Source organism: Streptomyces gossypii (assembly GCF_025165795.1).
Classification (GTDB): Bacteria; Actinomycetota; Actinomycetes; order Streptomycetales; family Streptomycetaceae; genus Streptomyces; species Streptomyces gossypii.
Map to the genome: position 1 here is coordinate 1 of NZ_JAJAGO010000008.1, position 57,178 is coordinate 57,178.

47 protein-coding genes and 1 pseudogene (1 of these 48 cut by a window edge) are annotated in these 57,178 nt (G+C 70.4%); 17 read left to right on the forward strand and 31 right to left on the reverse strand.

The annotated features are described in order from the left end of the window. The coding region (locus LHJ74_RS17775; protein WP_260219053.1) for an RICIN domain-containing protein at positions 1–237 on the forward strand (237 nt) is incomplete at its 5' end. Between the two features lie 67 nt (positions 238–304). Further along, positions 305–2,044, forward strand: coding sequence for a ThuA domain-containing protein (locus LHJ74_RS17780; RefSeq protein ID WP_375546779.1), 1,740 nt, complete (start codon positions 305–307; stop codon positions 2,042–2,044). A gap of 72 nt (positions 2,045–2,116) precedes the next feature. Here the strand turns inward: LHJ74_RS17780 and LHJ74_RS17785 are convergent, their stop codons facing one another. The 4 genes from LHJ74_RS17785 to LHJ74_RS17800 all read right to left on the reverse strand — a co-directional run bounded on the left by LHJ74_RS17785 (position 2,117) and on the right by LHJ74_RS17800 (position 7,627). Next, positions 2,117–4,501 (reverse strand): beta-glucosidase family protein, encoded by a 2,385-nt coding sequence (locus LHJ74_RS17785; RefSeq protein ID WP_260219055.1) that lies wholly within the window; start codon positions 4,499–4,501, stop codon positions 2,117–2,119. A gap of 47 nt (positions 4,502–4,548) precedes the next feature. Then, complete coding sequence (locus LHJ74_RS17790) at positions 4,549–5,397, reverse strand: carbohydrate ABC transporter permease (RefSeq protein ID WP_260219056.1); 849 nt, start codon at positions 5,395–5,397, stop codon at positions 4,549–4,551. Further along, complete coding sequence (locus LHJ74_RS17795) at positions 5,394–6,239, reverse strand: carbohydrate ABC transporter permease (RefSeq protein WP_260219057.1); 846 nt, start codon at positions 6,237–6,239, stop codon at positions 5,394–5,396. The genes LHJ74_RS17790 and LHJ74_RS17795 overlap by 4 nt, the downstream gene beginning before the upstream one ends. Before the next feature lie 98 nt (positions 6,240–6,337). Further along, on the reverse strand, positions 6,338–7,627 hold the full coding sequence (locus LHJ74_RS17800; RefSeq protein WP_260219058.1) for an extracellular solute-binding protein: 1,290 nt from the start codon (positions 7,625–7,627) through the stop codon (positions 6,338–6,340). Between the two features lie 159 nt (positions 7,628–7,786). Between LHJ74_RS17800 and LHJ74_RS17805 the strand changes: the two genes are divergently transcribed. Further along, positions 7,787–8,836, forward strand: a complete 1,050-nt coding sequence (locus LHJ74_RS17805) for a LacI family DNA-binding transcriptional regulator (protein ID WP_260219059.1) — start codon at positions 7,787–7,789, stop codon at positions 8,834–8,836. Positions 8,837–9,136: 300 nt separating this feature from the next. Here LHJ74_RS17805 and LHJ74_RS17810 read toward each other — a convergent pair whose 3' ends face one another. Next, positions 9,137–9,487: a Rossmann-fold NAD(P)-binding domain-containing protein gene (locus LHJ74_RS17810; RefSeq protein ID WP_311203317.1), complete on the reverse strand. Its 351-nt coding sequence runs from the start codon at positions 9,485–9,487 to the stop codon at positions 9,137–9,139. Positions 9,488–9,532: 45 nt separating this feature from the next. Here LHJ74_RS17810 and LHJ74_RS17815 point away from each other — a divergent pair, with 45 nt between their 5' ends. After that, positions 9,533–9,730, forward strand: a complete 198-nt coding sequence (locus tag LHJ74_RS17815; RefSeq protein ID WP_311203318.1) for a helix-turn-helix domain-containing protein — start codon at positions 9,533–9,535, stop codon at positions 9,728–9,730. Positions 9,731–9,786: 56 nt separating this feature from the next. Beyond that, positions 9,787–9,930: a hypothetical protein gene (locus LHJ74_RS17820; protein ID WP_260219060.1), complete on the forward strand. Its 144-nt coding sequence runs from the start codon at positions 9,787–9,789 to the stop codon at positions 9,928–9,930. Between the two features lie 19 nt (positions 9,931–9,949). Here the strand turns inward: LHJ74_RS17820 and LHJ74_RS17825 are convergent, their stop codons facing one another. From LHJ74_RS17825 to LHJ74_RS17855, 7 genes are all read right to left on the reverse strand, one after another. Next, positions 9,950–11,446, reverse strand: coding sequence for a glycoside hydrolase family 76 protein (locus LHJ74_RS17825; RefSeq protein ID WP_260219061.1), 1,497 nt, complete (start codon positions 11,444–11,446; stop codon positions 9,950–9,952). A gap of 151 nt (positions 11,447–11,597) precedes the next feature. After that, positions 11,598–14,702 (reverse strand): ThuA domain-containing protein, encoded by a 3,105-nt coding sequence (locus LHJ74_RS17830; RefSeq protein WP_260219062.1) that lies wholly within the window; start codon positions 14,700–14,702, stop codon positions 11,598–11,600. Positions 14,703–14,803: 101 nt separating this feature from the next. Then, on the reverse strand, positions 14,804–15,676 hold the full coding sequence (locus LHJ74_RS17835; RefSeq protein ID WP_260219063.1) for a sugar phosphate isomerase/epimerase family protein: 873 nt from the start codon (positions 15,674–15,676) through the stop codon (positions 14,804–14,806). After that, positions 15,673–16,875, reverse strand: a complete 1,203-nt coding sequence (locus tag LHJ74_RS17840) for an ABC transporter substrate-binding protein (RefSeq protein WP_260219064.1) — start codon at positions 16,873–16,875, stop codon at positions 15,673–15,675. The genes LHJ74_RS17835 and LHJ74_RS17840 overlap by 4 nt, the downstream gene beginning before the upstream one ends. Further along, positions 16,872–17,918, reverse strand: a complete 1,047-nt coding sequence (locus LHJ74_RS17845) for an ABC transporter permease (RefSeq protein WP_260219065.1) — start codon at positions 17,916–17,918, stop codon at positions 16,872–16,874. The genes LHJ74_RS17840 and LHJ74_RS17845 overlap by 4 nt, the downstream gene beginning before the upstream one ends. Continuing rightward, positions 17,915–18,913 (reverse strand): ABC transporter permease, encoded by a 999-nt coding sequence (locus LHJ74_RS17850; protein ID WP_260219066.1) that lies wholly within the window; start codon positions 18,911–18,913, stop codon positions 17,915–17,917. Before LHJ74_RS17850 ends, LHJ74_RS17845 begins: the two co-directional genes overlap by 4 nt. After that, entirely contained in the window at positions 18,910–20,403 is a 1,494-nt protein-coding gene (locus LHJ74_RS17855; RefSeq protein ID WP_260219362.1) for a sugar ABC transporter ATP-binding protein, read from the reverse strand. Before LHJ74_RS17855 ends, LHJ74_RS17850 begins: the two co-directional genes overlap by 4 nt. 205 nt (positions 20,404–20,608) lie before the next feature. Here LHJ74_RS17855 and LHJ74_RS17860 point away from each other — a divergent pair, with 205 nt between their 5' ends. Then, positions 20,609–21,814, forward strand: a complete 1,206-nt coding sequence (locus LHJ74_RS17860; protein WP_260219067.1) for an ROK family transcriptional regulator — start codon at positions 20,609–20,611, stop codon at positions 21,812–21,814. A 13-nt stretch (positions 21,815–21,827) separates the two neighbouring features. On the opposite strand, the gene LHJ74_RS17865 is transcribed toward LHJ74_RS17860, so the two are convergent. From LHJ74_RS17865 to LHJ74_RS17895, 7 genes are all read right to left on the reverse strand, one after another. Further along, positions 21,828–22,880 (reverse strand): glycoside hydrolase family protein, encoded by a 1,053-nt coding sequence (locus LHJ74_RS17865; protein WP_260219068.1) that lies wholly within the window; start codon positions 22,878–22,880, stop codon positions 21,828–21,830. A 50-nt stretch (positions 22,881–22,930) separates the two neighbouring features. Continuing rightward, on the reverse strand, positions 22,931–24,238 hold the full coding sequence (locus LHJ74_RS17870) for a TRAP transporter large permease subunit (protein ID WP_260219069.1): 1,308 nt from the start codon (positions 24,236–24,238) through the stop codon (positions 22,931–22,933). Next, complete coding sequence (locus LHJ74_RS17875) at positions 24,238–24,945, reverse strand: hypothetical protein (protein ID WP_260219070.1); 708 nt, start codon at positions 24,943–24,945, stop codon at positions 24,238–24,240. The genes LHJ74_RS17870 and LHJ74_RS17875 overlap by 1 nt, the downstream gene beginning before the upstream one ends. After that, entirely contained in the window at positions 24,942–27,071 is a 2,130-nt protein-coding gene (locus LHJ74_RS17880) for a hydantoinase/oxoprolinase family protein (RefSeq protein ID WP_260219071.1), read from the reverse strand. Before LHJ74_RS17880 ends, LHJ74_RS17875 begins: the two co-directional genes overlap by 4 nt. A gap of 158 nt (positions 27,072–27,229) precedes the next feature. After that, the gene (locus LHJ74_RS17885) at positions 27,230–28,858 is read right to left on the reverse strand and encodes an FAD-dependent oxidoreductase (protein ID WP_260219072.1); all 1,629 of its coding nucleotides are present in this window, start codon (positions 28,856–28,858) and stop codon (positions 27,230–27,232) included. Positions 28,859–28,999: 141 nt separating this feature from the next. Continuing rightward, on the reverse strand, positions 29,000–30,028 hold the full coding sequence (locus LHJ74_RS17890) for a LacI family DNA-binding transcriptional regulator (RefSeq protein ID WP_375546780.1): 1,029 nt from the start codon (positions 30,026–30,028) through the stop codon (positions 29,000–29,002). Positions 30,029–30,417: 389 nt separating this feature from the next. Then, entirely contained in the window at positions 30,418–31,920 is a 1,503-nt protein-coding gene (locus LHJ74_RS17895; RefSeq protein ID WP_260219074.1) for an SLC13 family permease, read from the reverse strand. 405 nt (positions 31,921–32,325) lie between these two features. Here LHJ74_RS17895 and LHJ74_RS17900 point away from each other — a divergent pair, with 405 nt between their 5' ends. Further along, on the forward strand, positions 32,326–34,545 hold the full coding sequence (locus LHJ74_RS17900) for an NADP-dependent isocitrate dehydrogenase (protein WP_260219075.1): 2,220 nt from the start codon (positions 32,326–32,328) through the stop codon (positions 34,543–34,545). A 69-nt stretch (positions 34,546–34,614) separates the two neighbouring features. Here LHJ74_RS17900 and LHJ74_RS17905 read toward each other — a convergent pair whose 3' ends face one another. Genes LHJ74_RS17905 through LHJ74_RS17915 form a run of 3 tightly spaced genes read right to left on the reverse strand, consistent with a single transcriptional unit; the run spans position 34,615 to position 37,905 of the window. Further along, complete coding sequence (locus LHJ74_RS17905) at positions 34,615–35,286, reverse strand: response regulator (RefSeq protein WP_260219076.1); 672 nt, start codon at positions 35,284–35,286, stop codon at positions 34,615–34,617. After that, positions 35,283–36,632, reverse strand: a complete 1,350-nt coding sequence (locus LHJ74_RS17910) for a sensor histidine kinase (protein WP_260219077.1) — start codon at positions 36,630–36,632, stop codon at positions 35,283–35,285. The genes LHJ74_RS17905 and LHJ74_RS17910 overlap by 4 nt, the downstream gene beginning before the upstream one ends. A gap of 10 nt (positions 36,633–36,642) precedes the next feature. After that, positions 36,643–37,905 (reverse strand): acyltransferase family protein, encoded by a 1,263-nt coding sequence (locus tag LHJ74_RS17915; protein WP_260219078.1) that lies wholly within the window; start codon positions 37,903–37,905, stop codon positions 36,643–36,645. 320 nt (positions 37,906–38,225) lie between these two features. On the opposite strand from LHJ74_RS17915, the gene LHJ74_RS17920 reads away from it, so the two are divergent. Next, the gene (locus tag LHJ74_RS17920; protein WP_260219079.1) at positions 38,226–38,801 is read left to right on the forward strand and encodes a TIGR03086 family metal-binding protein; all 576 of its coding nucleotides are present in this window, start codon (positions 38,226–38,228) and stop codon (positions 38,799–38,801) included. Between the two features lie 433 nt (positions 38,802–39,234). Here LHJ74_RS17920 and LHJ74_RS17930 read toward each other — a convergent pair whose 3' ends face one another. Further along, positions 39,235–39,585 carry a hypothetical protein gene (locus LHJ74_RS17930; protein ID WP_260219080.1) on the reverse strand — a complete coding sequence of 117 codons (351 nt, stop codon included), beginning with the start codon at positions 39,583–39,585 and terminating at the stop codon, positions 39,235–39,237. A 151-nt stretch (positions 39,586–39,736) separates the two neighbouring features. Then, positions 39,737–40,207 carry a MerR family transcriptional regulator gene (locus LHJ74_RS17935; RefSeq protein WP_260219081.1) on the reverse strand — a complete coding sequence of 157 codons (471 nt, stop codon included), beginning with the start codon at positions 40,205–40,207 and terminating at the stop codon, positions 39,737–39,739. Between the two features lie 115 nt (positions 40,208–40,322). Here LHJ74_RS17935 and LHJ74_RS17940 point away from each other — a divergent pair, with 115 nt between their 5' ends. After that, positions 40,323–41,372, forward strand: coding sequence for an aldo/keto reductase (locus LHJ74_RS17940; protein ID WP_260219082.1), 1,050 nt, complete (start codon positions 40,323–40,325; stop codon positions 41,370–41,372). A 310-nt stretch (positions 41,373–41,682) separates the two neighbouring features. Here the strand turns inward: LHJ74_RS17940 and LHJ74_RS17945 are convergent, their stop codons facing one another. Then, positions 41,683–42,630, reverse strand: coding sequence for an aldo/keto reductase (locus LHJ74_RS17945; RefSeq protein WP_260219083.1), 948 nt, complete (start codon positions 42,628–42,630; stop codon positions 41,683–41,685). A gap of 34 nt (positions 42,631–42,664) precedes the next feature. After that, positions 42,665–43,228: a GNAT family N-acetyltransferase gene (locus tag LHJ74_RS17950; RefSeq protein WP_260219084.1), complete on the reverse strand. Its 564-nt coding sequence runs from the start codon at positions 43,226–43,228 to the stop codon at positions 42,665–42,667. A 174-nt stretch (positions 43,229–43,402) separates the two neighbouring features. Between LHJ74_RS17950 and LHJ74_RS17955 the strand changes: the two genes are divergently transcribed. Further along, a complete protein-coding gene (locus LHJ74_RS17955) occupies positions 43,403–44,905 on the forward strand; it encodes an argininosuccinate lyase (protein ID WP_260219085.1) in 1,503 nt (500 codons plus the stop codon). Between the two features lie 22 nt (positions 44,906–44,927). Here the strand turns inward: LHJ74_RS17955 and LHJ74_RS17960 are convergent, their stop codons facing one another. After that, entirely contained in the window at positions 44,928–45,677 is a 750-nt protein-coding gene (locus LHJ74_RS17960; protein WP_260219086.1) for a hypothetical protein, read from the reverse strand. 100 nt (positions 45,678–45,777) lie between these two features. Here LHJ74_RS17960 and LHJ74_RS17965 point away from each other — a divergent pair, with 100 nt between their 5' ends. The 5 genes from LHJ74_RS17965 to LHJ74_RS17985 all read left to right on the forward strand — a co-directional run bounded on the left by LHJ74_RS17965 (position 45,778) and on the right by LHJ74_RS17985 (position 52,067). Continuing rightward, positions 45,778–46,809: a hypothetical protein gene (locus LHJ74_RS17965; protein WP_260219087.1), complete on the forward strand. Its 1,032-nt coding sequence runs from the start codon at positions 45,778–45,780 to the stop codon at positions 46,807–46,809. Between the two features lie 32 nt (positions 46,810–46,841). After that, on the forward strand, positions 46,842–47,690 hold the full coding sequence (locus LHJ74_RS17970) for a hypothetical protein (protein ID WP_260219088.1): 849 nt from the start codon (positions 46,842–46,844) through the stop codon (positions 47,688–47,690). A 21-nt stretch (positions 47,691–47,711) separates the two neighbouring features. Next, the gene (locus LHJ74_RS17975; RefSeq protein WP_260219089.1) at positions 47,712–48,233 is read left to right on the forward strand and encodes a hypothetical protein; all 522 of its coding nucleotides are present in this window, start codon (positions 47,712–47,714) and stop codon (positions 48,231–48,233) included. Positions 48,234–48,281: 48 nt separating this feature from the next. Then, positions 48,282–50,018, forward strand: coding sequence for an asparagine synthetase B family protein (locus LHJ74_RS17980; protein WP_260219090.1), 1,737 nt, complete (start codon positions 48,282–48,284; stop codon positions 50,016–50,018). A 93-nt stretch (positions 50,019–50,111) separates the two neighbouring features. Then, positions 50,112–52,067, forward strand: coding sequence for a serine/threonine-protein kinase (locus tag LHJ74_RS17985; protein ID WP_260219091.1), 1,956 nt, complete (start codon positions 50,112–50,114; stop codon positions 52,065–52,067). Here LHJ74_RS17985 and ehuB read toward each other — a convergent pair. The 3 genes and pseudogenes from ehuB to LHJ74_RS18000 form a co-directional block, all read right to left on the reverse strand. Continuing rightward, positions 52,064–52,981: an ectoine/hydroxyectoine ABC transporter substrate-binding protein EhuB gene (gene ehuB, locus LHJ74_RS34445; RefSeq protein ID WP_260219363.1), complete on the reverse strand. Its 918-nt coding sequence runs from the start codon at positions 52,979–52,981 to the stop codon at positions 52,064–52,066. The genes LHJ74_RS17985 and ehuB overlap by 4 nt on opposite strands. 282 nt (positions 52,982–53,263) lie before the next feature. After that, positions 53,264–54,157: pseudogene (locus LHJ74_RS34450) on the reverse strand (serine/threonine-protein kinase); the annotation flags it as partial. Positions 54,158–54,172: 15 nt separating this feature from the next. Next, the gene (locus tag LHJ74_RS18000; protein WP_260219092.1) at positions 54,173–54,997 is read right to left on the reverse strand and encodes a helix-turn-helix transcriptional regulator; all 825 of its coding nucleotides are present in this window, start codon (positions 54,995–54,997) and stop codon (positions 54,173–54,175) included. Between the two features lie 102 nt (positions 54,998–55,099). Here LHJ74_RS18000 and LHJ74_RS18005 point away from each other — a divergent pair, with 102 nt between their 5' ends. Both LHJ74_RS18005 and LHJ74_RS18010 read left to right on the forward strand, forming a co-directional pair. Beyond that, a complete protein-coding gene (locus LHJ74_RS18005) occupies positions 55,100–55,474 on the forward strand; it encodes a cupin domain-containing protein (RefSeq protein WP_260219093.1) in 375 nt (124 codons plus the stop codon). A 282-nt stretch (positions 55,475–55,756) separates the two neighbouring features. Further along, positions 55,757–56,821, forward strand: coding sequence for a chitinase (locus tag LHJ74_RS18010; protein ID WP_260219094.1), 1,065 nt, complete (start codon positions 55,757–55,759; stop codon positions 56,819–56,821). Positions 56,822–56,831: 10 nt separating this feature from the next. Here LHJ74_RS18010 and LHJ74_RS18015 read toward each other — a convergent pair whose 3' ends face one another. Continuing rightward, positions 56,832–57,178, reverse strand: partial view of an SDR family oxidoreductase gene (locus LHJ74_RS18015; RefSeq protein WP_260219095.1) — the 3' end only. Its footprint extends 607 nt past the window's final position; the window shows 347 of its 954 coding nt (coding positions 608–954); the start codon falls outside the window, past its right edge — the gene reads right to left on this strand; it ends in the stop codon at positions 56,832–56,834.

Here is a 57,178-nt window from a genome sequence, read left to right on the forward strand (position 1 = left end):
GCCCTGGGCAAATGCCTCGACATCAGCGGCGGCGGCACCGCCGACGGCACCCGCGTCCAACTGTGGACCTGCAACGACACCGGCGCCCAGAAATGGCAGCCCCAACCCGACGGAACCCTCCGCAACCCCCAGTCGGGCAAATGCCTCGACGCCGAAGGCGCCACCTGGAACGACGGCACCCGCACCCACCTGTGGACCTGCCACACCGGACCCAACCAGCAATGGAACCTGCCCTGAGCAGGGAGGAGGCGTCACCGATATGCGGATCACTCCGACCCGAACCGCCTGCTGGCTCGCCGGCGCGATGCTGTGTCTGGCCGCACTGCCCTCCAGCGCGCTGGCCGGACCAGCAGACTCGCTGACCGAACCAGCCGCCGCGTCCGCCCGGTCGGCGGAATCCCCGGCAGCCGAAGCCGCCGCCGACGACCCGGCGTACCAGGTCCTCGTGTTCTCGAAGACCGCGGGCTTCCGCCACTCGTCCATCGAGGAGGGAATCGCCGCGCTGAACGACCTGGGCAGCGCGAACAACTTCACCGTGGACGCGACGGAGGACGCCCAGGCCTTCACGGAGGCCAACCTCGCGAAGTACGAGGCCGTCGTCTTCCTCTCCACCACAGGCGACATCCTGAACGCGAACCAGCAGACGGCGTTCGAGCGGTACATCCAGGGCGGCGGCGGCTATGTGGGCATCCACTCGGCCGCCGACACCGAATACGACTGGCAGTTCTACGGCGGCCTCGCCGGAGCCCTGTTCCACTCGCATCCGCACAACCAGACGGCGACCGTCGACGTGGAGGACCGGGCCCACGACGCCACCGCCCACCTCGGCGCCACCTGGCAGCGCTTCGACGAGTGGTACAACTACCGCACCAACCCGCGCACCAGCGCCCGCGTGCTGGCGTCCCTGGACGAGTCCAGCTACTCGGGCGGGAACATGGGCGGCGACCACCCGATCGCCTGGTGCAAGAACTACGAGGGCGGCCGCGCCTTCTACACCGGGGGCGGCCACACCGAGGAGTCGTACACCGAACCGGACTTCCGCCGTCATCTCCTCGGCGGGATCCGGTGGTCCGCGGGGATGACGGAGGCCGACTGCCGGGCCGAGACCGGGTACACGTCGCTCTTCGACGGAACCGGCACCAGCGGCTGGGAGCAGGCGGGACCGGGCTCGTTCACCCTGGACGACGGGACGCTCACCTCGCAGGGCGGGCTGGGGATGCTGTGGCACTCCGCAAAGGAGCTCACCGGCGACTACTCCCTCAAGCTCGACTGGAAGATGGCGGGTGACGACAACTCGGGAATCTTCGTCGGCTTCCCCGCTTCCGACGATCCATGGTCGGCCGTCGACAACGGCTACGAGATCCAGATCGACGCCACGGACAGCGACGACCGGACGACCGGGTCCGTCTACGGCTTCAAGTCGGCAGACCTCGCCGCCCGTGACGCCGCGCTCAACCCGCCCGGCGAGTGGAACACCTACGAGATCCGCGTCACGGGAGAGCGACTGGAACTGTTCCTCAACGGACGCAAGATCAACGACTTCACCAACACCGACCCCGCCCGCAGCCTGCAACAGGGCCACATCGGGATCCAGAACCACGGCGACGGCGACGAGGTGTCCTTCCGCAACGTCCGCGTCAAGACCTCCGGTGATTCCGGGCCGGGAGCCGGTGAGGTGACCGGGGTCAACGACAAGTGTCTGGACGTCGACGGCGGCCAGAGCGCTGACGGCACCCAGATCCAGCTGTGGACGTGCAGCGGCTCAGACGCCCAGAAATGGACCGTGCCCGGCGACGGCACCCTTCAGGCCCTGGGCAAATGCCTCGACATCAGCGGCGGCGGCACCGCCGACGGCACCCGCGTCCAACTGTGGACCTGCAACGACACCGGCGCCCAGAAATGGCAGCCCCAACCCGACGGAACCCTCCGCAACCCCCAGTCGGGCAAATGCCTCGACGCCGAAGGCGCCACCTGGAACGACGGCACCCGCACCCACCTGTGGACCTGCCACACCGGACCCAACCAGAAGTGGAACCTGCCCTGAACCTGGACAGGGAGACCTGAGAACTGAGACCTGAGCGGAACCTCGGGGGCACCCGCCGGTGCCCCCGAGTTCTCATGTGGCGGCGGGCTTCCGGCCGGTGACACCGGTCGCCTCGATGTCCACCGGGGTGGTCATCACCCGGGCGTCGTGGAGGGTACGGGCCGCTCCGGTGATCTCGAATGCCGAGGAGAGCGGCAGCTCCTCACTGGAGTGCCCGACGGCCAGCGTGAACGCACCGGGTTCCACCACGCGTTGGTGGTCGCGTCCGGTGAAGGAGGTCCGGTCCGCGTGGAGCCGGAACCGCACCCGGCACGCCGCCCCGGCGGCCAGCGAGACCCGCGCGTAGCCGACGAGTTCGCGCACCGGGCGGGTCACCTGCGCGACGTGGTCGGTGAGATAGAGCTGCACCACGTCCGCACCCTCGCGGTCACCGGTGTTGCGTACGTCGAGCGTGGCGGTGAGCTCGCCGTCGGCCGGGATCGTCGTCGCACTCAGCCGCAGGTGTTCGTAGGCGAACCGGGTGTACGAGCCGCCGTGTCCGAAGGGGTAGCGGGGTGAGGGGTCGAGGTTCGAGACGCCCTCGCTGTACCGGCCCAGCGATGTGGCGAGGTAGGTGCCCGGCTGGCCGCCGCGGTGGCCCGGGACGCCGACCGGCAGATGCCCGCTGGGGTTGATCCGTCCGGCCAGGACCCCGGCGATCGCGGCGCCGCCCTCCTCGCCGGGAAGGAACGCCTGCACCACGGCGGCGCAGCGGTCGGCGACGTCGCCCAGTGCGTAGGGCCGCCCGGAGACCACGGTGAGGACCACGGGCGTCCCCGAGGCGAGCACGGCCTCGACGAGCCGCTCCTGCTCGCCGGGCAGGGACAGGTCGGCGGCGTCGCAGCCCTCGCCCGAGGTGCCGCGGCCGAACAGGCTCGCCAGGTCTCCGACGGCGACCACGCACACCTCCGCCCGCCGGGCCGCCTCCACGGCCGCGGGGATTCCCGAGGTGTCGGGCGCGAGCACCGGCACGCCGGGGGCGTATTCGACGTGCGCGGCGGGCAGTTCGGCGCGGAGTGCGGTGAAGAGCGAGTCCACCTGAACGCCGGTGCCGTGGTCCTCGTACCGGGAGAGGACGTGATTGGGGAAGGAGTAGCAGCCGAGGAAGGTACGGGGATCGTCGCCGCACGGACCCACGACGGCGATCCGGGAGACGTCGGCGGCCAGGGGCAGCCCGCCGCCGTTGTCGAGCAGGATCACGGAGCGCTCGGCGAGCTCGCGGGCGAGCGCGCGGTTACCGGGCGGGTCGAGATCCAGACCGGTGCCCGCGCCGTCGCCCGCGCCGTCGTCCGTCTCGGTGGGGGCCGCCTGCCACGACGGGTCCAGCAGGCCGAGTTCGGCCTTCTGCCGCAGCACGCGGCGGACCGAGCGGTCCACCAGTTCCTCCGGGACCTCCCCCGCGGCCACCAGGTCGCGCAGTTGCACGTAGGCGTCGGCCGCCGGCAGCTCGATGTCGATGCCGGAATGCAGGGCGAGCGCTCCGGAGGCGGCGCGGGAGGGAGTCACCCGGTGGGTCAGGTCGAGGAAGGGGATAGCCCAGTAGTCGGAGACGACGGTGCCGGTGAACCCCCACTGGTCACGCAGGACGGCGGTCAGCAGCTCCTGGTGCGCGGCTGCGGGAAGGCCGTCGACGTCGGAGTAGGAGTTCATCACCGAGCGGGCACCGCCCCCGCGCACGGCCATCTCGAAGGGCGGCAGCAGGACGTCGGCGAGCTCTCGCCAACCGACCGACACGGGCGCGTGGTTGCGCCCGGCGCGGGAGGCGGAGTAGCCCGCGAAGTGCTTGAGGGTGGCGACGATGCCGTTCTCCTCCAGCCCCCGCACATAGGCGGTGCCGAGTGTGGCGACCAGATAGGGGTCCTCGCCCATCGTCTCCTCGACCCGGCCCCAGCGGTAGTCGCGGACGACGTCGAGCACCGGGGAGAGCCCCTGGTGCACGCCGACGGACCGCATGTCGCGTGCGATGGCGGAGGCCATCCGGTGCACGAGGTCCGGCGAGAAGGTGGCGGCCCAGGCGATCGCCGCCGGGTAGACGGTGGCGCCGAGTGTGGTGAAGCCGGTGAGGCACTCCTCATGCGCGAGGGCGGGTATGCCGAGCCGGGTGTTCTGCGTCAGGTGCCGCTGCCGGGCGCGTAGTCGGGCGGCGCCGGCGGCGGGCGGGACCGGCTCGCTGCCGAACACGCGGGTGAGGTGCCCCAGACCGTGGGCAGCCGCCTCCGTGAAGGAGCGGCGCCCGGCCTGGAAGGCTTGTTCCATGGGCGCCACGTCACCGCCGCCCGCCTCGGGCTCGTGTTCCGGCAGGGGCCAGTGGCTGCCCAGCTGGGCGAGTTTCTCCTCCAGGTCCATGGCGGCGAGGAGGGCCTCGACGCGCTTGTCGAGGGGCAGCGACAGGTCACGCCACGGGGCGGACTCGGGCATGTGCGGGGCTCCTTCGCAGGGGTCGTTCGTGGCAGGGGTGTGCGGGTTCACTTGCCGAAGCCCGCGGTCAGACCGGAGACGAGGTGCCGCCGGGCCACGGCGTACGCGGCGAGCACCGGGATCACGGAGAGGACGACCGCGGCCAGCACGGCGGGCACGTCGGCGGTGAACTCGCCCTCGAACGTCCACAGCGACAGCGGGAGTACGCGCGTCTCCTCGCTCTGGGTGAGGATCAGCGGGAACAGGAAGCCGTTCCACACCTGAAGCGCGTCGTAGACGGCTACGGCCACCAGCGCGGGACGGCACAGGGGCAGGACCAGGCTGCCCAGCATGCGCCACTCCCCGGCACCGTCCAGCCGCATCGACTCGAAGAGTTCGCCCGGTACGTCCCGCAGGAAGTTCACGAGGATCAGCACAGTGATCGGGATGGCGAACGCGATGGACGGCAGGGCGATCGCCAGCAGGGTGTCGTAGAGACCGAGTTCGACGATGAGGTAGTAGACGGGAATGATCGCCGCCTGAATCGGTATGGCGATCCCCAGCAGCACCAGGCGGAGGAGGTTCCCGGCGAAGCGGGTCCGGCTGCGGACCACCACGTAGGCGGCCATCAGGGACACCGCGAGGGTGACCACGACCGATCCGGCCGTGACGAGCACGCTGTTGAGGAAGTAGCGGGCGAAGTCGTTCTCGAGCACCCGTCCGTAGGCGTCGAGCGTGGGGGCCGACGGCAGCGAGAGCGGGTTCTCGGTGAAGTAGTCCTCGCGGGGACGCAGGCTGGTGACCACGATGTAGTAGACCGGGAGCACGATGACCGCGAGCCACAGCCATCCGGCGAGGCCGCCGGGGACGTTGCGGCCGCCGAGCGGGTTGCGGGAGCGCTTGGTGGCTGAGGTCATGCCCCCTCCGTCTGGCTCTCCATCCGGCTCGCGCCGGAGAGCCGGTTGAGTCCGAGTGCCGCGGTGAGGCCGACGGCCGCGAGGACGATGGCGATGACGCTCGCCTTGCCCATGTCGTGGGACCGGAAGCCGGTCAGATACATGTCCAGCGGCAGCACACGGGTGGCGTCCGCCGGCCCGCCGCCGGTGAGCACGAAGATGAGGTCGAAGTAGGTGAGCGAACCGACGATCAGCAGCGTCGAGGAGGTGACCATCGTGTACTTCAGCTGCGGCAGGGTGATGCGCCGGAACTGGACCCACGTCCCGGCCCCGTCGATCCGGGCCGCCTCGTACAGGGACTGTGGGATCTGCCGCACCCCGGCCTGGTAGAGGAGCGAGTGGAACGGGATGAACGACCAGCCGATCACGAAGACGACGCAGTAGAGCGCCAGATCGGGGTCCCCCAGCCAGTCCTGGGCGAGGGCCGGGACGCCCAGAGCCGTCCCGGCGCCGAAGTTCGGGTCGACGAGCGCCTGGAAGGAGAGGGCGACACCGGCCGAGCTGAACAGCAGCGGCAGGAAGTACAGCACCGACAGCAGGGCCCGGTACCGCTGCCGCCCGGCCATGAACACGCCCAGCAGCAGGCTGACCGGCGCCTGGAAGAGGAAGCAGAAGAGTGTGAGTTTGACGGTGAGCCACACCGCGTCCCGCGTCACCGGGTCCGTGACCGCCGCGCGCCAGTTGTCCAGCCCCGTCCAGCTCGGGGTCCCCAGGCCGTCCCAGGAAGTGAACGACAGGGCGACGACGCCGAGCAGCGGCAGCCCGGCGAAGAGGCCGAAGAGGATCAGCGCGGGCGCGGCCATCCACGGGCTGGGCCCGGCGCGGCTCGCCCCGGCTCCCGTCGGCGCCCCTGCCCCTGCCCCCGCCCCTGCCCGTGCCCGTGACGCGGGTCGCGGGTGTTTCACAGCGTCGCGTCCATGGCCTTGGTGAACTGCTTCGGGGTGGACTTCCCGAGGAACAGCTTGCTGAGGTTGGTCAGCAGCTCCTGTGCCTGGCCGGGCGGCAGCGCCTGGTCCCACGACAGCTGGAAGTGCTCGGCGTCGCGGACCATGTCGTAGACGAAACCGAGGTAGTCGGCGTCGTCGGCCTCGGATATCTTCTCCTCCAGCCCTTCGACCGGCGGCACGGTCCCGGTGTCGAGCAGGGCGTCGATGTGCTCTTCGCTGAAGACCTCCTCGTTCAGGTAGCCGACGGCGGCCTCCCGGGCCTTCTTCGGGGCGTCGGCGGAGACGGACCAGAAGTTCGTCGGGTTGCCGACGATGTTCGACGGGTCGCCGGTGCCGCCCTCGAGCGTCGGGAAGGCCGTGTGGCCGAGCTTGCCGTCGGAGACGAAGTCCGGGGCGTCGCTGCGGAACGTCGGGTACACCCAGCTGCCCTGCAGCAGCATCGCCGCCCGGCCGGTGTGCACCAGCGCGACGTCGGCGCCCGCGTCGGCGTTGACCGAGGCGAAGCCCTCCCCGAAGGCCCCGGCGTCGACGAGTTCCTTGATGCGGGTGGCAGCCTCGGTGATGGCCGGCTGGGACCAGGCACCGGGCTTGCCGTCCAGCACGCGCTGGAACGCCTCCGGCCCGCCGATCCGGTCCGTCAGGTACTGGATCCACATCAGCTCCGGCCACACGCTCTGCCCGGCCAGGGCGACCGGGGTGACGCCGTCGCCCTTCAGCTTCTCGACGGCGGCCATCAGCTCTTCCCAGGTGGCGGGAGGTTCGACGCCGGCGTCGTCCAGCAGCTTCCTGTTGTAGTAGAGCACCGAGGGCTGGCTCTGGGTGTTCGGCACGGCGTACGTCCTGCCGTCGACGGTCCCGTTCGCGGCGACGGAGGGCAGCACACGGTCCACGAGGTCCCGGGTGCCGTCGGTGATGTCGACGACGCTGTCGTTGCGTACGTAGTCGGCCAGCGTGCCGCCCGCCCACGAGTAGATGAGCGTCGGGGACTTCCCGGACCCGACGGCCGTGCGGATCTTCTCCTTGTACGCGTCGTTGGCGAACCACTCGGAGCTGATCTTCTGGTCCGGGTGGGCATTGTTCCAGGAGTCGAACGACGCTCGGAACGCGTCTTCGGAGCCCCCGGTCAGCGCCCAGGCGCTGGCGGCCCCGGCATCCGATCCCTCCCCCGGCTCCGAACCGCCGCAGGCGGTCATCACCGCGACCGACATGACGGCCGCCAGCGTCATGCCGCTCCGCCCACGCATTCTCAGTCTCATCGTCGCACCCTCCCAGAAGACGAAAAAGTTTCGCTCTGTTTCTCGATGTGTCCTGACGTGATGGCACCGTAGGCAGCACCCAAAGCGGCGTCAACGGGAGGAACAGCCAGAAACTTTTTCGCTATCCCCGCGTGTAGGGTGACGTGCATGGAGCGAACGAACGGCGCGCGGGCGACTCTGGACGCGGTCGCGACCGCGGCGGGCGTCTCGAAGGCGACGGTGTCCAAGGTCCTCAACGGGCGGCCCGGAGTCTCGGAGGAGACCAGGGCGCGGGTGCGGGGGACGCTGCGGGCCGTCGGCTACACCCCGACGACCGGCCCCCGCGACCCCGCGCCGGCCGGCGCCGTACAACTCGTCTTCGACGCGCTCGTCAACCCCTACTCCGTCTACGTCCTGGACGGGGTGCTGGCCGGGGCGCGCGACCTAGGCGTCGAGGTCGTCACCAGCGTGCTGCAACCCGGCGAGGACGCGCAGCCCGCCGAACTCGGCGTCGACGAGATCGAACGGCTCGGCGCCAAGGGCCGGGCCGGACTGGTCATCGTCACCTCCCAGCTCACCGCGCAGGAGATAGCCGCCTGCCGTCGGCTCGACATCGGCCTGGTCGCCGTCGATCCGGTCAACCCGCTGGACGAGAGCGTGGTCAGCGTGGGGGCGACGAACTGGGCCGGTGGCGTGCAGGCCACCGAGCACCTCCTGTCACTGGGCCACCGGCGGATCGCGTACGCAGGCGGCCCCCAGCGGTCCGTCCCGGCACGCGAACGCCTGCACGGATACCGGGAGGCGCTGGAGGCCGCCGGCCTCGACGCGGATCCGGCCCTGACGCTCCACGACGCCTTCCGCGCCGACGCGGGGGCGCGGATGGCCGCCACCCTGCTCGGCCGGGAGGACCCGCCCACCGCGATCTTCGCCGGGAGCGACGCCATCGCGATGGGCGTGCTCCAGGCCGCTCGGGCCCACGGCCTGGACCTTCCCGGAGACCTGAGCGTCGTCGGCTTCGACGACACCTACGGCGCGCTGTGGACCGACCCGCCCCTGACGACCGTGCACCAGCCGCTGCGCGACATGGGCCGGGTCGCGGCCCGCACGGTGCTGCAACTCGCCCGCCGCGAACCTCCGGACTCCCACCACGTCCAGCTCGCCACCCGCCTGGTGATCCGGGACTCCACCGCCCCGCCCCGCCCCCGCGCCACGACCTGACGGCCCACCTCCAGCGTCAGCCCACGTGGACGGGCGGGGCGCCGTCGGCGTGCCGTTGCCTGCCCCCGGTGATGGCCAGCAGCGTGACCACCAGGCCCGCCAGGAACATGGCGCCCGCGGCGGCGAACGCCGTCGCGTAGCCGTGGGGTCACCGCCTCGCCCGCCTTGTTCACCAGCCCCGAGTCCTCGGTGGCCAGGCCCCGATAGGGGGCGGAGGCCGCAAAATGGGATGCACAGGGGCAGGCAAGGGACCTGGAAAGTCATATGCGAGCGTGAGGTCTCCTGGGGAGAAATGGAGAATCAGGTGTTCCATGCGCCCTGGGCGGCGGCTGTCTTCGCGTAGTCGGAGAAGCCCCGGGGCGGCCTGCCGAGCGCGCGCTGCACGCCGTCGGCGAGTGTGGCGAGGGCGAGGTCCGCGACCGCGTCGGCGAAGGACATCAGCCTGGGGCCGCTCAGTTCGTACGCCTCCCCGGCGTGCCCCTCCTCGGTCAGGGCGGCCACGGCGACGGCGGCGATGTCCTCGGCGTCGACGAACGCCTCCTTGCCTTCCCCGGTCGGCAGCCGCACGCCGCCGGAGAGGACCGCGTCGCGCAGGAAGTCCTCACAAAAGTTCTGCGAGAACCACCTCGGCCGCAGCACCGTCGCCGCCATCCCGCCTCGCCCGGTGCGCGCTCGGCCGCCCGCACGTGGTCCAGGTTGATCCCAGGAGCTGCCCCGTCAGTCCGGCGCCTCGCCCTGGCCGCCGGCCTGCTGCGCGACTCCGAGGCGACGCTCGCCGACGTCGCGGCGCGGGTGGGCTTCGCCCACGCCTTCGCCCTGAGCGCCGCGTTGAAACGCGAGCACGGCGTCAGCCCGAGCGAGTACCGCACGCGCGCGACACGCGCGAAGCCCTGAGCAGCCGGCAGCCCCCTGAGCGACACGGCGGCGGATGCCGACGAGTCGGAGCCGCCGTGGCCGTCCGCGCCGGCGTGGCCTTCGTAGGTGATGAGCGGGAGCAGCCGGTCGTCGTCGTGCGGATCACCTTCCTCACCATCGAGCTGCCCACCCGCCAGGCCCTGCGCACCCCGCCCACCGAGGCGCTGGCCCGTGCCTGACGGGGGGCCCGCAGCAGTGTCAGTTCACCTCGGCGGCGTTGAACAGGTCGAGGGCGGAGTGCTGGCACCCATGGCCGGAGTCGGTCCACGGACCGGCCCAGTGCGGGCCGTAGAGGCCCTGCGCGTTGCGGTCGTTCCGGTAGGCGGCGTCGGCCTGCCGGTCCAGGTAGCCGCTGTAGGGGTGGTCGTCCAGTTGGGCGTTGAGGGCCCCGAGTCCGCGGACGTAGGCGCCCTTGAACGAGGAACCGTCGTTGTCGCACTGGTCGGATTCGTTCGGCTCGTGCAGCACCCCGTCGCTGTGGAGGCCGTCAGCGCCCGTGGAGGCGTCCGCCAGCCTGCGGGCGGTGCGCAGCAGATCGCCGTCGCCGGTGGCACGGTGCAGTTCGGTCAGTCCGCCGAGCAGGACACCCTGGTTGTACGTCCAGGTGGGCTGGCCGTTGTTCGCACAGGTGTCGTCAGTCAGGCCGTCGTTGACCAGACCGGACGAGTTGATCATCCCGCTGTTCCGGAACCAGTCCCACTCCTTCTGCGCCTCCGCCAGGTAGTGCGTGTCGCCCGGGATGCGGTTGTGCAGGGCGGCGTTGAGGTGGAGGTACAGCTCGTTGGTGATCGCGTTCTTGTACGGGACGTCCACGTTCCACTGGACTCCGCCGCCGCACTTGTTGGTCCAGTAGTCCGCCATGTGGGCCGCGTCGGCACGTGCGGTGTCCAGATAGCGGGTGTCACCGGTGTGGTCGTAGGCCGCGATCCAGGCGAGGCCCCACCAGCCGGTGTCGTCCAGGTACTCGTTGGTGAAGTCGCCGTCATGGCTGTCGAGGTTCGTCTCGTAGGTCCGCGAGATCGCGTGTTCGTGGCGGTTCGATCCGGTCACCTCGATGTTGTCGATGACGGCAGTGAGCGCGTTGGCGGAGGTCCACCAACCGTTCGTGTCGAACAGCCCGGTGTCGGTGTTGTACATGGCCATCAGGCCGTCGGCCGCCGCCTCGCTCCGGCCGTGCGGGCCCGGCTGTCCCGGCGTCCAGGGCGTACAGGCGATCTCGCCCCGGTCACCCGCCTTGCCGCAGGCGCGGAGGGAGCCGACGCGCGAGTTCGCCGGGTCGTCCACGTTGTACATCTGCGTGCGCCAGCCTCTGCTGCCGGACGGCGTCGTGGTGACACCGAGCCTGCTGTCCGAGGTGGATTCGCCCGCGTCGAACGAGCGGTCCAGCCAGACCTCGTCCCCGGGGGAGCCGTTGTCGATGGAGGCCCAGCCCATGCCGTCGCGGTCGCTGAAGTGGAGTTTGATGACGCGTGAGTGGACGGTGGCGTCGACCGCCACGCGGTCGTCCAGCGCGTGCTGGGGGTCGCGGGCGTCACAGTGCGTGTTGCAGATGACGTCCCGCTTCTCGGCCTCCGTTGACGCCCACGACGGAGCAAGAGGGGCCGCACAGAGGATCAGTCCGGTGAGACCCGCCACCAGGCTGGTTCGCCTACGGGTCAGGGATTTGGATGGGGGCTTGGACAGGGACGGGTACATGCTTCGGTTCTCCTCCGCGCCGCTGCTGCCGCGCTTTCGGCATGAGGTGGGGGTTGCGCTGCACATGGGGTGGGTCCGTGGGCGGACGTCCGGGCGGCGTCGCGGCGGGGCTCCTGCGCCCCACCGCGACGCCTCTTGCCGGACGCCCGTGCTATCCGGTGTGGAACTGCACGGCGTCCACGTCGAAGGAGTTGGCCTGCCCGGTGGTGAAGACGAGGTACAGCTTGTGCGTGCCGCTGAGGGCCTCCACCGGTACGGCTGCGGACTGCTGGTAGTTGTCCCAGCCGCCGGTGTCGGGCACCGGTGTGGTCGCCAGCAGCTGCCCGTCCGGGGCGTCGGCCCGCAGTTCGACGGCTCCGCCGCCGTAGGGCGAGGAGAGCTGGTAGCTGACCTCTTCCACGCCTTCCACGCTCATCGGGTCGAAGGCGATCCAGTCGCCGTCGCTGATGTCCCCGATGCGCTCGCCGTTCTCGGCACCGGCCTGGGCGACGATACGGGTGCCGGACTGGTCGTCGTGGTATTCGGCCTGCTTGTGCTTGGGCTGCAGGACCGAACGGCCGTAGCCGGTAAGGGCGCCGGCGCCGTCGCCTCCCTTGTCGGTGTACTGCGCGTTGAGGACGTACGTGAGGTCGGCGCCCTCCGGGTGCCCGCCGATGTCGCCGGTGTCGATCGTGCCTTCGCAGCCGGTGAGGTCGGTGGTGGGGTGCTCGTGGTCGTCGTGGCCGAGGGCCGGGTTGACGGTGACGCCGGCGCAGTCGACCGGCCCGTCCTCCGGGTCGGTGACGGTGACCTTGTAGGGGATCTGGTCTCCGAAGTCGATGAGTTTGCCGTCGACCGGTGTCTCGATCTCCACCTCCGGAGCCGTGTTGCCCGCCGTGACGGGGATGTTGGCGAAGCCGGCCTTTCCGGTGGAGTCGGTGACCTTCAGCTGGGCGTTGAAGTCCCCCGCCTCCTGGTAGGTGTGGACGGGGTCGGCTTCGGTGGAGTCGAAGGTGCCGTCGCCGTCGAAGTCCCACTCGTAGGAGAGGGAGTCACCGTCCGGGTCCGCGCTGCCCTGGCTGGAGAAGTCGACCCGCAGCGGGACGGGCCCGTTGGTGGCGGATGCTCCGGCCTTGGCGACGGGGCTGCGCTTGCCCTTCACGTAGTCGATGCGGTGCAGGCCCGAGTCGTTGTTGCCGCCGCCGAACTCCGAGCCCCATTCCAGGACGTAGAGCGATCCGTCGGGGCCGAAGGTCATGTCCATCGGTTTGACGAACGTCTCGGAGGACAGGAAGTCGTTTATCTTGAGCAGTTCGTCGTTCTCGTCGAAGCGGATCTCCTTGAGGTAGTTGCGCCCCCACTCGTAGAAGAAGCTGGCGCCCTCGAAGTACTGGGGGAACTTCGTCTCGGACTTGCTGTCCGGGTCGTAGTCGTAGACGGGGCCGCTCATCGGCGACGAGCTGCCGGTGCCCATCTCGGGGAACTCCTCCGACTCCCCGTAGCCGTACCAGATTTCGGGCTGCTGGAGCTCCGGCAGATCCGTCAGGCCCGTGTTGTTGGGTGAGGGGTTTTCCGGGTTGCCGCAGTCGAACTTGTCGCCGACCTCCCCGGTGTCCGGGTCGAAGGGCGCGTACGGCTGGTTGTTGCCGTGGCAGAAGGGCCAGCCGAAGTTGCCGGGCTCCTTGATGACGTTGTACTCGACAAGGCCCTCCGGACCCCGGTCGGTGGTGGGGGCGCCGCGGTCGGGGCCGTAGTCGGAGGCGTGGACGTATCCGGTCTTCGGGTCGACGGTGAAGCGGAAGGGGTTGCGGAAGCCCATCGCGTAGATCTCGGGGCGGGTCTTCTCCGTTCCCTTCTCGAAGAGGTTGCCCTCCGGGATGGAGTAGCCGCCCGAGTCGCTCGGCTTGACGCGCAGGATCTTGCCGCGCAGGTCGTTGGTGTTGCCCGCGGTGCGTGCGGCGTCGAGCATCTCCTTGCCCTCGCGCCAGTCCAGCGGGGCGTAGCCCTGCCAGTCCGGGTCGAGGTTGGGCGGGGTGTCGTCGCCGGTGCCCAGATAGAGGGTGCGGTCGGGGCCGAACTCGACGGCGCCGCCGGTGTGTCCGGGCTCGGGGAAGGTCCGGTCGCGGTAGGCGGGGACGTCGAGGATCTTCTTCTCGCTCGCCGCGTCGATCTTGTTGCCGGTTACCGTGAACCGGGAGAGCCGGTTGACGTCCCTGGAGGAGTCGGCCGGGGCGTAGTAGAGGTAGATCCAGTGGTTGTCCTTGAACGCCGGGTCCAGCTCCATGCCGACGAGGCCGTCCTCGCCGCCGGCGTAGACGTCGAGCTTGCCCGCGGAGACGGTGGAGTGGGAGGCCGGGTCGAAGATCTTCACTTCGCCGCCGCGCTGGACGTAGAAGACCCGTCCGTCGTGTGCGACGTCGAGCTCCATCGGGTCTTCCGTGTTCTCGTCGAGCGCGGTCTTCTCGAAGTTGTTCCAGACGGTGCCGCCGCAGTCGCCGCGCTCCTGGCCCGCGGCCCACTTGAGGCCGCCGATCACATGGTCGCGGAAGCCCTCCTCGCTGTAGGAGGCCGATTCGTGGCCCATGGCGGTGGCCCAGACCTTGCCGCCCTCGGTGTTCCGGCACCAGGAGATGGGGTGGTCGGCGCCCATGGCGTCGCCGCCGGGGTTGTAGGTCGTCTCGTCGGCGGTGACGAGCACATGGACGTCGCCGCGGGGGTTCTCGTCGAAGTTGTACCACTCCTCGGCGCGCTCCCAGCGCTCCGGAAGGCCCTTGGTGGAGGGGTGGACGCGGTCTGCCACCTTTGCCGTGCCCTTCAGGGTGCCGGGCGAGTGGCTGGGCATGTGGGCGCCGCCGTTGATGGTGTCGTCCCACCAGGGGAACTCCGCCTCGACGCCCATGTCGAGCGTGTTGTGGATGGCGACGACGCCCTTGCCGCTGCGGACGAAGGTCTTCATGGCCTCGCGCTGGGCGTCGGTGTCCCAGACCATGCCGGAGTTCTGGAGCATGACGAGGGCGTCGAAGTCCTTGAGGCGGTCGTCGGAGAAGACGGTCGCGTCATCGGTCTCCACGAGCTCGAAGTCGTTCTCCTCGGCCTCCTCCTGCATCATCCGGATGCCGTCCGGGATGGAGCCGTGGACGTAGCCGACGGCCTTGGTGAAGAGCAGGACGCGGAAGTCCGCGGCCTTGTCCGCGGCGGTGGCGGGAAGGGCGGTCGCGGCGAGCAGCAGCGCCGCCAGCAGGGCGATTACCGCTCGGGGGACTGCCGTTCCGGGCATGATGCCATGCGCATGACATCTCCTCATGATTGTCCTCTCTGGTGGGGGATGAACGGACGTTCGGCGGTGACGCGGTACGAGAGGCCCAGCGGTCCGGCGGCTCAGCGGTCCGCGAGGGCGCGGCGCAGGAAGGCGAGGCCCTCGGTGGCGAGGACGTCCTGGGTGGGGGCGAGCGGCCGCCATACGGAGGCCGCGACGGCGATCGCGTCGTTGTCCGAGGTGAAGGACTCGATACACAGCGGGCCTTGGCAGCCCGCCTCGTCCAGCGCGTGCAGGAAGCCGGGCCAGTCGAGATGGTCGGCCCCGGGGGCCCCCCGGTCGTTGGCGCACACCTGGACGTGGACGATCCGGCCCGCCGCCTCCCGGACGGCGGCGGGCAGCGTACGTTCCTCGATGTTCTGGTGGTAGGTGTCGAGGGCGATCCCGATGCCGTCGGCGGGCAGCCCCGCGAGGCCGTCGAGGGTCTGGGCGACGGTGTTGAACACGCTTGTCTCGTAGCGGTTGAGGGGTTCGACACCGATGCGTACCCCCGCCCCCACCGCGTGTTCGACGACGGGTGCGATGTTCTGGCGCCATTCGTCGTACGCGGCATGCCGCTCGGCGGGGCTCATCCGCCAGGTGTGCCCGACGGCCGCGTAGACCGGGCCCGCCAACACGGGGGCGCCGATCGTGTGGGCGGCGTCGACGCAGCGGCGCAGATAGTCCTGCGTCGCCTGGACTGTGGCGGCTTCGGTGCGCAGCAGAGCGCGCTCGGGCGACATCACGGCGATGACTGCGGCGGGATCGAGTCCGGTGGAGCGCAGCAGCGCCGCGGTTGCCGGCGGGTCCCAGTCCGCGGACTGTTCCAGGGGCAGTTCGACGCAGTCGAAGCCCCATCCGGCAAGTCTCGGCAGCAGCCCGCCCAGGGCCATGGAATCCACCGGGGAGTGCCAGATCCACGGGTTCGCGCCCAACTGCCGCGCGAGCCGCGTCATTTCTTCCCGCCCCAGTCCTCGGGGAAGCCGGGGAGATCCTCGCAGCCGCACATCGCGTAGTGCAGCGGCGGCATGCCCTCCCGCAGGTACTCGTCCAGGTTGTCCTGGGTGATGGTGGGCTGCGGGAGCTTCCACTCCTTGGGCACCTCCTCGCCGTCCAGGATGCGCAGCGCGGCGATGACCGGCGTGCGCCACTGGAAGGTGGGGTAGGTGGGGGCGATGGCGGTGAGGTCCTTGTCCTTCCACGCCTGGAGGAAGTCCTGCTGGTCCTCGCCGGTGATGGGCGGCACGTCCTCGCCCGCGTCCTCGAACGCCTCGACGGCGGCGACCGCCGTGGCGCCCGAGTCCATCCAGACGCCGTCCACGGAGCCGTGCCGGGCGATCGCGTCGGCGACGACGGACTTGGTCTTCGCCGTGTCGCCCTCGGTGAACTTCACGTCGACGACGTCGAGTTCGCTCTTGTCGAACGCTACCTTCGCCGCCGACCAGCGGTTCTCCAGGACGTCGACCCCGGGCGAGATGCGCAGCGCGAGGATCTTCCCCTTCGGCTTCACCTTGTCCACCAGGAAGTCGGCCGCGACGGCGCCGTAGCCGTATCCGCCGATGGGGTTGACGAAGGTGGCCGCGCAGTCGGTCTTGACTCCCCTGTCGAAGACGATGACGGGGAACTTCTTGCACGCCTCCTTCACCGCCGGGGTGAGGGTGGCGGTGGTGTTGGGCGAGACGATCAGGGCGTCGCAGCCCCGGCCGGTGAGCTCCCGGATGTCGGAGATCTGCTTGTCGTCCTTGCCCTGGGCGTCCAGGGCGGTGAATTCGGTGATCTCCTTGTGGAGTTTCACCTCGGCTTCCATGTCCTTCAGGCCGACCTGCCGCCAGGGGTTGAAGACTCCGGCGTTGGAGAAACACAGGTGGATGCCGCCGGAGCCCTTCTTCTCGAACGTAGAGGTGTCGGTCATCTGCGGTTCGAGCATCTGCTCCCAGGGCTTGTCGGCAGGGCCTTCCGGGGTGACCTCCGCGAGCTTCAACTGCCGTTCGTATTCGGCCTTGTCGAAGAACTCGGAATTCTTCCCGTCGCTCTCCTTGGAGGCGTCCTGCGATGCTCCGGCGGGCGAGTCGGGCGGCGCGTCGCTGGAGCAGGAGGCGAGCAGGGCGGCGGCGGCCAGGGCCGCGGCGGGCGCGAGACGGCGTCTGCGGATCATGAGGGTTTCCCTCTCGTTGAGTGGGTACGGCGGCGACGCGGCCGGGACCAGTCGGCGGCTCCGAGCCCGACGGCGGCGATCACGATCACGCCCTGGACCGTCGATTCCATGGCGCCGGAGACACCCCGCAGGTTGAGCAGGGTGAACAGGGCCTGCAGCGAGAAGGCTCCGGCCATCGCGGCGACGACGGAGCCCCGTCCGCCGCCGAGCACCACACCGCCGAGGACGACGGCGGTGATGGCCTCGAACTCGTAGCCCCGGCCCGCCTGGGCGGAGACCCCGGAGAAGCCCCCGACCAGGACGGCGGCGAGCGCGGCAGCCACCCCGGAGAGGACAAAGGCGAGGACGCGGACGCGGTGGACGCGCACACCGGCGAGCGCGGCGGTGCGTTCGCTGTCGCCGGTGGCGATGAGGGTCCGGCCGAAGTCGGAGCGCATCAGGGCGACGGCGAGCACCCCCGCGGCGAGGCAGGCGAGCACGGCCCAAGGAAGCCAGCCGAACGCGGAGCCGCGGCCGAGCGCCCGGAAGTCCTCGGGCATCGAGCCGTGCGGGGAGCCGCCCGTCCAGTAGAAGACGGCTCCCTCCAGGATCAGCATCATGCCGAGGGTGGTGATGAAGGACGGCACCCGCAGGCCCGTGGTGATCAGCCCGTTGGCGAGGCCCACGGCAGCCCCCGCGAGGAGCAGCACCAGCGTCATCACCAGCCAGTGGGCATCCGGGTACGAGCCGTACAGCTCCGCCGCCACGACGACTCCGGCGGTGACGATCGCACCGACGGAGAGGTCGAACTCGCCGCTGACGATGACCAGATACTGGCCCGCTGCGAGGATCACCAGGGGCGCGGCGCGCTTCACGAAGGCGAGGAAGCGGTCGGGTTCGTAGAAGGACGGGTCGGACAGGGCGAGTGCCGCGAGCAGCACGACCAGCAGGACGTAGACGGGGGTGCCGGGCCCGAGCAGCGCGGTGATCCGCCTGCGCGGTGCGGCGGTTGCCGTCGCCGTCCTCGTGTCCGCTGCCGCCTCGTGTGCCGCACCCGTGCTCATGCCGACCTCCTGCTGCCGCGCCGGGCGTAGAGCGCGACGGCCGCGATGATGACGACGCCGCGTACGACGTTCTTGAAGAACGGGTCCACCGAGAGCTGGTTGAAGACGCTGTCCAGGATGGCGAGCAGCAGCACCCCGCCGAGCGTCCCGGCCACTCCTCCGCGTCCGCCCGCGAGGACCGTGCCGCCGAGGACGACGGCGGCGATGGAGTCCAGGTCGTAGCGCGCCTCGGTACCGGCCCAGGGCGCTCCGGAGCCGAGCCGGGAGGCGAGGAAGAGGGCGGCGGCGCCGACGCACAGGGAGCACAGGACGTGGGCGATCACCACGGTGCGCCGGGTGCGTACGCCGGAGAGGCGGGCGGCGTGCTCGTCGCCGCCCGTTGCGTACATGTGATGGCCCAGCCGGGTGTGCCGGATGACCAGCCACAGGACGACGGCTACGGCGACGAGCAGGAAGACCGAGACGGGCAGGGGCCCGATGCGGTCGTATCCGAGGCGCTGGAAGGAGGCCGTCACCTTTCCGGCGGGGCCCGTGTAGTTGTCCTCGATGTAGCCGCGCAGGATGAAAGCGGTGCCGAGGGTGGCGATGAAGGCGTTGACCTTGAGCTGGGTGACGATCAGGCCGTTGGCCAGCCCGACGCCCGCGCTCAGCGCGAGCACGGCGAGGACCGCGGTCAGTACGCTGCCGCCCTCCATCGTCTCCGCGGCGACCAGGGTGCCGAGGCCGATCAGATAGGCGACCGAGAGGTCGAGTGAGCCGGTGAGGATCACCGCGGTCTGGCCGACGGCGACAAGTCCCAGCGCGACGCAGTTCGACAGGATCACGACGATGTTGGCCTGGGTGTAGAGCTGTCCGCCGTCGAGTGCGACGACTAGCCAGCCGAGCACGGCGGTGGCGGCGGTGGCGAGCCAGACGCCGACGGCGGGGTCGGTGAGGCGGGACTTCCGGGCCGCCGTGGTCTTCAGTGCGGGCCGGGCGAGTGCGGCTCCACTCATGCGGCATCACTGTGGTCCGGATGTCCGGTGGCCAGGCGCATGATGTCCTCCTCGTCCGCGCCGGCGGGCAGTTCACCGGCGAGACGACCGTCCGACATCACCAGGACGCGGTCGCTCATGCCGATCACCTCGGGGAGTTCGGAAGAGATGATCAGGACGGCGAGGCCCTCACGGGCGAGTTCGCGCACCAGGGTGTGGATGGCGGCCTTGGCGCCGACGTCGACGCCCCGGGTGGGCTCGTCGAAGAGCAGCACCCGGGGGTGGGCGGCGAGCCACTTGGCGATGACCACCTTCTGCTGGTTGCCTCCGGAGAGGTACTGGGCCTGCTGGTCCTCACTGCGGGCCTGGAGCCGTACGCGCTCCAGGAGTCGGGTGAGGCCGCGGCCCGCGGGCGGCCTGCCGCGGGTGGGGACGGCACGGGTGACGAGGAGCGCGTTGTCGCGTACGGACTGGCGCAGAGCCAGGCCCTCGGCCTTGCGGTCCTCGGTGACCAGGGCGATGCCCGCGCGGATCGCCTGGCGGGGACTGGCGGGACGCAGGGAGGTGCCGCCCACGGTCATGCTGCCCTCCGTGAAGGGGGCGGCACCGAAGAGGGCGCGGGCGAGCGAGGTGCGGCCGGAGCCCTGCAGGCCCGCGACGCCGGTGACCTCCCCGGCCCGCAGCGTCAGATCGATGCCGCGCAGCCGCCGGTTGCCGCCGCCGGTGACGGTGAGGACGGCGTCCCCCCACTCCCCCGGCTCGGCACGCGGCGGGTAGTAGGCGCCCAGCTCCCGCCCGACCATGGCCCGTACGACCTGGTCGGTGTCCGTCTCCGCCGTACGGGCGGTGATGACATGGCGGCCGTCCTTCAGCACCGTGACGCGCTGGGCGAGTTCGAAGATCTCGCGCAGCCGGTGTGAGATGTAGAGAATGCCCATGCCCCGGTCCGCGAGACGGCGCACGAGACCGTGCAGCAGCCCGGCCTCGTGCTCGGCCAGCGGTGCCGTGGGCTCGTCCATCACCAGGACCCGTACGTCCGAGGCGAGCGCCTTGACGATCTCGACGGTCTGCTGCCGGGCCACCGGCAGATCGCGGACGTAAGTCCTCGGAGTGAGGCCCGCCTTGACCGACTCGCCCAGTTCGGTGAGGAGTTGATCCGTGCGCTCCTCCATGGCGCGGCGGTCGACGAACCCGCGGCGGGTGGGTTCGCGGCCGAGGAAGACGTTGTCGGCGATCGTGCGGTGCTCCAGCAGCGCGAACTCCTGGTGGATGATGCCGATTCCGGCGGCCTGCGCCTGGGAGGGATGGGTGAAGGAGTGCTCGGTGCCGTCCAGCCGGACGGTGCCGGTGTCCGGGGCGTGTTCGCCCGCGAGGACCTTCATCAGCGTGGACTTTCCGGCGCCGTTCTCGCCCGCGATCGCATGCACTTCACCCGCTTCGAGGGTGAGGGACACGTCGTGCAGGACGCGCACTCCGAGAAAGCTCTTGGACACGCCCTCCATGGTGAGCAGCGTGGGTGTCAGCAGGTTGTCCGATGGCGATTCCCGCATGCGTAACGGCTCCTTCGGCAGCTGTCTGCGGACAATGTCGTGAAGGGACTTTGACCTGTCAAGAGTCCAAGCACGGTTCAATTCCAGCTGAACAGCGAAAACTTATGCCGGTGATCAAACAATCTGCGGCTTGTGGGCAGCGAAAGGTGTTCCCTAAAGTACTGACATGCCTGTAGCGCCTCATCGCCCGCTCAGCCCGGCTTCCCCCGCATATTCCTCGGGGGAGGTTCTGGCGCTGGTCAGCGCGGGTGCGGTGGCGACTCGTGCGGACATCGCACGGCTGACGGGGCTCGCCCGGTCCACCGTCTCGCAGCGGGTCGACGCGCTGATCGCGCACGGCTTCCTCGACGAGGACAACGCGGACGGCGGCTCCACCGGCGGCCGTCCACCCCGCAGACTGCATCTGCGGACTCGCGAACACGCGGTGGCGGGGGTCGACTTGGGCGCCTCGCACTGCCGGGTCCTGCTGCTGGACATCGGCGGCGAGATACTGGCGGTCCGCGAGGACCCGCTCTCCATCGCGGACGGCCCCGAGGCCGTGCTCGGTCATGTGCGGCGGACGCTGGACGGCCTGCTGGAGGAGACGGGCCGCACACCCGCGACGCTCCAGTCCATCGGGGTGGGGGTGCCGGGGCCGGTGGAGTTCACCACCGGGCGCTCCGTCGATCCCCCCATCATGCCCGGCTGGCACCAGTACCCGATTCCGGAGTTCTTCGCCGACAAGTTCGGCGTACGGGCCCTGGTCGACAACGACGTGAACGTGATGGCCCTCGCCGAGCAGCGCCGCGCCTTCCCCGAGACGCGCTACCTGCTCTACATCAAGGTCGGCACGGGCATCGGCTGCGGCGTCGTCTCGGACGGCCGGCTGCACCGCGGGGCGCAGGGCTGCGCAGGGGACATCGGCCACATCCGGGCGGGCGACCACCAGGAGCCGTGCCGGTGCGGCAACACCGGCTGCCTGGAAGCGGTCGCGGGCGGCGCGGCGATCGCCCGGCGCCTCGCGGAGCTGGGCCTGGACGCGTCCACGGGGCGGGACGTCGTACGCCTGGTGGAATCCGGGAACCGCGACGCGCTGCGGATGGTGCGGGAGGCGGGCCGGGCGGTCGGCGAAGTCCTCGCCGGGCTGGTGAACTTCTTCAACCCTGACACGGTGGTGCTCGGGGGCGCGCTCGCCGCCGTGCACGACCAACTGCTGGCGGGCGTGAGGGAGGCGGTGTACCGGCGTTCACATCCGCTCGCCACGCACGTGCTGCGGCTGGAGCCGAGCCGCACCGGCCGCAACGCGGCGGCGGTGGGCGCGGGCATCCTCGCGATCGACCACGCGCTCTCCCCCGAGCAGGTCGACCGCGCCCTCGCGGGCGCGGCGTCCTGACAGACCCCAGGCCCTAGGCGCGGGCGACCGCGATGCGGCCCCCGAGCCGCTCCCCGGCTTCGTAGATCATGTACTCCACCCCCCGGTCCGTGCCGAAGGCGGGCGCGGCGGCCCGGCCGTTGTCGGGCGGCCCGGTCATCGGCGCGTGGAAGACCCCGAGGTGGTCGCGCTTGGTGAAGTCGTCGCCCAGCTCGGTGAGGAGGATGTTTCCGCCGCTGCCCCGGTCGGTGTGGTAGACGACGTACGTGCTGCCGCCCCGGTGCAGCAGGTGCGCGCCGCTGAGGTTCTCCACGCCCACGTCCGAGTAGCGGACCAGCGGCTCCTCGGAGAAGGTCCACTCGCGGCCGTCCGCAGACCAGCCCCAGCCGATGTCACGGTGGTTGTTGTGCCGGTTGACCATGAAGGTCATGACATAGCGGGCACCGCCGTGCGAGGGCAGGTCGTGCCGGAAGACCCGCGCGTACGAGGTCTCCGTCGCGTCCGGCTGGTCGGCCGTGGTGAGGACCGTCCGGTCGTAGGTGAAGTGGATGCCGTCCCGGGAGCGGGCCAGCCGGGTCGTGGTGTTCTCGCCGTGGAAGTAGAGCCACAGCTCCCGCTCCTCCTCGTTCCACATCACATGCGGCGAGGAGACGTGGCTGACGGAGTAGTGCGGCGCCCAGACATTGGTGACCAGCGGGTTCTTCGGGTGTTCCGTGAACGGCCCTTCCAGGGAGTCCCCGTAGGCAAGGCAGATGCCGCCGGGGGCGTCGTGCGGGGCGTAGTAGAGGTAGTAGCGGCCCAGCGGGTTCTTCAGCCGGTCGTAGACGCCCCGGACGCAGGGGAAGATGATCTCGCCGGTGGGGTTGTAGTCCAGCTCGGCCGGGGTCAGCAGCGTGCCTGTGTAGGTGTAGTCGGGGAAGCCTCCCGGCGCGGCGGCGGCGGATCCGGTGCCCGCCACCGCGCTGAGGGACCCCCCGGCGGCCAGCACCGTGCCGGTGGCGACGGCGCCGCGCAGCAGAGTCCGGCGGTTCAACGGCGCTTTGCCGTACGGCTGGTGCGGGCCTGACGGCTGGTGGAGCTGAGGCATGGCGGTCTCCGTTCGATGGGTTTCGTCGGTCAGCGGTCAGCGGTCAGAGGTCAGAGGTAGAGGGCGGCGGTCACGCACAGTCCGCCCGCCGCGACACACCACACGTACGGCAGGGTCCGCACCATCACCTGCTGCGGCGACACCCCGGAGTACTGGGCGCTCCACACGGTCTGGGTGCTTGTCGGGTCGGAGACGCCGAAGACCTGGTTGTACGAGGCGGTCAGGCCCAGCACCGCGATGGCGGGGTAGATACCGGCCGCGACCAGCACCCCGGCGATCCCGGCACCCAGCCCGTAGACGTTGAGCGGCCCCCGGTAGAGGCACAGGGGCACCAGCACCGTGAAGAGCAGCACGAACAGCACCTGGTTCTGCGGGCTGACCGACTCCACCAGCGGCTCCAGCGCCTCGATCGCCCCCGGAAGCTGTACGGCGGAGAGCAGGATGCCGATCGCGATGAAGAGCGCGATCGGCGGCGCGGCCACCTCGAAACCCGAGTAGAGCGTGCGCAGCAGGCGGGCGCTCATCTCACGCGGCCGGGTGGTGGTGAACAGCGCGTACAGGACACCGGCGAGCATGGACGGGATGATCGCCAGCTCGAACCCGAGGGCGAGGATCAGCGGCACGGCGGGGGTGAGGAGCGAGTACCAGGGCGCGTCGCCGAGCCGCTTGCCTCGGCTCCTGCCGCTGCTGCCGCCGCCGGGCTTGCGGCCGCCCGAGTCCACCGACTTCAGCGACCAGGTGTGCACGACACCCCTGCGGCGCGACTCGACGAGCACGAAGAGCACCGCGAAGAAGAGCGCGAAGGGGAACAGCTTCAGCATGAAGCCGCGCACGGTCGAGATCGGCAGATCCAGCGCGGTGGAGAAGAACTGCCAGACCGGCAGCTCGAACGGCACACCCGCGGCGATGCCCATCAGGATCGTCCCCGCAGCGGTGATCTTGGGGATGCCCACCGCGATCATCGCCGGGATGCCGATGATCCCGGCGAGCATGGCGGCCGGGGCGGAGCCGGTGACCGTACCGACCAGGAGCGAGACCCCGAGCACGCCCAGAGCGACGACGGTGGGACGGTCGCCGCCGAACTCCACGATCTTGCGCACCAGGGTGCTGGCGATGCCCGTCTCGTCCAGCAGCTTGCCGAGCCAGGAGCCCAGCAGGATCGCGATCATCGTGGAGGCCAGCATCACCGCGCCCTCCTGGAGGACGCTGTCCATGACGCTGTTCTTGCCGGTCAGCGGTGCGCCCGCGACGAAGGCGATGATCACGCCGAGCAGCACGAGGGCGAAGGCGGTGGGGAGTTTGCGGCTGAGCATGGCCGCGACACCCATCGCCATGATCAGCAGGATGACGATTCCCATCAGGGCTCACGCCTCTCTACGGGTTGGGGTGCGGTTCGGGACTGGAGCGCGTGGGCGGGTGCGGTTCGGGACTGGAGCGCGTGGGCGGGTGCGGTTCGGGACTGGAGCGCGTGGGCAAGGGCGGCTGTCAGCAGCAGCGGGCTGCGGCCGAGACCGCAGACGGCGCGGGCGTAGGCGTGGGCGGCGAGTTCATCGGCCCCGGCGACATGCCCGGCGAACCGGAACCGGCCCACCCGCAGCACGGTGTGGTCCAACGCCTGCCGCAGAGCCGCCTTCTCGGTCCGCCGGTGCAGGCGGCAGTGCGCGGTCTCGTGCGCGAGCGCGGCGGCGCGTACGGAACCGGCGGGGTACCAGTGGCGCCAGTCCAGCTCGTCGATCAGCTCCTCCGCGTAGGCGAGGGTGTCGGTGAAGAGTTCGACGGCCGGCGGACGGGATGTGTAGCGCGCGAGGAGCAGCCGCTCGGGGTCGAGGCCCCCGGTGGTCTCGATGAGGCGCGGCGGGCGCTCCGGCGGGGCTGCGCCGTCATCCGCGGCAAGGCGGCTGCCGAACTCCTCGGCGGCGGCGGCCCATCGGGACAGCAGCTCCGGGTCGCGTCCCTCGTGGGTGGGCGTCCCGGCCAGCAACCCGATCCCGAACTCGTGGTCCGACTGCGCGGCCAGCCGCTCGCAGTCCGCGACAGCGCTCCGCACGGCTCGTTTTCTCCTCATGTCCGCACCTCCACCACGGCCACCACCGGCTCGTTGGCGCCCCGTGACCGCAACTCGCTGCGCGCCAGCGCGAGCAGCGGCTGCGCCTCCAGCACCCCCGACAGGTCGGCGATGCGTGAGCCGAGCAGCAGCCGCAGAGCTGGGGCGCGGACACCGCCGTCGCCGTAGGAGGTGGTCTCCTTCACCAGCCGGGCCAGGGCCTCCGGTGCCCCCGCGACCGTCGTCGTCTCGATCCGGGCGTCCGCCGCGTGCAGCCGTACGACACCGTCCGCGTCCACCACCCGCACCGGGTGCCGGGTGGCGCGGAAACGCCGCCGCGACTCGGTGCCGTACACGGTGTGCGCGGGCGTCTCGGCCAGCACCCGCACGGCGTCCGGGGTCGTCTTGAGACTCGCCGCGGCCGTGCGCAGCCGCTCCCCGGTGTCCGCGCGGTGAGCCCGGTCCTGGGTGCGCAGTTCGGTCGCGCCGGTGGCGATGGCCCGTACGGTGCTGGTCTGCGGGTCGACGGTGACCTCCACCTCGACCCCGGACGCCTCCGCGCCCTGCGCGACCACGGCGCTCTCGGCCTCGTTGCGCACCCCGAGGATCTGCTCCTGGGTGGCGCCCGGGATGATCCGCTCGACCTGTTCCCGTACGAGGGCGAGCGCGACACCGATGGGGCTGATCACCTCGGCGTGCTCGGCGATCCGGCCCTCCAGCCCGGTGTCGGCTGCCAGTTGAGGGGTGACCGCCGCTGCTCCGCCACCGCCGCCGACCAGCACCACGGAGTCCCGGTCGAGCCGGTAGTCGCGGATCATCGTGTCCACGACGGCCTTCACCTGGGAGGTGCCCGCACCCAGCATCTGGGCCGCCGCCGAGGCGGCATCGGTGCCCAGCTCCGCGGCCAGCGGTTCCAGCGCCGCACGTGCCACGGCGGGGTCGCAGCGCGCGAAGTCGCTCTCGGTGACGCGCCCCAGGGCGTTGGCGGCGCAGGTCATGGTGAGCGCGTAACGTCCGCCCGCCGCCTCCAGCACGGCGTAGTCCGGCGGGTCCCCTTCCATAGGGCTGATCTGCACAAGCCGGGCGTCCCGCAGGTCTTCGAGTGCGGCGAAGCAGGCGTAGGGCAGTCCGGCGATATGCGCGCTGCGCGGACCGGCGGCGGTCACCTTGCCCTTGCCGATCCGGACCATCGAGCCGCCGCCGACGCCCACCGTCCGCACGTCCAGCGCGGAGAGGTACGAGCCCTTGCCCAGCACGGTCGCGTGCCGGACGGCGACCTTGCCGCGCCGGATCACGCTGATGTCCGTCGACGTGCCGCCGGTCTCCAGGAAGACGCCCTCGCTGATGCGTTCCTGCATCAACGCGCCCGCGACCCCCGCGGCGGGGCCGGAGAGCACCGTGAGCAGCGGGCGGCGTCGCATCTCGTCCAGGGACATCACACCGCCGTCGCAGCGCATCACCATCAGCGGCGCGGTGACTCCGGCCTTGACGATGGAGGAGTCCACCAGGTCGGCGGTGGCGAGCATCTTGGGAAGGATCGCCGCGTTGACGGCGGCGGTGCGGGTGCGTTTGGCCAAACCGTAGAGCGAGGTGATCTGGTGCGCGGCGGTCATCGGCATGCCGTACGGGCGGGCCGCCTCCACCACCGCCTGCTCTCCCTCCGCGAGGTCGACGCTGAACGGCTCGCTGGCCACCAGGACTTCGGCACCACGGCCGCGCAACTCCTCGACCGCCGCGTGGGTGCTCGCCTGGTCTTCGGGGTCCTCGACATGGGCGTAGTGCAGCGGGAACCGCTTGCCCGGGGTGAGCGGCAGCTTGCCGAGCCCGGCGAGCCTGCGGGTGAGGACGGCGCCGGGGCCGGTGCCGATCCCGATCAGGCCGACGGTGGCCACATCGCCTTCGAGCAGGGCGTTGGTAGCCTGGGTGGTGCCGTGAGCGAGGAAGGCGACTTCCTCCGGACGGCATCCGACCTGCTCCAGCAGCCGGTCGAGCGCCTCCACGATGCCGTGTGCGACGCCGTCTTCGTGGTGGTGGCTGGTGGGGACCTTGATCTGGCCGAGGAGTTCCAGGGTTCCGGCGTCGACGGCCACGGCGTCGGTGAAGGTTCCGCCCACGTCGATGCCGACGCGGACGCGTGGAGTGTTCATGATCGTGCACCTCTTTGTGTCGTGTCATGTGCGGTGTCTCGGGGGCGGTTGCCGGGCGGGGCAGGTGGAGCTGCTCCGCCCGGCGTTTTCTCGGGCTGCTTCGGGCTCGGGCGCTTCGGGTCGCCTGGCAACCCCGTACTTCTAGCAACCCCGTACTTCTAGTAACCCCGCACTTCGGGCCAGTGGCGCTGCACTCCCTCGCGGTCCAGCAGCCGGGCGAACTCCTCGAAGTGCTTGTCCTCGGCCTGCACTTGGTGCGGCTCGACGCCCTCGGCGAGGCAGTGCGCGGCCAGGGCCCCGGCGACCTCGCCGATGTTCCACTCGACCGGGTGGAGCCGGAAGCAGCCGTTGGTGATGTGTGTGGTGCCGATGTTCTTTCCGGCGGGCAGCAGATTGCGCACCCGGCGCGGGAGGAGCGCGCCCAGCGGGATCTCGAACGGCACCGAGCCGACGTCGATGTAGTCGTCCCCGCCCGTGGAGGGGTGCAGATCGATGCGGTAGCTGCCGACGCCGACCGCGTCCCGGTGCCGGGTGCCGCCGTACGGGCCGACCAGGTCGATCGCCACGTCGTGCTCGGTGACGGTGGTGACGGCCCTGATCCGGCGAGATTCCCGTACGTACGGAGCCTTTGCCAGGCCGTCGGAGGTACCCATGATGTCGGGGCGCAGTGCCAGACCCGGGAAGCCGGTGCCGCCGTCGGGGCGCGGTGCCTCGGTCTGCAGCCAGTAGAGGACGGAGCGGGACAGCTCGCGCGCCCCGCTCAGCGCCGCTCGCGTGCTCTCCTCGCCCGCGCCCGCGTACGGCTTGAGCCAGTAGTCGTTCAGCGGCCAGTTGACGAGGGTGATGTCGGACTCGAAGGCGCCGGGCCGGTGCAGCTTGCGGGCGAGGATGCGGCGGAAGCCCCACAGTTCCTTGTCGCCCGCGTCCGCGCTCTGGTCGGCGGAGACGTCCAGCGGGTCCAAGTCCGGGTTGGGCGCGAACGTACGCGGTACGGGCTCCAGGCTGCGGGGATCGGGGGCGAGGAAACCGAGCAGCGGACCGGGCCAGAAGCCGGGACGGTACGCGCGCCAGAAGTCGTAGTCGTCCGGCCGTTCGACCGTGTGGTCCTCGCCCTGGTGGTGGGAGAGGGCGAAGCAGACCGTGATGCCCTGCTGGTTGTGCGGATCGGCCTGGTCGGGGGCGTGCGGCTCGTCGTGCTCGGCGCGGGCCTCGGCGCCGTTGACATGCTCCACACCGGCGAGTTCGAGCAGCTCGCCGGTCTCGGTGGCGTCGAGGACATAGCGGGCCGTGATGGTGCGCCGGTCGCCGGTGCGCAGATCCTCCAGGGTGACGGCGCGAACGACATCGTTGTCCGAGGAGGCTTCGACGGGCCGGTGTTCCGTGAGCAGGGTGAGCCGCCCCGCCGCGCGATGCGGCGCGATCATCGCCTCCAGCACGGCGAGCGCGACCTTCGGTTCGTGGCACAGCTTGCTCACGCGGCCCGCGCCCGGGTTCAGTTCACGCTGGGCCAGCGCCTCGGAGCGCATCGGATACCACTGCCGGTAGTACCCCCGGATGCCCTCCCGCAGCGCGCGGTACGTCGCCGTCGTGCCGAACTGCTCCACCCACGGGTGCTCGTCCGGAGGCACGGCCTGGGAGGTGAGCTGGCCACCGATCCAGTCGGTCTCCTCGGTCAGCACCGCCCGGCGGCCGGCCCGGCACACGGCCAGCGCGGCGGCCACTCCGCCCAGCCCTCCGCCCACGATCAGGACGTCGGTCTCGTGTGATGCGGCTGTCGGTATGGGCATGTGGAGGACTCCTTCTGCGGTACGCGTGCGGTGTTGTCGTGCTGTGGTGCTGTGCTGTCGTGCTGTGCTGTCGTGTTCTGCGGTTGGTGCGGCGCGGCGGGGCGGGGTGCGGTGAGGGCGGGCCGGAGGGTCGCGGCCGGGTCAGCCGCCCGCCGGGGGCGGCGGCCCGGCGGTGGTCCCGGCACGGAACGCGCAGGACACCAGCGGCTCCGGGGGCTTCAGGTCCTCGCCCGACATCACGGACACCAGCAGCCGTACGGCCGTGGCGCCCAGCTCCGTGCGCGGCACGTCGAACCCGGTCGGTTCCGGCCCGGCGGCGAGGTCGGCGGGCGGCGAGCCGAGCAGTGCCAGCGAGAGGTGCTCCGGCGCCGTCAGACCGGCAGCACCGACCGCGCCGAGCAGCGCCCGCCAGGCACCGCCCGTGTCGGTCTCCTCCGCGACGAACGCGGTGATCCCCTCGGCACGCCACGCCCGTATCCGCTCCGCCGTGATCTGCGCCGCAGGCTCGGCCGTGCGCACCACGGCGGCAGGCCCGCCGGGCAGCCCCGCCGCCTCCAGTCCCTCCAGGAAGCCGCGCTCGCGGTCGGTGGACGCGGGGGCGTCGTCGTCCTCGCGGACGAGCACGATCCGGCGGTGCCCCGCCTCGGCGAGACGGCGTACGACGTCGGCGCTGGCCGACACGTAGTCGGCGCCGACCCACGCCAGCCCCTCCAGCTCGTCCCGGCGGCCGAGGTGCACGGCGGGGTATCCGTCGTCGACCAGGCGGCGCAACTCGCGGGACGGTATGTGCCGCCCCAGGAACAGGCAGCCGTCAGCGAGCCGCACCCGGTCCAGCGCCTCAGGGGTGGTGGCCTCCGGTCCGGAGGCGCTGGAGCCGGTGAACAGCACCAGGTCGTACCCCTGGGCCGCGGCCTCCTGCTCGACGCCGACGAGCAGCGGGTAGTACGAGTGCTGGACGTCGGTGGGGAAGGTGGCGGTGAAGCTGAAGACGCCCATCAGGCTGTTGCGCGCGGTGGCGAGGCTGCGGGCCGCCGGGTCGGGGACGTAGCCCAGCGACCGCGCCGCCTCCAGCACCCGCTCCCGGGTGGCCTCCTGGAGCACGATGCCCTGCTTGTTGCCGCCGAGCACCAGCGACACCGTCGTCTGGGAGACCCCCGCCGCCCGCGCCACGTCCGCCTGCCTCGGCCGCCCTCGACGGACGGCCTGCGGACCCTGGTTGCTGTTCACTCCACACCTCTCAACTAATGCGCATTAGTTTCAGGGCAACCGGATCAGCGCTGAAGTAATGCGGATTAGCGCACACCATGAACGCAGGAGTGCCCACACGTCAAGAGGTGGAACCAAGCGGATTCGGCACGGCGGCCGCGCCTGTCCGCCTTCGTCATGCGCGGGGCGTGGCACTCTCGGCGGCGTCGGCCGGGTGGTGGTCACGGCGAGCGCGGAAGCGGTACACGGGGCGAAGCGCCCGGCGGCAGCCCTGCCCGCCCCGGAGCCGCCGTCGACGGGCGGGCGGGGCGGGCAGTGGTTCGCGCGGGGTCAGAGGCTGATCCCGCGCGGGGTCAGAGGCTGATGTCGAACACCCAGGCGCCGGTGGTGTAGACGGCCAGCGTCACCAGGACGATGGCGATCACATTGAGCAGGACACCGCCCCGGATCATCTGCCCGACCGTCACCTGGCCGGAGCTGAACACCACCGCGTTGGGCGGGGTGGCGACCGGAAGCATGAACGCGCAGGTGGCGGCGAGCGCCACGGGCAGTGCGAACAGCATCACGTCCTGGTCCAGCCCGACGGCGACCGCCGCCATGATCGGGACGAAAGTGGCGGTGGTGGCGGTGTTGCTGGTCAGCTCGGTGAGCAGCAGGATCACCGCGGTGATGACGAGGACCATCAGCAGGACGGGCAGTTCGTCAAGGCCGCCGACCTGGTCTCCGATCCACGGGCCGAGACCGCTGGCGTCCGCGCTGAACTGCCCGGACAGGCTGAGCCCGCCGCCGAAGAGCAGCAGGATGCCCCAGGGCAGATCCCGGGTGTCCTCCCAGACGAGCACCCTCTTTCGGGCGCCCCGTTCAGCGGGCAGGGTGAACAGCAGCAGTACCGCCAGCATCGCGACGCCCGCGTCGGAGGTGTGCTCCTCGACCCAGGCCACATGCGGTTTGAGGACCCCGACCAGGACCCAGCTCACCGCGGCCCCGGTGAAGACGGCCAGCACCGTCCACTGGGGCTGGTCCATCCGGCCGAGCGCGCGCTTCCGTTCCTGGATCATCTCGCGGGCGCCGGCGATTTCGGTGATCGCCGGCTTGAAGACCAGGCGGGTGAGCACGAGCCAGGTGATCACCAGGAACACGGCGGCTATCGGCACACCGAAGAGCATCCACTGGAAGAAGCTGATGTCGATGTCGTACTCCGCCTTGAGGTGGCTCTGCAGGAAGGCGTTCGGCGGGGTGCCGATGACCGTGCCGAGCGAGCCGATGGAGGCGGCGTAGGCGATGCCGAGCATCAGGGCGGTGGAGAAGTTGGGATCCTGCTGTCCGTCGCGCAGCTGGGCGACCAGACCAAGGACGGCCATCCCGATGGGGAGCATCATCACGGCGGTGGCGGTGTTGGAGATCCACATGCTCAGCAGGCCGGTGGCCAGCATGAAGCCGCCGATCATGCGTGCCGGGCTGGTGCCCACCAGGAGTACGGTGCTCAGGGCGAAGCGGGTGTGCAGATTCCACCGTGTCATGGCCAGGGCGATGATGAAGCCGCCCATGAACAGGAAGATGGTGGCGCTCGCGTACGGAGCGGCGACGTCGCCTATGGGGGCGACGCCGAGCAGCGGCATCAGCACCAGTGGCACCAGCGCGGTGGCCGCGAGCGGTATCGCCTCTGTCATCCACCACACGGCCATCAGGACGGCCACCGAGGCGACACTCTTGCCGTCCGCGGAGAGCGAGTCGGGCAGTGTGAACCGCGTGATGAGGGCCAGCACCACTCCGGCCCCCAGCCCGATCCACTGGCGTGGCACCACCTCGGGGGCGGAGTCGTTCCGCGCCTGCCCCTTGGCCTCGGTCAGTGACATGTTCGCTCCCTCGCTGATGGGTTGGCCGGTGCGTTTCGTAGCAAGCCGAGGTCGGCGGTGCGTGGGGGATCCGGACGATGACGTGCTGCTCGCCTCGTCGGGAGGTGGGTAGTTTGCCTCAAGATCGAGCGCGCGGGTAGCCCGTGCGCAGCATCCGCTTCCTCGCTCATCCCCCGGGCCGCCGCGGGGTCTCCTCCGGTGTCGGAGGCGGCCCCGTTTGGCCCGCGTGGCCCGCGTGAGCGCGGGTCAGTCCGGGACGTAGGAGAGCCGGTGCCGGCAAGGCCCGCGGGTCAGCTCGCCTCGGCGCGCTCGATCCGCCACGGCACGGGCGGGGCTGGTGTCAGCCGGGGACGCCCACGAGATATCTTGATATCGAGACGATTTCAGACGTGGAGCGGAGTACCGGTGACTGACTCGACAATCATCTATACGGACACTGACGAGGCCCCGGCCCTGGCGACGTATTCGTTCCTGCCCGTGGTCAAGGCGTACGCCTCGACGGCCGGGGTGACCGTGGAGAGCCGCGACATCTCCCTGGCAGGGCGGATCATCGCGAGCTTCCCCGAGCATCTGGAGGAAGGCCAGCGGGTGGACGACGCCCTCGCCGAGCTGGGTGAGCTGGCGGGGAAGCCCGAGGCGAACATCATCAAGCTGCCGAACGTCTCGGCCTCGATTCCGCAGCTCAAAGCGGCGATCGCCGAGCTCCAGGAGCAGGGCTACGCGCTGCCGGACTACCCGGACGACCCGAAGACCGACGAGGAGCGCGACATCCTCGCGCGCTACGACAAGGTCAAGGGCAGCGCCGTCAACCCGGTGCTGCGCGAGGGCAACTCCGACCGCCGCGCGCCCGCCTCGGTGAAGAACTACGTCCGGGAGAACCCGCACCGCATGGGTGCCTGGAGCCCGGATTCCAAGACGAACGTCGCGCACATGGACGTCGACGACTTCCGCTCCACCGAGAAGTCCGCCGTCATCCCGGCGGACGACGCGCTGCGCATCGAGCTGGTGGGGGACGACGGCAGCACCACCGTCCTGCGCGAGTCGGTACCGGTGCTCGCGGGTGAGGTCGTGGACGCGGCCGTGCTGCGGGTGGCGGCGCTGCGCGAGTTCCTCACGGCGCAGATCGCCCGCGCCAAGGCCGAGGGCGTGCTGTTCTCGGTGCACCTGAAGGCCACCATGATGAAGGTCTCCGACCCGATCATCTTCGGCCATGTGGTCCGTGCCTTCTTCCCGAAGACGTTCGCCGAGCACGGCCAGGCGCTCGCGGCGGCCGGCCTGAGCCCGAACGACGGGCTGGGCGGCATCTTCAAGGGCCTGGAGTCGCTGCCCGAGGGCGCGGCGATCAAGGCGTCCTTCGAAGCCGAGCTGGCCGAGGGCCCCGATCTGGCGATGGTCGACTCACACCGGGGCATCACCAACCTGCACGTCCCCAGCGACGTCATTGTGGACGCCTCCATGCCCGCGATGATCCGCACCTCGGGCCACATGTGGAACGCGGACGACCAGGAGGCCGACACCCTGGCGGTCATCCCGGACAGCAGCTACGCGGGCATCTACCAGGTCGTCATCGACGACTGCCGCGCGCACGGAGCGTACGACCCGTCCACGATGGGGTCGGTCTCCAACGTCGGCCTGATGGCGCAGAAGGCCGAGGAGTACGGCAGCCACGACAAGACCTTCGAAATTCCGGTCACCGGCACCGTGCGGGTCCTGAACGGCAGCGGCGAGGCCATCCTGGAGCAGGTGGTCAGCGCGGGTGACATCTTCCGCATGTGCCAGACGAAGGACGTGCCGATCCGGGACTGGGTGAAGCTCGCCGTCACCCGCGCCCGCGCCACCGGCAACCCGGCGGTCTTCTGGCTGGACGAGGGCCGCGCCCACGACGCCAACCTCATCGCCAAGGTCGAGCAGTACCTCCCCGAGCACGACACCGAGGGCCTGCGCATCGAGATCATGGCGCCCGCCGACGCCATCGCCTTCTCGCTGGAGCGCATCCGGCGCGGCGAGAACACGATCTCGGTCACCGGCAACGTACTGCGGGACTACCTGACCGACCTCTTCCCGATCCTGGAGCTGGGCACCAGCGCCAAGATGCTCTCGGTCGTCCCGCTCATCAACGGCGGCGGCCTGTTCGAGACCGGTGCGGGCGGCTCCGCACCCAAGCACGTCCAGCAGCTCGTCAAGGAGAACTACCTGCGCTGGGACAGCCTGGGCGAGTTCCTCGCGCTGGCGGTCAGCTTCGAACACCTCGCACAGAAGACGGGCAACCCGCGCGCCCAGATCCTCGCCGACACCCTGGACCGCGCCACCGCCACCTTCCTGAGCGAGAACAAGTCGCCGAGCCGCAAGGTCGGCGGCATCGACAACCGCGGCAGCCACTTCTACCTGGCGCTCTACTGGGCCCAGGAGCTGGCAAAGCAGACGGACGACGCGAAGCTCGCGGAGGCGTTCGCGCCGCTCGCCGCGACGCTGACCGAGCAGGAGCAGGCGATCGTCGGCGAACTGCTCGCCGTCCAGGGCGCACCGGCCGAAATCGGCGGTTACTACCGGCCCGACACGGCGAAGGCGACTGCCGTCATGCGTCCGTCGCAGATCTTCAACGCGGCGATCGCCACCCTCGGCTGAGCCGGCCTGATCCACTGAGAGCAGCCAAGCGCGGGGGCCGTACGCAGCGCCGTACGGCCCCCGCGCCGCTCAGTACCCGGCCGGGCGCACCAGCCCACTCTCGTACGCGAAGACCGCGGCCTGCGTCCGGTCGCGCAGGCCCAGCTTGACCAGGACCCGGCTCACATGGGTCTTCACGGTCTGTTCCGCGACCACCAGACGGACCGCGATCTCCGCGTTCGACAGGCCCTGCGCGATCAGCGACAGCACCTCGGTCTCGCGCTCCGTCAGGTCGCCGACACGGTCCCTCAGCGGGGCGCGGTGGGTGCCCGCCAGCCGGGAGAACTCGGCGATCAGGCGCTTGGTGATGTTCGGGGCGAGCAGGGCGTCGCCGCTGGCCACCACCCGTACGGCATGGGCGAGTTCGGCAGCCGACGCGTCCTTGAGGAGAAAGCCCGAGGCGCCCGCGCGCAGCGCCTCGTACACGTACTCGTCGAGGTCGAAGGTGGTCAGTACGAGCACCTTGACGGTGGCGTCGGCCGGGCCGGTGACGCGCTCGGTCGCCTCGATGCCGCTGAGGCCGGGCATCCGGATGTCCATCAGGACGACGTCCGGGGCGAGTTCGGCGACCTTGGCGACGGCGTCGAGGCCGTCCACGGCCTGGCCGACGACCTCGATACCGGGCTCGGCGTTGAGCAGCACGGTGAAGCCCTGGCGCACCATCACCTGGTCATCGGCTATCAGCACACGGATGCTCGTCACGGGGCGTCCTTCACTCGGTCGGCGGGCGGCTTCGGTATCGAAGAGGCGGCGGGCAGCACCGCGGTCACCTCATAGCCGCCGTCGCCCGTGGCCCCGGAAGCCAGTTCGCCTCCCAGCATGGCAGCGCGCTCGCGCATGCCGAGCAGACCGTGGCCCGCCTCCTGGTGCTCGGCCTGAACCCTGCCCCGGCCCTGCGGATGCCGCACCGCGCCACGGACCGGTGCGGTGTTGGTGACCCTGATGGTCACTCCCGAATACGGATACCCGATCTCCACCCGCACCCCGGCCCCGGGCGCGTGCCGCATCGCGTTGCTGAGCGCCTCCTGCACGATACGGAACGCCGAAAGCTCGACGCCCGGCGGCAGCGGCCGCCGCTCTCCGGTGACCCGCGTGGTCACGGTGAGCCCGGCGGCGCGTACCTTGCCGACCAGTTCGTCCAGCAGGTCGAGGGTGGGCTGCGGGGCGTCCCGTACGCCCTTCGCCAGCGCGTCCTCGGTGCGCAGCACGCCGAGCACCCGGCGCAGTTCGGTGAGCGCCTCGACGGCGTTCTCCCGGATGCCCGCCAGATTCTCCCGCAGCTCCTCCGAGGGCTTCTCGGCCAGATGCGGGGCGACCTGCGCCTGGATGGAGATCACCGACATGTGGTGGGCGACCACGTCGTGCAGTTCGCGGGCGATCCGGTTGCGCTCCTCCAGCACGGTGCGCCGCGCCCGCTCCCCGGCGGTCAGCTCCTCCTGCACGAACAGCCGGCTCCGGGCCACCTGGCTGGAGCGCCACGCGGCGGCCACCGCCACGGTGCCCACCAGGACCGCGACGGGGAACCGCGTGTCGGCGAGGTGGTGGCCGGGGATGAACGCACCGCAGACCAGCCCCGTCCCCGCACTGATCGTCAACGCCTCGACAGCGGCCCGGGGCCGGACCCGCAGCGCCAGCAGGAACAGCAGCGCGGCCTGCAAGGCGAGCCCGGCGCCCGTCCACGGGAGGGCCGCGGCGGTCTCGTCCTTCGCGTACGGCGTGACCACGATCAGTGCGATGACGGAAGTCCACCAGGCCGGCAGCGGGCGGAACAGCGCGACGACCAGCGCCAACGACTGCGTCCCGGCGATCAGTACGCCGAACTCGAAGTCCATGCCGAAGCCGGTGACGTACGAGTTCGTCAGGCCCATGTGCAGCAGCGCCGCGCAGAGCGCCAGCGGCATCACCAGTGCGGGCCGCCAGTCCAGCCAGCGGGGCCGCCCGGTGTGCGGCAGCGGGGCCGCACCGACCGCCCACAAGTCCTCGCGCAGGTGGCACGGCACCGCCCGCAGGGCGCGCCCCGCCCGCCCCGCCACCTCCCGCGTCTTCACAGCACGCACCTTAGTGCCGCTCAACTGAGTGCCGCTCAACATGCCCCACCGGCTCCTCCGGAACGGGACGCCCCTCGCCCGCGACCCGGCTCAAGGTCTTCCTCCGGCGCGGCCGTCCCTGCTCGTACGTGTGGAACGCCGCCCGGCACACCAGCAGCGCCGCCGCGAAAACCGGCAGCCAGGCCAGCCGGGCGAACACCCAGCCGGGGCCGTCCGGCACCGTGTGCAGGCCGGGCAGCGCGTCGCCCACGAGCAGGCCGGTCGTGGTGACCGCCATCATCGCCGTCTGGTGCCAGAGGAAGACCGTCATCGCGGAGAGGTTGACCAGCGCCACCGCGGCCCAGGCGGCGGGCCGCCGCAGCACCCGCCGCAGCGGTCCGAGCAGCAGCAACGCCGCCCCGCACTGCGCGAGCCCGAAGGCGACAGCGGCGAGAGTGGGCGGATCGAGGTTGGAGACCCCGGCGCCCGGCACCCCCACCATGGACGCCGGGTAGCCCGCGAAGAGAACGAGGAGAGCCGTCGCGGCCACTCCCCCGGCCAGCAGTGCCCAGCCGTCCCGGCGCTCCCGCAGACGGCCCCGCGCCCACGCCGCGCCCAGGCAGTACGGGACCAGCCAGCCTGCCCCCACACCGACCGGACCGGGCCAGGCGGGCCCGTCCAGACCGAACCGGAAGACGTCACCGGCCAGCACGGCCCCCAGCGGCCACAGCGGGTGCAGCCTGGCGACCAGCGGCGTCGCCGCCGTCAGCGCCGCGAAGACCAGCAGGAACCAGAGCGGCGACAGCACCAGCTTGCCCAGCGTCCGTACGGTCTCCAGCTCGGCACCGGAGCCGAGCATCCCGACCGCCACCAGCGTCCACAGCACCAGCACGGCCGCGACCGGTCTGCTCAGTCGCGCCATCCGGGCGCCGACCCACTGCCCGTAGCTCGCGCCCCGGGCGCGGGCGGAGGCGTAACCCTTCGCAGCCACGTGCCCGCCCACCAGGAAGAAGACCGCCAGGGTCTGGAACACCCAGGAGACTGGAGCGAGTTGAGGCATGGACCGCAGCGGGCTGGCCGCGTGCACCGTGCCGTCGTCGACGACGAGGGCGGTCACCAGCCAGTGGCCGAGGACCACACCGAGGATGGCGAGGGCACGCAGTGCGTCGACGGCACGGTCACGGTCGGGCGGGGTCGCGGCGTCGATGCGCCGGACGAGATCGCCTCCGCCTACGGTGCGCGTGGCCGTGCGCGTGGCGGTGCGCACGGCGGTTCTGGGCGGGCGGGACGCCATGCGGGTGGTCCTTCCCAACTGGAGTGTGTCGCTGTTCCAGTAAGGAAGCTATGCGTCAGACCTCGTGGTCGGCGTCCCGCCGGGGAGGGTAACCGGGTAGCTCTGAAGTACTACGCGTTCCGCCGGAGTGCGGCGACGTGAGGACGGAACGTGATGGCAGCCTCCTCCCCGGCCCATGTGGGCGAGAACCGTGCGGCCCTGGATCTGCGCCTCTCCGAGGAAGACCTCGTTCACCGCGCAGACGTGCCGTCCGGGTGACCGCCGCACGTCCCGGTGTTCTGACCGGAGATCCGGCCGGTGCCCGCTCCTACTATCGGGGCATGAATCACGACGAGATCCTGCGCAGGCACAGTGAGACGATCGACCTCTTCGGGCCCCGTGTGCACGCCGTCCGCGATGACCAGTGGGACGATGCCACGCCGTGCGCCCAATGGTCGGTACGCGATCTGGTGAACCACCTCACCGTAGAACAACTGTGGGTACCCCGCCTGGTCAGCGACGGGGCCACCACCGCCGAGGTGGGCGACGAGTTCGACGGCGACCAGCTGGGCGACGACCCGGCCGACGTCTGGGACCGGGCGGCCATGGCCGCCGTGGCGGCGTTCAACGAGCCGGGTGCCCTGGACCGCCAGGTCCAGCTGTCGTACGGAGCCAGCCCGGCCGACGCGTACTGCATGGAGATGACGACCGACGCGTTCGTGCACACCTGGGACCTCTCGCGGGCGATCGGGGCCGACGAGCGACTGCCCGGCGATCTGGCGACGGCGGTGCTGCGCAGTGTCGAGCCGCAGGCCGAAGGGCTGGCGGCCTCGGGCCTCTTCGACCCGCCGATCGAGCCCCCGGCCGGCGCCGACGACCTGACGAAACTCCTCTGCCTGGTCGGCCGCCGCCCCTGACCGCCGGGGCGGGGAGCATGGCCAGACGGGGGGCGGCAGGTAAGCGCGACAAGTCCAGTTCGGCACGGACCGTCTTCCCGCCCCCCTCCCGGCCGGACACCGACCACCGGTCGGCAAGGGCCTCCACCAGCACCAGCCCCCTGCCCGACTCGGAGCCTGACGGCGGCAGCGGTACCGCGCCGGGTGCCGTGCGGAAGCCCCCACACCTCCACGCCTCCAGCTGATGCAGAGCCAGATGCCGGGCGAGCCTGGCGCCGGGCGGGGTCGAACTGAACCGCTGGGTGAACACCCGCACGGCGACGGCGATACCGGAGGAGGACGCGCGGTGGGGCGCGGCTGGGGCTGTCATGCAAGCACCGTGCCGACCGCCGAGCACAGTCCACCAACTCGACACGCCGTACCTTGAGTGCGCGCACGAGTGCCCTGCGTGAACTCAGCGGCTGACCAGTGCGTCGAAGAGCGGCCAGCCGTCGATCTCCGTCTCGCCACGGACAGGAGGCACGGCACCGCGCGCCAACGCCTCGTCGAGAAACCGGCGGACCACGCCCGGCTCGTGGAGGTTGAGGAGTCCGCCGCGACCATCACCCACAGAACCCGAGTACCAGAGCCCGTCGGCGACAAGGCGGTCGGGCCCCGCACGGAAGACGATGCGCAGGGTCACCCCAGCCCCCTCGCGGTGCAGGGAGAGCACCTCCCGGCAGCACTCGGCGTGCCGGTGACGCACCGACCAGAGCCAGTGCGCCTCCCCGGCAACGAGCCGCCGAAGCGCACGACCATTCCTCATCCGTCCACCTTAACTGGAGGGTTAACCTCTGCCGCCAGGAGTTCTCACCGTCAGTGACGGCACCGCAGAGGTCTTTGACATCAGCCGCTTCCTGCGGACGGCCTCGTTCCGGTCGACGATCCCAGCTCCCCCAAAGGGCAGTGCGGTGCCGCTACTCGACCACTGCTTCGTGGCCGAGCAGTGGCGTGCGTTCCTCGTCAGCCGAAGGGGATGGGGCGTGACATTGATGGGTGGCGGCGTCGCCTTGCTCCACAAGGTCCTCGTACACGCCGACCTTGAACCGGATCAGGTCCAGGGACTCAGTGAGCCTGCCGATCTGGGTGGTGACGTGTGCTTGGTGCCCGCGCATGAGCGCGAGTCTTTCTTCCTCATTACCGGCTCCCTCTCGCACGAGGTCGGCGTACCGGCTGAGCGCGGGCAGGGGCATGCCTGAGGCACGGAGAATGACGCAGACGGTCAGCCAGTCGACGTCATCCTGGCTGTAGACGCGGCGCCCGCCAGGCCCGCGTCGTACGGGATTGACGAAGAGGCCCTCGCGCTCGTAGAAGCGCAACGCGTGAACGCTCAAGCCGGTGCGTTCGGCGACCTGTCCGATGCTCAGACTTGTGGTGATCTCAGCCATGCCGCTCAGGGTAGAGGGTTGATCTAGAGCCGGGTCTAGAACCTAACGTCCGTCGTGCGACCGGCTCTTCTGCCGCTCTGCGTGCTGAGTCGAACCAGTAAGGGGCATCACCACCATGCGTTATCGCACTCTCGGCAAAACCGGTATCGAGGTCAGCGTCCACTGCCTGGGGACCATGATGTTCCAGGACGGCTGCAACCCCGATCACGACGATTGCGTCCGCATCATCCATGCCGCCCTCGGTCAGGGAATCAACTTCGTCGACACCGCCGACATGTACGGACAGGGCGAGTCCGAGGAGATCGTGGGAAAGGCGCTGCGGGGGCGCCGTGACGACGTCGTGCTCGCCACCAAGGTCCACTTCCCCATGGGTGAGGGCCGCAACCGCGGTGGCAACTCACGGCGTTGGATCCTCAAGGCGGTCGAGGACAGCCTCAGGCGCCTGAACACCGACTGGATCGACCTCTACCAGGTCCACTTCCCCGACCACTCCACCGACATCGAGGAGACGCTCTCGGTACTCACCGACCTCGTGCGCCAGGGCAAGATCCGTGCCTTCGGCTGCTCGAACTACCAGGCCGACGAGATCGTCGAGGCACACCACGTCTCCGATCGGCGCAATCTCGGACGCTTCCGCACCGACCAGCCGCCCTACTCGATTCTGGCCCGCGGGATCGAAGCCTCGCTCCTGCCCGTCTGCGAGCGCTACGGAATGGGGGTACTGGTCTGGAGCCCCCTCGCCTTCGGGTTCCTCACCGGCAAGCACCGCAAGGACCAGCCGATCGATCTGGCAACCGGCCGTGCCGCGCTCCGACCGGCATTCTTCGATCCCGCGATCGCCGAAAACTCCGCCAAGCTCGACGCCGTCGAACAGCTCATCGAACTCGCGGCAAGCATCGGCTGCACCCTCCCCCAGCTCGCCATAGCCTTCACCGTGGCCCATCCCGCCGTCACTTCGGCGATCATCGGGCCGCGAACCATGCAGCAGCTGGAAGACCTGCTCAAGGGCGCCGCACTCACCCTGGAAGATGCAGCCCTCGACCGGATCGATGAGATCGTGCCGCCCGGGACGAATCTGTACAACCCAACGACCTCACTCCCCCCGCGGTCACTGACCGAGACCGCTTTGCGGCGCCTCCCAGTCGGCGAACGCTCCGCAGCCTGACTGACGTGGCCGCGGCGAACGGGTCCCTCGCTCACCTGCAGCAGTGGCCTTTCGTCCCCGACTGCCGGGAAGCCTTCAAGCGTTGGGCAGCGCCCAGGAAGGGCCACCCGGATCGCGGTACCAGGCGCGCTGCCCGGTCGGGTGATCGTGTCGCGCGGAAGTCGCCTCGTGCCCCGGCCAGGTACACGTGCGGGACTCCAAGGAATGGAGGGCCCGCTGCTCGCCCTCGCCCCCGCCGCGTGGTCCGGCTTCGTCGCATACGCGGCCGGGGGCTGAGCCCCCGACCGCGTGCTGAAGCGGTGCCCGGTGGTCACCAGGGGCGGTCGAGTGCCTCACGTACGTCGGCGGCGAGGGTGAGACGCGCGCCCTCGATGGCGGACGCCAGTTGCGCCGGGGTGCTCGCGCCGATGATCGGGCGGACGAACGGAGTCGCGCCCGTCATCCAGGCCACCACCAACGCGCTGCGGGAGACGCGGAGTTCCGCCGCGGCCTCTTCCAGTGCGGCGAGGCGCCGGGTCGTACCCGGGTGGTCGAAAGCCTCGTGCAGGGGCCGGTCGGCGCGTTCGAACGCCCCCGCTTCCAGCGGGCTGTAGGCCCACAGCTCCATGGTGGCGTCCGTCGCCGCGTAGTCCAGCACCTCGTCGGTGATCCAGCCGAAGCGGTGTACGTGCACGTTGTCGCGTACCAGTGGGCGCGGCTGCGGGTAGGAGTAGCGCAGTTGCAGGGCGGTGGGCGGCGCGTAGCCCAGTGCGGCGGCGATGCCGCGGGCCCGTTCCGTGCGCCACAGCGCGTAGTTGGACAGGCCGACGCGCCCGACAGTGCCGTCCGCCACGTGTGCGCCGAACGCCGCGACGGTCTCCTCCAGCGGGGTGCCACGGTCGTCGCGGTGTGCCCAGTACAGCTCGACGTGCTCGATACCCATCCGGCGCAGCGATCCGGCGAGGGCCGCGTCGATCGCCTTGCGGCTCAGTCCTTCGCTTGCTTCCGGGAAGCTGCCCGGACTCGTCGGCTCGCAGCCGACCTTGGTACTGATTTGCACCCGTTCGCGTACGCCCGGCCGGGCCGCGAGCCAGCGTCCGATCAGCGCCTCGCTCTGCCCGCCGTGACCGCTCGGGTCTCCCCAGAACGCGTAGCAGTCGGCCGTGTCGATCCACACTCCTCCGGCGTCGACGTACTGGTCGAGCAGCGCGAAGGAGGTCTTGTCATCAATTCTGGTGCCGAATTCCATGGCGCCCAGGGCGATCTTCGGTTCGTCCATGTCCGTCACTGTGCAAGCTGGAGTCGACTACAGGTCAAGCTCGGTCGTCGCCGTGCGCCCACTCCTCGCCGAGCATCGCGTAGACGGCGAGATCGGCCCGTACGCCCTTGAGCATCTCGCCCTGCACGAAGTACGCCTCGCGGCGCATGCCCAGCCGCTCCATCAGGCGCATGGAGGAGGAGTTGTCGCCGTTGCACAGGCCGATGATGCGGTGGAAGCCGTAGGTCTCGAAACCGAGGCGCAGCACCTCGCGTCCCGCTTCGGTGGCGTAGCCGTGCCCGGAGTGGTCAGGGTGCATGACGAACCCGATCTCGGCCCGGCCCAGTTCGGCGCTCAGCCACGCCAGGTTGAAGTCGCCGAGAAGCGCCCCGGATTCGCGGTGTTCCACCGCGATGGCGAGGTTGTCGCCTTCCTTCTTGAGGTCGGTCTGGGTGAGGCGCCTGGTGAGTGCCTCTCGCGTCTCCTCCCGGCTGCGTGCGTTCCAGAGCAGGTAGCGCGTGACGTCCTCACGGCGCTGGGTTTCATACAGGGCGTCGAGGTCTTCCTCGGTGAAGGGACGCAGCACAAGCCTTCTCGAAGTGACAACCGGAAACGTCATGCGCGACAGCTTCCAGCAGCGCTCCGGGACGCGCAAACAAGACAGCGGGTCCCGGCCGCATGGACGCCCGGTCCGGGGTGAAGTCATGAAGGGGGTTTTCGCCGCCCTTCGCCCTTCTCTGCGCCGCGCGCCACGTGCCCCTCCCATGCCCTCACGTGCTCCAAGGAGGCTCGCTTGACCGGCCGCCCCGACGACCTGCTGCGCTCCGAGGTGCTCGAACCCCAGCTGCGCTTCGAACTGCACGCCCTGCTGCCCTGGTATGTCCGGCTGGAGAAGGTCCTGCTGGTGGAGTACTCCAGGATGGGGCTGCTGGACGCCCCGCAGGTGGCCGCCCTCACGGCGCGACTGGACGGGGCGACACCGGAGGCGGTCGGCGAAGCCGCGCGGGAGGCGATGAGCGATCTGGCCTGCGCGCTGGAGCGCCATGTCGGCCAGGGGCTGGACGAGCTGCCGCCCGCGTGGCATGTGGACGGCGGCCGGAACGACCTGCGGGCCGGGGCGCAACTGCTGTACGGCAGGGCCAGGCTGCTGGACAGCGCGTCGCTGCTGCTCGACTTCGGCCGCGCCGCGCACCGGCTCGCCTCACGCAGCACGGAGCTGATGATGCCGGGATACACACACCTCCAGGCCGCCGAACCGATCAGCCCCGGCTTCTATCTGGCCGCCCTGTGCGAGCAGGTGGAACACACGCTGTCGCGGCTGGAATCCGTCTACGTGACGGCGAGTACGTCGCCGCTCGGCGCGGGTGCGATGGCCGGTCAGCAACTTGCGTGGGACCGGGAGCGGATGGCCCGGCTGCTGGGCTGCGAGCGGGTGCAGCGGCACGCGTTGCGGGCGGTGGGCCAGCGGGACTGGGCGCTGGAGGCGTGCGCGGAGTTCTCGCTGCTGGGCGTCGCACTCAGCCGCTTCGCCACCGACCTGATGACGTGGAGCGGGACAGGACACGGCTTCATCCACCTCCCCGCCGCGTGGTCCGGAGTCTCACCCGCGATGCCACAGAAGAAGAACTTCCCCGTGCTGGAACGCATTCGGGGCCGCACTGCTCAGCTCGGCGCGGCGTACGCCGCCATCTCCACCGGACAGCGGAACACGCCGTACAGCCATTCGTTCGAGGTGTCGGAGGAGGCGAGCGCACAGGTGCCTGCGGCTTTCGACACACTGGATTCGGTGCTGCGGCTCTTCACCTCGGTGCTGGAGAACCTCAGCTTCCGTGAGGACCGGCTGCGCGAGGCGTGCGAGGCGGAGCACTTCGGCGCAGGCACCCTGGCGAATCTGCTGACCCTGCGCACCGGCGTCCCGTGGCGTGCCGCCCAGGCCGTCGCCGGGCGGTACATCGCAGCGGCGGAGGAGGCGGGCCTGCCGCCCGCCGCGCCGGACGCCGCCCTCTTCGAGCAGCTGCTCGCCGAGCACGGCCTCCGGGTGCCGGGCGCCGGAGCGCTGCTGCACGAGGCGATGGACGTACGGTCCGGGCTGACCGCCAAGCGCACCACCGGCTCCACCGCCCCCGACGCGGTGGGGCACCTGCTGGCCGCCCAGGGCGCGGAGTTCGAACGGCTTGCACTGCTGTGGTCGGGCCGCCGCCGCCGGATTCGGAAGGCCGCGGCGGAACTCGACGGCGAACTGACCGCCATCACCGAACGCCCCACCCGCCCTACCCGCCGCGATCCGGGGCGGTGAGCGGCGGTGAGGGGCGGGCGGGTCACGTGGGAGGGGGAGTCGGGGCCGGGGTGGGGGCCGGGAGGTGGGTGCAGGTGGAGGAGTCGGGGAGGTCGTCGGCGAGGAATACGGTTTGGGCCATCATCCGGTAGCCCGCCATTCCCTCCCGGAACGTCTCGATGGACTCCTCGGGGTGCACGGAGTCGATCACCGCGTGCTCTCCGACTGCGTTGAACTGGTGACTCACGCCCCGGGGGATCTGCATGTCCACAAAGGAGCAGGGCGGCACGACCAGGTTGTATCTCGTCCGCACGACGTCGTGGGGCGCGTCCGGCAGGGTGTCCTCGAAAGTGTGCGGCACAAAGGGGGTGACGCCCTCGACTATGTTCACCTGGAACGGAGAGAGGCTGCTCACCCGTATCCGGGTCTGCGGGCCGGTCATCATTCTCACGAACCGCAGGCCGGTGTGCAGATGCATACGGGAGCAGACGCCCCGCTCCTCGACATTGTAGAAATCCATCAGATAGCGGTCCGCGAAGAACTCCTCGAAGGGCGCCTCCAGCATGTAGACATCGCCCTCCTCGAAGGTCTGGAAGCGGGTGATGCCGTCCTTGTCCCGGCTGGTCGCCGACGGGTTCGTCTTCGCGCTCCCCACGACACCCGCGAAGGCGCTGACGACCGCCAGCGCCACGTCCGGAGGCAGTTGCAGCACGGGTGTCACCGCGTTGCGCGCGGCATCGGTGAAGGCGGCCACGTCGTGCACCTCGTTGGCCGCGTCGGCACTGCGCTTCATACGTGGATTCGACACGCTGCTCGCAACCCCCCGGATACAGTGCTGGTGGGACGTGTGGTCCGGACGCCGAGTGTACTGAGCGGGCTTGGGGGAGCTGCTGATGATCTGCCCACACTGCGCCAAGAGCCTCCTGCGCAAGGAGCGGACCGGCCGCATCTGCACGCACTGCAAGGGGAAGTTCGCGCTGGAGCCGAAGGAGAACAGCCTCCGGCTGCACGACGTCCGGATGCGCGAGCTCGCCGACAAGCTGAGCGACGGGAAGCGGCTCGCGTACACGCCGCCCCAGTTGTGGTACGCCGCCCTGCGCAATCGCGTACCGCCCCCGGAGGAGGGGTATGGCGGGTGCAGCTGCCTGCTGTTCGTCGGGTTGGCCATAGCCCTGTTCGTCCTGGGCTACAACGACTTGATAGAAGATCAGGAGATCGTCTTCGCCGCCCTGTTCGCGTTGCTCGCGGTGCTGCTCGTCGGTCTCGTGGAGTTCCTGCTCCGCCGCCGTGCGCAGCGCGACGGTGCCCACAAGCTGCCGATGTCCCTGGAGACGTTCCGCACCTCGGTGCTGCCGGGCTGGTCCACGGTTTACGGCGCCCCGCCTCCCGGACTGGTCGACGAGGGCCACGTCCGGTCCCCCGCCCCGGAGCGGCCACGGATCGCGCTGGCCTGCCCTGACCGGGGCGTCCTGGCCTGCCTCGCCGCGAACGGCGTACCGGAGGCGTACTCCATGGTGCTGGCGGAGACGGTGCAGCAGATTCCGCCGGGCGTCCCGGTGATCGTGCTGCACGACGCGGCTCCGGCCGGGCTCGCCTTCGCCGACGGTGTCCGGATCGCCTGCGGCGAGCGTGCCGTGCCCGCCGGGCTGCTGCCGCGCGTGGCGATCGCCCACAAGTCGGCGTTCCGGCTGCGCACGAAGCCGCTGGCGCAGTCCCAGAGGGACTGGCTGCGGGCCACCTTTCCCGCCCTGACCAAGGAGGAGCACGCGTGGCTGGCGCAGGGCTGGTGGTCACCTCTCGCGGCCGTACGGCCCGCACAGTTGCTGCACGCGGTCACCAGGGCGGCGGAACGGGCTGAGGCCCAGTCCGACCCGGAACTGCACCAGGCCCGCGCGAGCGGCTTCCTCACCTGGCCGACGGCATGAGCGGGGGCGTGAGTGGGGGTACGAGCGGGGGCGTGAGCAAGGCAGTGCTGGACGGCGCTCTGCGCGCGGCCGCCCGCCGGGCCGCCGCGCCGGGCGGGCTGTGGTTCACCGAGCGGCAGCTCTACTACGAGCTGTGCCGGGTGCTGCTCCCCTGGCATCGGGCGCCTCGCCGCCTGCCCTTCACACTCGCCCCCGCACTGACCTACGGCGGCTTCCGTGCCGCACTCCAGCGTCATCTGAGCCGGGACGGCGGGATCCCCGGACTGCTGCCCAGGGCCGTACGGGGAGTGACGCGGCGGGCGGCGGGCCGCCACACACCCGAGCCGGACCTCTTCGACTACGGCCTTCCCCGGCTGCTGGTGTGCGAGTCGGAGGACATCGCGGCCATGCTGCGGGCCAACAAGCTGCCGATGGAATCCGCCTGCCCCGTCTACAGCGCCGCCGAACTACCGCTGGACTCCGGCGTGTCGAGGATGCTGACGCAGGCCGAGCGGCCTGCCGTCCATCTGCTGCACGACGCGTCCGTCCACGGGCTCGGCTTTCCGGCGCGGCTGCACCGCCTTACCGAGGTACCGGACGGAGTGCGGATCGTCCCGCTCGGCCTGCGGCCCCGGCAGGCGGCTGCCGTCCATCTGATCCACGGACGCGGCCCGGTGGCCTCCCGAGGTGCAGAGACCGGAACAGAGGCAACGGTCACCCTCACTCACCGGGAGCAGGAGTGGCTGAGCCGGGGCCGGTTCACCGAAGTCGCCGCGGTCAACCCGGCAGCACTGCTGCGTACCGTCCACCGCATGGTCCGCGAAGTCCCCCCGGCCCGGCGAGAACTGTCCGGTCTGCGGCGGACGCGTGAGACCGGTTTCCTGAGCTGGCCCTCGGCATGAGTGCCCCTGAGAGGACGTGACGTGCCCCAGACGCGGGAGATCACCTACACCGACGAGCTGCTCGCCGACGGCACGGTGCACCGTCGCTATGCCGACGGACGGCAGGAGTGGCGCACTCGGGGAGCCGGTGGCCTGGTCTCCTGGCGCGACGACCGCGGCGGTTCGGGCACCGACGAGTTGCTGGGACGGCGGATCGTCAAGCGCGCGTACGCCGACGGGCGCGTCCTGTACGGCCGGGAGGGCGGCTTCGGCCGCACTCTGTGGAACGACGGGGTGCTTACGGTGAACCAGACGTCGTCCGGCCACGGGGTGAGCAGGATACTGACCTCGATGGCCGCCGGCGGAGTCGTCGCCGGAGTCGTCGGCGGATGGGCCGCGCCGCCCGAGTCACTGACTCCGGAGGAGGAGGCCGAGCTGCGGCGGGAAGCGGAGGCTCAGGCCGCCGCGTCCAGCGGCGGCGGCGGTGACGACGACGGCGGCGACGACACGGGTTACGGCGACTGGGGCGGCGTAAGCGGCGACGACGGCGGCGACTTCGGCTGAGAGCCCGCCGGGTGACCTGAGAGAGACCTCTGGGAGAGGACGGTAGGGATGTCCCGCTGGTGCGTGTGCCTGACCGAGGATGACCCGGCCGGGCACCTGGAGAGCATGGGCGGCCGTCCGGTGCGGGCGGCCGGGGCGTACGCGCTGGGACTGCTCGACGGGCCGGGCACCGCCTCCGGCCCCTTCCGGGCCGGCCCGCTGCACGCGGTCGGGGAGGTCACGCTCCACAACGCGCCCGAACTGCGCGCCCTCCTCGGCCGCGGAAGCCTTCCCGCCGACTGCCCGGACGGCGAGCTGTTGCTGCGCTGCTACGCCCGCTTCGGCACCTTTGGACTGGCCGCCGCCGAAGGCATGTTCGCCCTGGCCATCGCAGAGCCCACCCCCTCCGGCACCGAACTGATACTGATACGCGACCACTTGGGAGCCCGTACGCTCTACCACGCCCGTGCCGGGGCAGCATGGGCCGCCAGCACCTCACTGCGGGCCCTGCGCCGCTGGCCGCCGTTGGACACCGGCCTGCATCTGCCCGCTGTACGCTCCTTCCTCACCTTCGCCTATCTGCCCGGCCGGGAGACTTTGCTGCGCGGCGTCCACGAGGCACTGCCCGGGCGCTGCCTGCGGCTTCGCGCGGACGGCAGCAGCATCGAGGAGACCATCTGGGAGCCCGCCGAGGTGACGGACGAGCGCCCGCCCGCCGAGCACGCCCTGCGTCTGCGGGAACTCCTCGAAGACGCCACCGCACGGCGCCTGCCGGACGCGGGGCCGGTGGGCGTACTGCTGTCCGGCGGGGTGGACAGCAGCCTCGTGACCGCGCTGGCGGCGAAGCTGCACGACCAGCCGGTGCGTTCGTACTCGATCAGCTTCGGCGGGGACACGCCCAACGAGCTGGCGTACTCCGGTCTGGTGGCCGCGCACTGCCACACCGAACACCGGGTGCTCACCGTGCCCGGCGAGACCGTCGCGGCGCGGCTGCCGGAGACGGTCGCGCTGCTGGACAGCCCGGTGGGCGATCCCCTCACCGTGCCCAACCTGATGCTGGCCGAGGCCGTCGCGGCGGACGGCATGGACGTCGTACTCAACGGCGAGGGCGGCGACCCGGTCTTCGGCGGCCCCAAGAACCTGCCCATGCTCATCCACGAACTGCACCGCGACGAACCGGGTACGGACTCCAGAGCCCTCGCCTATCTGGACTCCTACCGCAAGTGCTACGCCGACCTGCCGGTGCTGCTCACCCCCGGCGTGCTCGCCGAGCTGGCCGACGCGCCGCCGCTGACCGGCCTGGTGGCGCCGTACCTGCGCCCGGGACAGATGCGCAGCCTGCTCAACCAGCTGCTGCACACGAACCTGCGCACCAAGGGCGCGCACCACATCCTCACCAAGGTGGAGCGGATCACCGCCGCCAGCGGACTGGAGGGGCGCGCCCCGCTGTTCGACCGCGCGGTCGTCGACCACGCTTTCCGGGTGCCGCCGAGGTGGAAGCTGAACGGCACCAGCGAGAAGTGGATCCTGAAGGAGGCGGTCCGCGACCTGCTGCCCGCGACTGTCATCGACCGGCCCAAGAGCGGCATGCGGGTACCCGTACAGCAGTGGCTGGACGGGCCGCTGCGCGAACTGGGCCACGACCTGCTGCTGGGGCCCTCCGCCCGCGCCCGCGGCCTGTTCCGCGAGGACACCCTCCGTACGTGGCTGCGCCGCGAGGGCACTCTGCTGCCCCGCCAGGGCGCCAAGCTCTGGCTGGTCCTCACCCTCGAACTCTGGCTGCGCTCCTTCGCCCCTGCCCCCTGAGGACGGCTGGAGACAACACGGCAACAAAAGCGCGCACGCACAACGCTCCGGACTATGGTTACCCTCCACAACAGTGCGCTCACAGGGGGTCGGATGCACAGCGACGGCACGACGGGGGACGGCCCGGACGACCCTCCGGGCACGGTGATCGCCCAGCGCTACCGGCTCGAGAAACCACTGGGCCGGGGCGGAATGGGAGTGGTCTGGGAAGCTCACGACACGAGCCTCGACCGTAAGGTGGCTGTGAAGGGCCTGCTGTATCCCGGCGCGGCTCCCGTCACTCAGGCGCAGTGGGTGAGCCGGGCACGCCGCGAGGCGCAGGCCATCGCCAGAATCGAGCACCAGAACGTCGTCGCCGTACACGATGTGGTCGAGGACGGCGAGCAGGTCTGGATCGTGATGGAGCTGCTCAACTCCCGCTCACTGGCCGACCTCCTGGCGGAGCAGCAGCAGCTCGCGGTGCCGCACACGGCGCGCATCGGCCTTGAGGTGCTGCGCGGGCTCACCGCCGTGCACAAGGCCGGTGTGGTCCACCGTGATGTGAAGCCCCACAACATCCTGTTCCGGCCCGACGGACGCGCGCTCCTCATGGATTTCGGGATCGCCACCTTCGAGGGCGCCGTGCAGGTCACCCGGACTCACGAACTCATCGGCACGGCGCAGTACCTCGCACCCGAGCTGCTCAGCTCCACCCCCGATCAGCCCCGCGCCGCGTCCGCCGCATCCGACCTGTGGGCCCTCGGCATCACGCTCTACGAGATGGTGGAGGGTCGGCGCCCCTTCCAGGGACTGACCAACCTGGAAGTCTTCATCGCCGTGCGGGAGTCGCCCGTACCACCCATGAAGTACGCCGGGCCGCTCTCCACGCTCATCGAGGCACTGCTGCGCAAGGACCCCGCACAGCGCCCAGCCGCTGCCGAGGCGGAGCAGATGCTCCAGGCCGTCACCCTGGACTCCCTCGCCCTCGACACACCGGCCAGTCCGAGGCCCGCGCCCTCGGCAGCGGCAGCTGGCGCAACGGCGGGCGCTGGAGCAACGGCGGGCGCGGCCGCACCGGGGCCCGGACTTGGCCAGGTGCCGGAACCCGACCGCTCCGAACCAGGTGTCCCCAGGCGCCGTGACCGGTGGAAGGTTCCGGTCGCCGTGCTCTGCACGGCCCTGCTCGCCGGAGGCGCATGGCTCCTCTGGGGGCAGCCGGACGGTTCCGGTGAGCAGGACAACTCCGTGTCGGACAAACCCGCTGGCGAAAAGACGTACCGGAACACGGACGGCAGGCTCCAAGTCGGCGTCAAATCCGATCAGCCTGGGCTGAGTGTCCGAAAGGGAAAAACAGACGAGTACAACGGTTTTGAACCCGCACTGGCGCTGGAAATCGCCGAGCACATGGGATACCAGGAAGAGGATGTCGAATTCGTAAGGGTGACCACAGCCGATCGAGCTGATCACTTGATCACGGACGACGTCGATATCGTCATCGCCACGTACAGTATCGACGAAGAGCGGAACAAGGACGAGGGCGTGGACTTCGTCGGCCCCTACTACAGACCTCTCAAGGCGATCCTGGTGAAGAACAAGATGTACCAGGACCTCGCTGACGTCCAGGACTCCTCGACCTCCGAGGTATGCACCGCCCGGAACTCGACGTACGACGAGGAGTGGTTCGAGAAGTACGGGCTCACTCCGAAGAAGAATCAACCAGAAAGCTACGAGAAGTGCATCGCTGCGCTGGATGACCCGGGAACGAATCTGGATGCAGTGGCCACGGACGATGTCATCGCTGATGGCTATGCAAGCCAGCATTCCGACTGGAAGACCATCAGACTCGACCCCGATCCGCAGGGGTACGGCGTCGCCGTCAAGAAGTCCCAGGACGAGAGCACACGGCTCCTCAAGAGGGATGTGTGCCGCGCCCTGTCACAGTTCAGGAATGGGTCTTCGGGCGGCAAGTCGACATTTGAAGCCCTCTACGACCGCCATTTGAACAAAATTCGCGGCCGAGGGGCCCCTGACGCACCGGAACTGGTCAAATGTAAGGCGTACCTGCCCTAACACAGGTCCTTGGCCGTCAGCTCGGTCATTTCTTCTTCCGTGAAGCCGAACGGCCGGACGATGCGCAGAAGTCCACCGGTCTTCCTCAGCTTGAGCAGTTCGGCGTTGAAGGCGTCGCGAAGCTCCGTCTCAGACTGGTGGAAGGCGAACCCGCTCGCGCTGTGCACGGGTTTTCCGTCGACGACCGGCCAGAACGCCTCGGTGACCTCCACGGCGGAGTCGCCCTTGGCGGCCTCCGCAAGCATGAGCCGCGTACCGGCGAAGGCATCGATGCGGCCCACGGAGAGGGCGCGCAGACCGGCAATGTCGTCGACCAGGACCTCGGTCCCCTTCACACCTGCGGCCTCGGCAGACTCGATCTGTGCGTAGCCGGTGCCGGTGCCGAGCTTGACGCCCTTCTCGGCGATGTCCTCATAGTTCCTGACCCCGTGCGGATTGCCCTTCCTGACGAGGAGGGCGTCCTTCATCTGCACGTCCGGGTCGGAGAACAGGACCTCTTCGCAGCGGTCCGGTGTGATGTACAGGGAGGCGGCGATCACGTCAAAGCTCCGTGCTTTGAGGCCGGGAAGGAGAGCGCCGAATTGGACAGTCACCGCCTCGACGCGCGACACACCGAGCCGCTTGAAGATCACCTTGGCCACCTCGGGGGCCTCGCCCGTCGGCTCGCCGCCGTCGACGTAGCCGAATGGCTTCTCGCCCGCCACGCCGAGCTTGACCGTCCCCGCCGTGCGCAGCCGTTCGAGCAGGGCGCCGCCGCCCTGCCCCGCTCCCCCAGGCGAGCCTACGCCCTTCTCGTCCCTGGTCAGCGCGTACGTGGTGACGCCCGCTGCGCCGACGGCGACCGACGCGACGCCGATGCCCAAGAGCCTGCGACGGGTGAGCAGCGCGCGCGGCGGTGCCGGAGAAGGTGGCAGGCCGGGTGGCTGCGGAGGGGCGTAGGCGTGCGGACCGACGAAGACGGGCGGGCCGAAGCTGCCGCCCCCGCCGGGGGTGGCGTCCTGCACGGAAGCGGCGCCGTACGGGGGCGCGTCGCTGACTGGACCGCCGGCCGTTCCGCCGACCGTTCGCGGAGGAGCCTGGGTCACGGGTGCGGGTGCGGGTGCGGGGACAGCATCGGCGGCGGCAGGCCCGGTGGCACCCTGGTCCGGCAGGCGCAGCGCCCGCAGCCGGTCCTGCACCTCCCGCGCCGACGCCGGGCGGTCGTCGGGGGACTTGGCGAGCAGTTCGCCCACGAGGAGGTCGAGTTCGGCTGGTACGCCGGTGCGTCGCCAACTGGGCGGCTGCGGCTCGGTGTGCACGTGGGCGAACATCATCGCCGCAGGCTCGGGGCTGCCGAACGGCAGCTCGCCGGTGAGCAGTTCGTGCAGCAGGCAGCCCAGCGAGTACAGGTCGCCACGGGCGTCGCTGGGCCGGGCGAGCAGACGCTCGGGCGGCATGTAGGCGGGGGTGCCGACCATGTGCCTGGTCGTGGTGGCGCTGGTGGCCGTGGTCGCGAAGCGGGCGATGCCGAAGTCGAGGATCTTGATGACGCCCTGCCCGGTGACCATGAGGTTGCCGGGCTTGAGGTCGCGGTGCACGATGCCCTCGTCATGGGCGGCGGCCAGCGCGGAGGCGGTCTGCGCGGCCCAGTCGACTGCGGTGGCCACGGAGGGCAGGCCGTCCCTGCGCAGCACCCGGCCGAGGTCACGTCCGGGGACCAGCTCCATGATCAGGTAGAGGCTGCCGTTCGTGTCCTGGCCGAGGTCGTGCACGGTGACCACGCCGGGGTGGTTCAGACCGCCCGCCGTGTGCGCCTCGCGCAGGAACAGCCGTTCGTCTTCGGCGAGTCCGCCCTCGTGCTGAAGCAGTTTGACGGCCACCCGGCGGCGGATCACGCCGTCCCAGGCCGCCCAGACCTCGCCCATACCGCCACGGCCCAGCAGCTCTGCGAGCTCGTACCGCCCCGCGATCACACGGCCTTCCGGCATTTCTCCCCCGACCGGTACGTGTCCGGCGTCTTCGACACCCCTCCACCGCAAACTCGTGGGGAGACGGCTGCTCTGCCCGAACGGTTCCCCCGCAGTGCCCGGACAGCATAGTGGGCACGGCATCCCTGCCCGAACGGCTCACGAACGCGGCTCCGTTGACGTGACGGCGTAGCGCGCGGGCGTCGTGCCCACGTGGCGTGTGAAGTGCCGGTTCAGATGTGCCTGGTCATGGAATCCCACGGCCGTGGCGACTTCGGCGGCCCGTCGGCCGTCGAGCAGGAACCGGCGGGCCCGGTCGATGCGCTTACCGGTCAGGTAGGTGTGCGGCGGAAGGCCGTAGGTCTGTTTGAAGCAGCGGATCAGATGCGTGGGGTGAGCGTGCAGGACGGCGGCGGCCTGTCGCAGCGAGAGTCCGCTGGATATGCGGGAGTCCAGCAGTTCCCGCAGGCCGGCGGCGAGACGGTGTGCCTCACGGCCCGGTGGACGGGGGCGGAGCGCGTCGAGATGGAAGTGCAGCCGTTCGCGGACGAACGACAGGCGCGATTCGGCTTCGAACGCGTCTCCCGCATGGCGGAGGGACTCGTGCAGTTGATGGATTCGCTGCCGAAGCCGTGCGTCGCCTATCACCGGGCCGTCCACCGCGCTGCCGGTCAACCGCTCGGGGAGCACCGTCGTTTCGAGATAGAGCACGCGTTTGCGGAAGCCGGACTCCGTCACCGTTCTGCCGTCATGCAGAACGCCCGGAGGCAGCAGGAGCACACTGCCCGTGCCGGTGGTGGCCCCGTGCCTGCGGCGGTCGAGCGCGAAGTCGACCGACCCGTCGTCGAGGATCATCAGATCCCATGTGTCATGGGTATGGGCCGGGTAGGCGTGCTCGGTGAAGTGCGCGTGGAAGACCTCCGCGATCCCCGGGACTGACGGCTGCCAGGCGTTGATCTGGGTGCGCGGTCGGTCTCCTGCCATGTCAGGAACGTACAAGACCGGCGGAGTACCCACGCGGCAGGCTCAGGACACCAGCCGGGGAAGACATTCTCCGGCGTGACCGAGCGACTGTGAGGACACCCCATGTCTGAGCTTCCCCGGAGCGTCAATCTCGCGGAAAGGCTCTCGCAGTTCAGCGAGCTCTGGACGCAGAAGAAGGTGGCCGACCTCAACGACTACGAGGTGAAGCTCGCCAAGCTGAAAGGAGAATTCGTCTGGCACACCCATGACGAGACCGATGAACTGTTTCTGGTCATCAGCGGCCGGCTCACCATCCAGCTCAGGGCGGGAGACGTGGTCCTCGAACCCGGCGAGCTGTTCGTCGTGCCCCGCGGTGTCGAACACTGCCCGGTGGCGGACGAGGAGTCGGCAATCCTGTTGCTCGAGCCGGCGGGGACGATGAACACCGGTGACGCGGGCGGGCCGATGACCAAGGCAGCCGAGTCGCTCAGCACTTAAGGGCTGTCCCGTGATCCCTGGCGGGCGCTCGACGACAGCTACGGCACCTCGCTGCGTTGCCGGAACGCCCGGACACGCCCAGCAGGTGTGCTTGTTCTGCGGCGGGAGAGGTCTGGTCCAGACCTATTGACGGCGACTCGGGGTCACCTTACGTTCGGTCCATCATCCGCGTACGTCTCCAGACGCCCCACAGTCCCGGAGCTGAGCGTGCCTTCCAGACTGTTCCCCCTGCGCTCGCAGCTTCCACGGTGAGGGTGCGTCATGGCGCGAAGGGAGCACAACATGATCGGTCGGATTCCCCGTCTACTGGGGGTCGGTCTGGCGATGGCGTTCGCCGTGCCGATGCTGATCGCCTCGGCGCCCAGCGCGGCGACGAAGGCGGCGCAGCAGGAAACCTGCGCGGTCAAGTCAAAGCCCTCGGGCAAGGTGCTCCAGGGCTATTGGGAGAACTGGGACGGCGCGGCCAACGGCGTGCACCCGCCGTTCGGCTGGACGCCCATCACGGACAGCCGCATCCGTGACCACGGCTACAACGTGCTCAACGCCGCGTTCCCCGTGATCCGTTCGGACGGCACCGTGCTGTGGGAGGACGGCATGGACCGGACGGTGAAGGTGGCGTCCCCGGCCGAGATGTGCGCGGCGAAGGCCTCCGGCCAGACCATCCTGATGTCCATCGGCGGAGCCACGGCCGGTATCGACCTCAGCTCCCGCACCGTCGCCGACCGGTTCATCGAGACGGTGGTGCCGATCCTCAAGGAGTACAACTTCGACGGGATCGACATCGACATCGAGACCGGCCTCGTCGGCAGCGGCGACATCAACCAGCCGTCCACCTCGCAGGCCAACCTCATCCACATCATCGACGGCGTACTCGCCCGCATGCCCGCCAACTTCGGTCTGACGATGGCGCCGGAGACGGCCTACGTCACCGGCGGCAGCGTGGTCTACGGCTCGATCTGGGGCGCGTACCTGCCGATCGTGAAGAAGTACGCGGACAACGGCCGCCTGTGGTGGCTGAACATGCAGTACTACAACGGCAGCATGTACGGGTGCTCCGGCGACTCGTACTCCGCGGGCACGGTCGCCGGCTTCACCGCGCAGACGGACTGCCTGAACAAGGGCCTGGTCATCCAGGGCACCACGATCAAGGTCCCCTACGACAAGCAGGTTCCGGGGCTTCCGGCCCAACCGGGTGCCGGTGGGGGCTACATGTCGCCGAGCCTGGTCTCGCAGGCGTGGAACCACTACAACGGCGGCCTGAAGGGCCTGATGACCTGGTCGCTGAACTGGGACGGCTCCCGCTCCTGGAGCTTCGGCGACAACGTCAGGTCCCTCCAGGGCCGCTGACGCGCAGTCCTTACGTCAGCCGGACCGCGCCCTGGTCCGTGGTGGTGCGGCGCCAGTGGTCCCAGGGCTGCGCCGCGATCCACTCGGCCACCGGGGTGAGCCGTACGCCCAGTCGGCGTGCGGTCCGCCCCGGGTCCGGGGCGAGCAGGCCGGGGTCTTCGCCGGTGCTCACATGGTGATAGATCCCGGCCACCCCCGCGGCGGCCTCGGCGCCCAGGACATGGCTCAGCCCCTCCTCGAACTGCGGGACGCTCAGCGGCTGGTAGACCACCTCCCTTCCCCACACGCGGGCGAACGCCTCGGCGAGCTGCGGTCCGGTCAGCACCTCCGCCCCGCCGACGTGCAGGACCCGGCCCA

Excerpts from the sequence above, each read along its gene's own strand:
- LHJ74_RS17780 (WP_375546779.1), top strand. The coding sequence starts at position 305 with ATGCTGTGTCTGGCCGCACTGCCCTCCAGCGCGCTGGCCGGACCAGCA.
- LHJ74_RS17785 (WP_260219055.1), bottom strand. The coding sequence starts at position 4,501 with ATGCCCGAGTCCGCCCCGTGGCGTGACCTGTCGCTGCCCCTCGACAAG.
- LHJ74_RS17790 (WP_260219056.1), bottom strand. The coding sequence starts at position 5,397 with ATGACCTCAGCCACCAAGCGCTCCCGCAACCCGCTCGGCGGCCGCAAC.
- LHJ74_RS17795 (WP_260219057.1), bottom strand. The coding sequence starts at position 6,239 with ATGGCCGCGCCCGCGCTGATCCTCTTCGGCCTCTTCGCCGGGCTGCCG.
- LHJ74_RS17800 (WP_260219058.1), bottom strand. The coding sequence starts at position 7,627 with ATGCGTGGGCGGAGCGGCATGACGCTGGCGGCCGTCATGTCGGTCGCG.
- LHJ74_RS17805 (WP_260219059.1), top strand. The coding sequence starts at position 7,787 with ATGGAGCGAACGAACGGCGCGCGGGCGACTCTGGACGCGGTCGCGACC.
- LHJ74_RS17810 (WP_311203317.1), bottom strand. The coding sequence starts at position 9,487 with ATGGCGGCGACGGTGCTGCGGCCGAGGTGGTTCTCGCAGAACTTTTGT.
- LHJ74_RS17825 (WP_260219061.1), bottom strand. The coding sequence starts at position 11,446 with ATGTACCCGTCCCTGTCCAAGCCCCCATCCAAATCCCTGACCCGTAGG.
- LHJ74_RS17830 (WP_260219062.1), bottom strand. The coding sequence starts at position 14,702 with ATGCCCGGAACGGCAGTCCCCCGAGCGGTAATCGCCCTGCTGGCGGCG.
- LHJ74_RS17835 (WP_260219063.1), bottom strand. The coding sequence starts at position 15,676 with ATGACGCGGCTCGCGCGGCAGTTGGGCGCGAACCCGTGGATCTGGCAC.
- LHJ74_RS17840 (WP_260219064.1), bottom strand. The coding sequence starts at position 16,875 with ATGATCCGCAGACGCCGTCTCGCGCCCGCCGCGGCCCTGGCCGCCGCC.
- LHJ74_RS17845 (WP_260219065.1), bottom strand. The coding sequence starts at position 17,918 with ATGAGCACGGGTGCGGCACACGAGGCGGCAGCGGACACGAGGACGGCG.
- LHJ74_RS17850 (WP_260219066.1), bottom strand. The coding sequence starts at position 18,913 with ATGAGTGGAGCCGCACTCGCCCGGCCCGCACTGAAGACCACGGCGGCC.
- LHJ74_RS17860 (WP_260219067.1), top strand. The coding sequence starts at position 20,609 with ATGCCTGTAGCGCCTCATCGCCCGCTCAGCCCGGCTTCCCCCGCATAT.
- LHJ74_RS17865 (WP_260219068.1), bottom strand. The coding sequence starts at position 22,880 with ATGCCTCAGCTCCACCAGCCGTCAGGCCCGCACCAGCCGTACGGCAAA.
- LHJ74_RS17870 (WP_260219069.1), bottom strand. The coding sequence starts at position 24,238 with ATGGGAATCGTCATCCTGCTGATCATGGCGATGGGTGTCGCGGCCATG.
- LHJ74_RS17875 (WP_260219070.1), bottom strand. The coding sequence starts at position 24,945 with ATGAGGAGAAAACGAGCCGTGCGGAGCGCTGTCGCGGACTGCGAGCGG.
- LHJ74_RS17880 (WP_260219071.1), bottom strand. The coding sequence starts at position 27,071 with ATGAACACTCCACGCGTCCGCGTCGGCATCGACGTGGGCGGAACCTTC.
- LHJ74_RS17885 (WP_260219072.1), bottom strand. The coding sequence starts at position 28,858 with ATGCCCATACCGACAGCCGCATCACACGAGACCGACGTCCTGATCGTG.
- LHJ74_RS17895 (WP_260219074.1), bottom strand. The coding sequence starts at position 31,920 with ATGTCACTGACCGAGGCCAAGGGGCAGGCGCGGAACGACTCCGCCCCC.
- LHJ74_RS17915 (WP_260219078.1), bottom strand. The coding sequence starts at position 37,905 with ATGGCGTCCCGCCCGCCCAGAACCGCCGTGCGCACCGCCACGCGCACG.
- LHJ74_RS17920 (WP_260219079.1), top strand. The coding sequence starts at position 38,226 with ATGAATCACGACGAGATCCTGCGCAGGCACAGTGAGACGATCGACCTC.
- LHJ74_RS17930 (WP_260219080.1), bottom strand. The coding sequence starts at position 39,585 with ATGAGGAATGGTCGTGCGCTTCGGCGGCTCGTTGCCGGGGAGGCGCAC.
- LHJ74_RS17935 (WP_260219081.1), bottom strand. The coding sequence starts at position 40,207 with ATGGCTGAGATCACCACAAGTCTGAGCATCGGACAGGTCGCCGAACGC.
- LHJ74_RS17940 (WP_260219082.1), top strand. The coding sequence starts at position 40,323 with ATGCGTTATCGCACTCTCGGCAAAACCGGTATCGAGGTCAGCGTCCAC.
- LHJ74_RS17945 (WP_260219083.1), bottom strand. The coding sequence starts at position 42,630 with ATGGACGAACCGAAGATCGCCCTGGGCGCCATGGAATTCGGCACCAGA.
- LHJ74_RS17950 (WP_260219084.1), bottom strand. The coding sequence starts at position 43,228 with ATGACGTTTCCGGTTGTCACTTCGAGAAGGCTTGTGCTGCGTCCCTTC.
- LHJ74_RS17960 (WP_260219086.1), bottom strand. The coding sequence starts at position 45,677 with ATGAAGCGCAGTGCCGACGCGGCCAACGAGGTGCACGACGTGGCCGCC.
- LHJ74_RS17965 (WP_260219087.1), top strand. The coding sequence starts at position 45,778 with ATGATCTGCCCACACTGCGCCAAGAGCCTCCTGCGCAAGGAGCGGACC.
- LHJ74_RS17980 (WP_260219090.1), top strand. The coding sequence starts at position 48,282 with ATGTCCCGCTGGTGCGTGTGCCTGACCGAGGATGACCCGGCCGGGCAC.
- LHJ74_RS17985 (WP_260219091.1), top strand. The coding sequence starts at position 50,112 with ATGCACAGCGACGGCACGACGGGGGACGGCCCGGACGACCCTCCGGGC.
- LHJ74_RS18000 (WP_260219092.1), bottom strand. The coding sequence starts at position 54,997 with ATGGCAGGAGACCGACCGCGCACCCAGATCAACGCCTGGCAGCCGTCA.
- LHJ74_RS18005 (WP_260219093.1), top strand. The coding sequence starts at position 55,100 with ATGTCTGAGCTTCCCCGGAGCGTCAATCTCGCGGAAAGGCTCTCGCAG.
- LHJ74_RS18010 (WP_260219094.1), top strand. The coding sequence starts at position 55,757 with ATGATCGGTCGGATTCCCCGTCTACTGGGGGTCGGTCTGGCGATGGCG.